The organism is Bradyrhizobium sp. AC87j1, assembly GCF_002936975.1.
GTDB classification, from domain to species: domain Bacteria; phylum Pseudomonadota; class Alphaproteobacteria; order Rhizobiales; family Xanthobacteraceae; genus Bradyrhizobium; species Bradyrhizobium shewense.
Map to the genome: position 1 here is coordinate 55,166 of NZ_PTFE01000003.1, position 54,840 is coordinate 110,005.

59 protein-coding genes (1 of these 59 running past the window's edge) are annotated in these 54,840 nt (G+C 63.4%); 30 read left to right on the top strand and 29 right to left on the bottom strand.

Going from position 1 to position 54,840, the window contains the following annotated elements; translation table 11 throughout:
- On the top strand, positions 1–1,771 hold the 3' portion of the coding sequence (locus CV770_RS02985) for a chloride channel protein (protein ID WP_091966681.1). Its footprint begins 17 nt before the window's first position; only the last 1,771 of its 1,788 coding nucleotides appear in the window; its start codon lies off the left edge, out of view; its stop codon occupies positions 1,769–1,771.
- Between the two features lie 14 nt (positions 1,772–1,785).
- On the opposite strand, the gene CV770_RS02990 is transcribed toward CV770_RS02985, so the two are convergent.
- Positions 1,786–2,043 (bottom strand): DUF2798 domain-containing protein, encoded by a 258-nt coding sequence (locus CV770_RS02990; RefSeq protein ID WP_038949196.1) that lies wholly within the window; start codon positions 2,041–2,043, stop codon positions 1,786–1,788.
- Between the two features lie 302 nt (positions 2,044–2,345).
- On the opposite strand from CV770_RS02990, the gene CV770_RS02995 reads away from it, so the two are divergent.
- The 5 genes from CV770_RS02995 to uraD all read left to right on the top strand — a co-directional run bounded on the left by CV770_RS02995 (position 2,346) and on the right by uraD (position 6,622).
- On the top strand, positions 2,346–2,747 hold the full coding sequence (locus CV770_RS02995; RefSeq protein WP_091966683.1) for a hypothetical protein: 402 nt from the start codon (positions 2,346–2,348) through the stop codon (positions 2,745–2,747).
- A 1,267-nt stretch (positions 2,748–4,014) separates the two neighbouring features.
- Positions 4,015–4,290 carry a hypothetical protein gene (locus tag CV770_RS03005; RefSeq protein WP_201759675.1) on the top strand — a complete coding sequence of 92 codons (276 nt, stop codon included), beginning with the start codon at positions 4,015–4,017 and terminating at the stop codon, positions 4,288–4,290.
- Positions 4,291–4,379: 89 nt separating this feature from the next.
- The gene (locus CV770_RS03010; protein ID WP_014493672.1) at positions 4,380–4,793 is read left to right on the top strand and encodes a DUF3830 family protein; all 414 of its coding nucleotides are present in this window, start codon (positions 4,380–4,382) and stop codon (positions 4,791–4,793) included.
- On the top strand, positions 4,794–5,729 hold the full coding sequence (gene puuE / locus CV770_RS03015; RefSeq protein ID WP_104461269.1) for an allantoinase PuuE: 936 nt from the start codon (positions 4,794–4,796) through the stop codon (positions 5,727–5,729).
- 5 nt (positions 5,730–5,734) lie between these two features.
- Entirely contained in the window at positions 5,735–6,622 is an 888-nt protein-coding gene (gene uraD, locus CV770_RS03020) for a 2-oxo-4-hydroxy-4-carboxy-5-ureidoimidazoline decarboxylase (protein WP_104461270.1), read from the top strand.
- Between the two features lie 98 nt (positions 6,623–6,720).
- Here the strand turns inward: uraD and CV770_RS03025 are convergent, their stop codons facing one another.
- Complete coding sequence (locus CV770_RS03025) at positions 6,721–9,447, bottom strand: molybdopterin-dependent oxidoreductase (protein WP_104461271.1); 2,727 nt, start codon at positions 9,445–9,447, stop codon at positions 6,721–6,723.
- Positions 9,444–10,271 carry an FAD binding domain-containing protein gene (locus CV770_RS03030; protein ID WP_104461272.1) on the bottom strand — a complete coding sequence of 276 codons (828 nt, stop codon included), beginning with the start codon at positions 10,269–10,271 and terminating at the stop codon, positions 9,444–9,446. Before CV770_RS03030 ends, CV770_RS03025 begins: the two co-directional genes overlap by 4 nt.
- 148 nt (positions 10,272–10,419) lie before the next feature.
- On the opposite strand from CV770_RS03030, the gene CV770_RS03035 reads away from it, so the two are divergent.
- The gene (locus CV770_RS03035) at positions 10,420–11,769 is read left to right on the top strand and encodes an 8-oxoguanine deaminase (protein ID WP_104461273.1); all 1,350 of its coding nucleotides are present in this window, start codon (positions 10,420–10,422) and stop codon (positions 11,767–11,769) included.
- Positions 11,770–11,880: 111 nt separating this feature from the next.
- Here CV770_RS03035 and CV770_RS03040 read toward each other — a convergent pair whose 3' ends face one another.
- The 4 genes from CV770_RS03040 to CV770_RS03055 form a co-directional block, all read right to left on the bottom strand.
- Positions 11,881–12,960, bottom strand: a complete 1,080-nt coding sequence (locus CV770_RS03040) for a BMP family ABC transporter substrate-binding protein (RefSeq protein ID WP_201759676.1) — start codon at positions 12,958–12,960, stop codon at positions 11,881–11,883.
- Between the two features lie 77 nt (positions 12,961–13,037).
- Positions 13,038–13,955, bottom strand: a complete 918-nt coding sequence (locus CV770_RS03045) for an ABC transporter permease (protein ID WP_091965568.1) — start codon at positions 13,953–13,955, stop codon at positions 13,038–13,040.
- Entirely contained in the window at positions 13,942–15,033 is a 1,092-nt protein-coding gene (locus CV770_RS03050) for an ABC transporter permease (RefSeq protein WP_091965567.1), read from the bottom strand. Before CV770_RS03050 ends, CV770_RS03045 begins: the two co-directional genes overlap by 14 nt.
- Positions 15,017–16,606 (bottom strand): ABC transporter ATP-binding protein, encoded by a 1,590-nt coding sequence (locus CV770_RS03055; protein WP_165637746.1) that lies wholly within the window; start codon positions 16,604–16,606, stop codon positions 15,017–15,019. The genes CV770_RS03050 and CV770_RS03055 overlap by 17 nt, the downstream gene beginning before the upstream one ends.
- 539 nt (positions 16,607–17,145) lie before the next feature.
- Here CV770_RS03055 and CV770_RS03060 point away from each other — a divergent pair.
- The gene (locus CV770_RS03060; RefSeq protein WP_091965565.1) at positions 17,146–18,249 is read left to right on the top strand and encodes a hypothetical protein; all 1,104 of its coding nucleotides are present in this window, start codon (positions 17,146–17,148) and stop codon (positions 18,247–18,249) included.
- A gap of 154 nt (positions 18,250–18,403) precedes the next feature.
- Here CV770_RS03060 and CV770_RS03065 read toward each other — a convergent pair whose 3' ends face one another.
- On the bottom strand, positions 18,404–18,889 hold the full coding sequence (locus CV770_RS03065; RefSeq protein ID WP_104461386.1) for a nucleoside deaminase: 486 nt from the start codon (positions 18,887–18,889) through the stop codon (positions 18,404–18,406).
- A 361-nt stretch (positions 18,890–19,250) separates the two neighbouring features.
- Here CV770_RS03065 and CV770_RS03070 point away from each other — a divergent pair, with 361 nt between their 5' ends.
- Both CV770_RS03070 and CV770_RS03075 read left to right on the top strand, forming a co-directional pair.
- The gene (locus CV770_RS03070) at positions 19,251–20,510 is read left to right on the top strand and encodes an allantoate amidohydrolase (protein WP_104461387.1); all 1,260 of its coding nucleotides are present in this window, start codon (positions 19,251–19,253) and stop codon (positions 20,508–20,510) included.
- Between the two features lie 110 nt (positions 20,511–20,620).
- Positions 20,621–21,994: a hypothetical protein gene (locus tag CV770_RS03075; RefSeq protein WP_104461275.1), complete on the top strand. Its 1,374-nt coding sequence runs from the start codon at positions 20,621–20,623 to the stop codon at positions 21,992–21,994.
- Positions 21,995–22,006: 12 nt separating this feature from the next.
- Here CV770_RS03075 and CV770_RS03080 read toward each other — a convergent pair whose 3' ends face one another.
- Together CV770_RS03080 and CV770_RS03085 are read right to left on the bottom strand one after the other, a co-directional pair.
- Entirely contained in the window at positions 22,007–23,326 is a 1,320-nt protein-coding gene (locus tag CV770_RS03080) for a dicarboxylate/amino acid:cation symporter (RefSeq protein WP_104461276.1), read from the bottom strand.
- Positions 23,327–23,529: 203 nt separating this feature from the next.
- Positions 23,530–23,751, bottom strand: coding sequence for a hypothetical protein (locus CV770_RS03085; protein ID WP_028142648.1), 222 nt, complete (start codon positions 23,749–23,751; stop codon positions 23,530–23,532).
- Positions 23,752–24,102: 351 nt separating this feature from the next.
- Between CV770_RS03085 and CV770_RS03090 the strand changes: the two genes are divergently transcribed.
- Positions 24,103–24,285 (top strand): hypothetical protein, encoded by a 183-nt coding sequence (locus CV770_RS03090; RefSeq protein ID WP_091965561.1) that lies wholly within the window; start codon positions 24,103–24,105, stop codon positions 24,283–24,285.
- Between the two features lie 19 nt (positions 24,286–24,304).
- Here the strand turns inward: CV770_RS03090 and CV770_RS03095 are convergent, their stop codons facing one another.
- The 3 genes from CV770_RS03095 to CV770_RS03105 form a co-directional block, all read right to left on the bottom strand.
- On the bottom strand, positions 24,305–25,684 hold the full coding sequence (locus CV770_RS03095) for a vWA domain-containing protein (protein ID WP_104461388.1): 1,380 nt from the start codon (positions 25,682–25,684) through the stop codon (positions 24,305–24,307).
- Positions 25,685–25,689: 5 nt separating this feature from the next.
- Positions 25,690–26,637, bottom strand: coding sequence for an AAA family ATPase (locus CV770_RS03100; protein ID WP_165637745.1), 948 nt, complete (start codon positions 26,635–26,637; stop codon positions 25,690–25,692).
- A gap of 163 nt (positions 26,638–26,800) precedes the next feature.
- A complete protein-coding gene (locus tag CV770_RS03105) occupies positions 26,801–27,001 on the bottom strand; it encodes a hypothetical protein (protein WP_091965559.1) in 201 nt (66 codons plus the stop codon).
- Positions 27,002–27,225: 224 nt separating this feature from the next.
- Here CV770_RS03105 and CV770_RS03110 point away from each other — a divergent pair, with 224 nt between their 5' ends.
- Positions 27,226–28,200, top strand: coding sequence for a quinone oxidoreductase family protein (locus CV770_RS03110; protein ID WP_104461278.1), 975 nt, complete (start codon positions 27,226–27,228; stop codon positions 28,198–28,200).
- A gap of 14 nt (positions 28,201–28,214) precedes the next feature.
- Here the strand turns inward: CV770_RS03110 and CV770_RS03115 are convergent, their stop codons facing one another.
- Positions 28,215–28,490 carry a hypothetical protein gene (locus CV770_RS03115; RefSeq protein ID WP_104461279.1) on the bottom strand — a complete coding sequence of 92 codons (276 nt, stop codon included), beginning with the start codon at positions 28,488–28,490 and terminating at the stop codon, positions 28,215–28,217.
- A 113-nt stretch (positions 28,491–28,603) separates the two neighbouring features.
- A complete protein-coding gene (locus tag CV770_RS03120; RefSeq protein WP_041748162.1) occupies positions 28,604–29,212 on the bottom strand; it encodes a S24 family peptidase in 609 nt (202 codons plus the stop codon).
- 165 nt (positions 29,213–29,377) lie between these two features.
- On the opposite strand from CV770_RS03120, the gene CV770_RS03125 reads away from it, so the two are divergent.
- Complete coding sequence (locus CV770_RS03125; protein ID WP_091965556.1) at positions 29,378–29,908, top strand: GcrA family cell cycle regulator; 531 nt, start codon at positions 29,378–29,380, stop codon at positions 29,906–29,908.
- A 42-nt stretch (positions 29,909–29,950) separates the two neighbouring features.
- Complete coding sequence (locus tag CV770_RS03130; RefSeq protein ID WP_104461280.1) at positions 29,951–30,526, top strand: hypothetical protein; 576 nt, start codon at positions 29,951–29,953, stop codon at positions 30,524–30,526.
- Between the two features lie 46 nt (positions 30,527–30,572).
- Here the strand turns inward: CV770_RS03130 and CV770_RS03135 are convergent, their stop codons facing one another.
- Positions 30,573–30,929, bottom strand: a complete 357-nt coding sequence (locus CV770_RS03135; protein ID WP_104461281.1) for a hypothetical protein — start codon at positions 30,927–30,929, stop codon at positions 30,573–30,575.
- A gap of 595 nt (positions 30,930–31,524) precedes the next feature.
- Here CV770_RS03135 and CV770_RS42400 point away from each other — a divergent pair.
- The gene (locus CV770_RS42400; RefSeq protein WP_028142638.1) at positions 31,525–31,710 is read left to right on the top strand and encodes a hypothetical protein; all 186 of its coding nucleotides are present in this window, start codon (positions 31,525–31,527) and stop codon (positions 31,708–31,710) included.
- 155 nt (positions 31,711–31,865) lie between these two features.
- The gene (locus tag CV770_RS03145; protein ID WP_018319170.1) at positions 31,866–32,207 is read left to right on the top strand and encodes a phasin; all 342 of its coding nucleotides are present in this window, start codon (positions 31,866–31,868) and stop codon (positions 32,205–32,207) included.
- Positions 32,208–32,441: 234 nt separating this feature from the next.
- On the opposite strand, the gene CV770_RS03150 is transcribed toward CV770_RS03145, so the two are convergent.
- The 3 genes from CV770_RS03150 to CV770_RS03160 form a co-directional block, all read right to left on the bottom strand.
- Positions 32,442–32,759 (bottom strand): c-type cytochrome, encoded by a 318-nt coding sequence (locus CV770_RS03150; RefSeq protein ID WP_091965553.1) that lies wholly within the window; start codon positions 32,757–32,759, stop codon positions 32,442–32,444.
- A gap of 304 nt (positions 32,760–33,063) precedes the next feature.
- A complete protein-coding gene (locus CV770_RS03155; RefSeq protein ID WP_104461283.1) occupies positions 33,064–33,894 on the bottom strand; it encodes an alpha/beta hydrolase in 831 nt (276 codons plus the stop codon).
- 155 nt (positions 33,895–34,049) lie between these two features.
- A complete protein-coding gene (locus CV770_RS03160) occupies positions 34,050–35,846 on the bottom strand; it encodes a ShlB/FhaC/HecB family hemolysin secretion/activation protein (RefSeq protein ID WP_104461284.1) in 1,797 nt (598 codons plus the stop codon).
- Between the two features lie 131 nt (positions 35,847–35,977).
- Between CV770_RS03160 and CV770_RS03165 the strand changes: the two genes are divergently transcribed.
- On the top strand, positions 35,978–37,183 hold the full coding sequence (locus CV770_RS03165) for a FecR family protein (RefSeq protein WP_104461285.1): 1,206 nt from the start codon (positions 35,978–35,980) through the stop codon (positions 37,181–37,183).
- Positions 37,184–37,241: 58 nt separating this feature from the next.
- Entirely contained in the window at positions 37,242–39,983 is a 2,742-nt protein-coding gene (locus tag CV770_RS03170) for an EAL domain-containing protein (protein WP_201759677.1), read from the top strand.
- 17 nt (positions 39,984–40,000) lie between these two features.
- On the opposite strand, the gene CV770_RS03175 is transcribed toward CV770_RS03170, so the two are convergent.
- Positions 40,001–40,261, bottom strand: coding sequence for a hypothetical protein (locus tag CV770_RS03175; protein WP_091965548.1), 261 nt, complete (start codon positions 40,259–40,261; stop codon positions 40,001–40,003).
- A 261-nt stretch (positions 40,262–40,522) separates the two neighbouring features.
- Here CV770_RS03175 and rocF point away from each other — a divergent pair, with 261 nt between their 5' ends.
- Entirely contained in the window at positions 40,523–41,500 is a 978-nt protein-coding gene (gene rocF, locus CV770_RS03180) for an arginase (protein ID WP_104461287.1), read from the top strand.
- Positions 41,501–41,870: 370 nt separating this feature from the next.
- On the opposite strand, the gene CV770_RS03185 is transcribed toward rocF, so the two are convergent.
- Entirely contained in the window at positions 41,871–43,658 is a 1,788-nt protein-coding gene (locus CV770_RS03185; RefSeq protein WP_104461288.1) for an adenylate/guanylate cyclase domain-containing protein, read from the bottom strand.
- A gap of 624 nt (positions 43,659–44,282) precedes the next feature.
- On the opposite strand from CV770_RS03185, the gene CV770_RS03190 reads away from it, so the two are divergent.
- The 6 genes from CV770_RS03190 (at position 44,283) to CV770_RS03215 (ending at position 47,706) form a co-directional block, all read left to right on the top strand.
- Positions 44,283–44,687, top strand: a complete 405-nt coding sequence (locus CV770_RS03190) for an MAPEG family protein (RefSeq protein ID WP_245453659.1) — start codon at positions 44,283–44,285, stop codon at positions 44,685–44,687.
- 219 nt (positions 44,688–44,906) lie between these two features.
- Positions 44,907–45,245 (top strand): hypothetical protein, encoded by a 339-nt coding sequence (locus CV770_RS03195; protein ID WP_104461289.1) that lies wholly within the window; start codon positions 44,907–44,909, stop codon positions 45,243–45,245.
- A 138-nt stretch (positions 45,246–45,383) separates the two neighbouring features.
- A complete protein-coding gene (locus CV770_RS03200) occupies positions 45,384–45,728 on the top strand; it encodes a DUF1236 domain-containing protein (RefSeq protein WP_091965544.1) in 345 nt (114 codons plus the stop codon).
- A 95-nt stretch (positions 45,729–45,823) separates the two neighbouring features.
- Positions 45,824–46,246: a hypothetical protein gene (locus CV770_RS03205; protein ID WP_104461290.1), complete on the top strand. Its 423-nt coding sequence runs from the start codon at positions 45,824–45,826 to the stop codon at positions 46,244–46,246.
- A gap of 394 nt (positions 46,247–46,640) precedes the next feature.
- Positions 46,641–47,153: a PRC-barrel domain-containing protein gene (locus CV770_RS03210; protein ID WP_201759678.1), complete on the top strand. Its 513-nt coding sequence runs from the start codon at positions 46,641–46,643 to the stop codon at positions 47,151–47,153.
- A gap of 268 nt (positions 47,154–47,421) precedes the next feature.
- Complete coding sequence (locus CV770_RS03215) at positions 47,422–47,706, top strand: hypothetical protein (protein WP_091965539.1); 285 nt, start codon at positions 47,422–47,424, stop codon at positions 47,704–47,706.
- A gap of 64 nt (positions 47,707–47,770) precedes the next feature.
- On the opposite strand, the gene CV770_RS03220 is transcribed toward CV770_RS03215, so the two are convergent.
- The 6 genes from CV770_RS03220 to CV770_RS03250 all read right to left on the bottom strand — a co-directional run bounded on the left by CV770_RS03220 (position 47,771) and on the right by CV770_RS03250 (position 51,708).
- Positions 47,771–49,057, bottom strand: coding sequence for an NRAMP family divalent metal transporter (locus CV770_RS03220; RefSeq protein ID WP_104461291.1), 1,287 nt, complete (start codon positions 49,055–49,057; stop codon positions 47,771–47,773).
- A 246-nt stretch (positions 49,058–49,303) separates the two neighbouring features.
- Positions 49,304–49,489, bottom strand: a complete 186-nt coding sequence (locus CV770_RS03225; protein WP_020508701.1) for a hypothetical protein — start codon at positions 49,487–49,489, stop codon at positions 49,304–49,306.
- A 236-nt stretch (positions 49,490–49,725) separates the two neighbouring features.
- Entirely contained in the window at positions 49,726–50,352 is a 627-nt protein-coding gene (locus CV770_RS03230) for a hypothetical protein (RefSeq protein ID WP_104461292.1), read from the bottom strand.
- 26 nt (positions 50,353–50,378) lie between these two features.
- A complete protein-coding gene (locus tag CV770_RS03235; protein WP_018319188.1) occupies positions 50,379–50,699 on the bottom strand; it encodes a hypothetical protein in 321 nt (106 codons plus the stop codon).
- 605 nt (positions 50,700–51,304) lie between these two features.
- On the bottom strand, positions 51,305–51,517 hold the full coding sequence (locus tag CV770_RS03245) for a hypothetical protein (RefSeq protein WP_104461294.1): 213 nt from the start codon (positions 51,515–51,517) through the stop codon (positions 51,305–51,307).
- Positions 51,514–51,708 (bottom strand): hypothetical protein, encoded by a 195-nt coding sequence (locus tag CV770_RS03250; protein ID WP_104461295.1) that lies wholly within the window; start codon positions 51,706–51,708, stop codon positions 51,514–51,516. Before CV770_RS03250 ends, CV770_RS03245 begins: the two co-directional genes overlap by 4 nt.
- A 127-nt stretch (positions 51,709–51,835) precedes the next feature.
- Here CV770_RS03250 and CV770_RS03255 point away from each other — a divergent pair, with 127 nt between their 5' ends.
- From CV770_RS03255 to CV770_RS03265, 3 genes are all read left to right on the top strand, one after another.
- A complete protein-coding gene (locus tag CV770_RS03255; RefSeq protein ID WP_091965624.1) occupies positions 51,836–52,063 on the top strand; it encodes a hypothetical protein in 228 nt (75 codons plus the stop codon).
- Between the two features lie 499 nt (positions 52,064–52,562).
- The gene (locus CV770_RS03260) at positions 52,563–52,811 is read left to right on the top strand and encodes a hypothetical protein (protein ID WP_018319193.1); all 249 of its coding nucleotides are present in this window, start codon (positions 52,563–52,565) and stop codon (positions 52,809–52,811) included.
- Positions 52,812–52,951: 140 nt separating this feature from the next.
- The gene (locus CV770_RS03265; protein ID WP_104461296.1) at positions 52,952–53,221 is read left to right on the top strand and encodes a DUF6894 family protein; all 270 of its coding nucleotides are present in this window, start codon (positions 52,952–52,954) and stop codon (positions 53,219–53,221) included.
- Here the strand turns inward: CV770_RS03265 and CV770_RS03270 are convergent.
- Both CV770_RS03270 and CV770_RS03275 read right to left on the bottom strand, forming a co-directional pair.
- Positions 53,215–53,421, bottom strand: a complete 207-nt coding sequence (locus tag CV770_RS03270) for a hypothetical protein (RefSeq protein ID WP_104461297.1) — start codon at positions 53,419–53,421, stop codon at positions 53,215–53,217. The two genes, CV770_RS03265 and CV770_RS03270, sit on opposite strands and share 7 nt — an antisense overlap.
- A complete protein-coding gene (locus CV770_RS03275; RefSeq protein WP_091965534.1) occupies positions 53,418–53,618 on the bottom strand; it encodes a hypothetical protein in 201 nt (66 codons plus the stop codon). The genes CV770_RS03270 and CV770_RS03275 overlap by 4 nt, the downstream gene beginning before the upstream one ends.
- A gap of 588 nt (positions 53,619–54,206) precedes the next feature.
- On the opposite strand from CV770_RS03275, the gene CV770_RS03280 reads away from it, so the two are divergent.
- Together CV770_RS03280 and CV770_RS43135 are read left to right on the top strand one after the other, a co-directional pair.
- A complete protein-coding gene (locus CV770_RS03280) occupies positions 54,207–54,434 on the top strand; it encodes a hypothetical protein (protein WP_104461298.1) in 228 nt (75 codons plus the stop codon).
- Between the two features lie 118 nt (positions 54,435–54,552).
- Entirely contained in the window at positions 54,553–54,753 is a 201-nt protein-coding gene (locus CV770_RS43135; RefSeq protein ID WP_104461299.1) for a Rossmann-fold NAD(P)-binding domain-containing protein, read from the top strand.
- Positions 54,754–54,840: the final 87 nt, after the last annotated feature.

Sequence of the window (54,840 nt, forward strand, 5' to 3'; positions counted from 1 at the left end):
GCATCTCGTGGATCGCAAGGGGACGAACCGCACTATGGTTCGGCTGCGTGCCCTCTTGCGCAGCAACGAGTTCTACCTGATCCCGCTGTCGCTGGTGATCGGTACGCTGGCCGGCGCGGTGGTGACGCTGATGGCGCATATCGCGCAGATCGCGCACGTGGTGATCTATGGAATTCCCGTCGATGTCCATTTGTCGGCCCACGCGAGCGTCAGCCCGTGGGCGGCACTGATCGCGCCGGCGCTGGGTGGGCTTTCGCTCGGCATCATGGAGTGGTCGCGGCGTCGGATGAAGATTTCGAACGCGGTCGATCCGATCGAGGCGAACGCGCTGCGCGGCGGCAATCTGTCGATGCGGGACAGCGTCATCGTGTCGAGCCAGACGCTGATCTCCAACGGCTGCGGCGCCTCGGTCGGCCTCGAGGCTGGCTATACCCAGATCGGCTCGGGGATCGCCTCGCTGTTCGGCAAGTTCTTCAATCTGCGCCGCAACGATCTGCGCCTGATGGTCGGCTGCGGCGCTGCGGCTGCGATCGCGGCGGCGTTCGGCGCGCCGATCACCGGTGCCTTCTATGCCTGTGAGTTGATCGTCGGCGTCTATTCGGTCGGCAGCGCGGCACCGATCCTGGCGGCCTCGCTCGCCGGCGCCCTGACCGCGCAATGGCTCGGCGGCGCGCCATATTCGCTGGAGATACCCAAGGTCAGCGCGGTCGGCGTCGAGCAATATCTGGCCCTGATCGGGCTTGCGCTCATCACCAGCGGCGTCGGCATCGCCGTGATGCGCTCCTCGCCGATGTTCGAGCGCCTGTTCGCCTGGCTGCCGATCTGGCTCCGGCCGGTGATCGGGGGCCTCATCGTCGGCGGCTTCGCCATCGTGACGCCGCAGGTGCTGGCGGCCGGCCATGGCGCCATGGTGCTCGATCTCTTTCACGACATGACGATCGGCCTGATCGCGCTGATCATCGCCCTGAAGGTGACGGCCTGCCTGGTCTCGCTGGCCTCCGGCTTCCGCGGCGGCCTGTTCTTCGCCTCGCTGTTCGTCGGCAGCCTGATCGGAAAGTTCTTTGCCGCGGTGCTGCTCTTGATCAGCCCGAACTTCGCGATCGATCCGCTGGTGGCAATGCTGACGGGCATGGCGACGCTCGGTGTCGCCATCGTCGGCGGCCCCCTGACCATGTCGTTCCTGGTGCTCGAGATGACCCGCAATGTCGACGTCACCGCCGTGGTGCTGGCCGGCTGCATCGTCACCTCGATCTGCGTCCGCTTCATGTTCGGCCACTCCTTCTCGACCTGGCGCCTGCATCTGCGCGGCGAGACCATCCGCAGCGCCAATGACGTCGGCTGGCTGCGCAATCTCACCGTCGAGCGGCTGATGCGCTCCGACGTCGGCAAGGTGCCCTCGACCACGACGATCGCCGCCGTCCGCAGCGAGTTCGCGCTGGGATCGCGGCCCGGTATCGTCATCGTCAACAATTCCGACGAATATGTAGGCCTGGTCCTGCTGCCGGACCTGTTCTCCAGCGACCTCGACACCATCGCCGACGACATCCAGGTGATCGAGCTTGCCCGCCTGATCGACATCGTGCTGATCCCGGAAATGAACGTGAAGTCGGCGATGGCGGTGTTCGACGAGGCCGAAGCCGAGATGCTGGCGGTGGTGGATTCCACCGACAGCCGCAAGGTGGTCGGCTTCCTCACCGAAAACTTCGCCCGCCGCCGCTATGTCGAGGAGATCGACAAGGCGACGCGCGGCGTGCTCGGGGCGCTGTCGTAGGCGCTCGCTCCTGGCTATCGGCCTGGTTGGGGCGGGGCCGCGACGAGGAGCGTCACGATCCGCCGCACCATCGGCAGCACCAGCAGCAGCGTCGGAAAGGCGACCAGCCAGGACAGCGCCCAGGCGCCCGGCCAGGTCGCGAGGAATGCCGGCGTCGCCCCTAAGCTCCGGAGCGTCGAAATGACCGACACCACGGCCGTCATGAGGATGGACAGCACGAACGGCATCACGATCGGCGCATATCGCGCCGGCAGTTTGCGAACCACAATCATCTGATTTCTCTTGGAAAAGGACGCGTCGATCACGTTGAACCCTGCAAATGGCATCGATCCGACGGCGTCGGTTGATGCGTTGGTTCACGTGAAACGCTTACGGCGACCGAAAAACGGCGCGGCTGTTCATTATCCGCTCAGGTTCGATGGTTCAAGCTGCGAGTTGGTCGTTCGGTTTACAATCGTTCAAAGCGTGGCAGATTGCCGCGAACATGAAACCATCTCAACGGTTTGCGCATTGAATCCGGTTTGCAGATCCCTACGTTTGGCAAGAGCATCGGCAAGATTATAGGAAGGTCAAAATGACTGTGAGACCCATGATTTCCGCAGCCGGCCGCAACATGGTGCTGGCCGCGTTCGCAAGCCTGGCATTGGTGGCAACTTCCGCATCGCCCTCGGCTGCGGCGTCCCCCGGGGCGGTGTCAGCGAAGCCCGTCACGGCAGGGCAGGGCTCATCCGACGTCACCGATTTCAGCGCGGCCCGTCGTCGCCACTATTATCGGCGCGGGTCGAACGCCGCTGGCCTCGCCTTCATGGGCGCCGCGGCGGGGATCATCGGCGGGGTGATCGCCGAGCAGCGGCGCCGCGACTACTACGAGAACCGCTATTATGGTTCGCGTCCCTACTACGGCGGTCAGGGCTATTACGGCGGTCAAGGCTATTACGGCGGCGGCAGTCCGTTCTATTACGATCCGGGCTACTGAGCGGCTGTTTTCAACGCGGCCCGGAATGGGTTGCGCGAAAAGGGCGGTGCTTTGCGCCGCCCCTTTTTTGATGCGTCGGTGCTCTCGTAGCCCGGGTGAGCGCAGCGATACCCGGGACAGTGCTTGTGGAAACCCGGATGTCGCTCCGCTCATCCGGGCTACGGGACCCTGCCTGTGTCGCCCTCTGTCAATCCTCGTCGCCGAAAATATTCCACTTTACCGAAATTCGGTTTCGGCGTATGTGTCGTCCATCCCGGCTCACCAAGAGGGGCGATCATGTGTCGTCACGCATCGCGAGCCGGGCTTGCGGTGGACGCGGCAGCGTCGGCACGAGAGGCGCGGGCAGGGCGGGTAGCCCCTGTGAGCCCGAGGCTTCGTGCGGATGAGCGGCGCTGCTAGGCTTCGTCTCGTCTGCAAGTTTCCGGCTCCGTCGACAGGGCTGGAAAAACTGCGGCGAAATGGCGGGCCGTGCGTACGGCAAAACCGTGTGGTCCTGGCCGTCGTTGCTACGGTCAAGCTTCCGCGGAGGTGCGAGCGAGCCCAACCGGGCAGACTGCATCATCCAATTCGCGGGGCGAGGGAGGCCAGAAGGAAAGTTCGGCTCCCGGGAGATCACGGCATAAGCCGTCCAACCACTGCGCAGGGAAGGCCGAGTGATCGGCACCGCCTGTATGCTGCTGTGCGGTTCTTTCTGCGTGCGCTTTTCGCGCAGCGGACCGCGGGTGCGAGCCAGCACCCGGTCTTCCCTGCGCCCTCTTGGATGAGAGGGTAGCGAGACGAAGCAAAGCTCGGGCGAATGCGCCGCGAGGACGCGAAGGCGTGTCTGCGACTTGAGCTGCGTGCCACAATCTCGATCTCGTAGGGTGGGCAAAGCGCAGCGTGCCCACGCCTTGTTGCTTATGCAGGGAGATCGTGGGCACGGCGCTATGCGCCTTTGTCCACCCTACGGCAGCGCTGATGGGATCTGCACTGGACATCGCAATCATGTGGAGAGCGCGCGCCACACTCCGCTCTCATGCCCCGGACGCAGCGCAGCGCTGCCGGCGATGCGAAGCATCGTCCGGGCGGTGCGCTGCAGAGCCGGGGCCCATCCATCCGCGTCGTACCGTGTCGCCATCTGGATCCGAGCTCTGCGCAGCAGCGGCAAGAAGGCGCTGCGGCGTGTCCGGGACACGGCTAAATATTCGGCAATCGCGCCCTCCGGCGCCGATGGACTTGCACGCTCCAATCCGGTTCAATGGGCCAACTGAGCTTTCAGGCGACAATGATGTCGAGATATCTGCTGGTCCTGCTGCTGCTGGCGTCACCGGCGGCCGCGCAAGTCAAGTTGGCGCCGAAGACCGCGGCCGGACATCCCGATCCCTGTGCCCCGATCGGGCGTACCGCGGACGGCAGGCTGGTCTACTCCATGAAATGCGAGACCCTGCCGGCACCGCCCCCGCCGCCGCGGGCGGAACTGAAGGAAGCCCCTCCGCCGGCCGCCGAGCCGGAACCGGAGACGCGGCGGAGCGGCATTTTCGGCTGGTCCTACGACCGCAGGTGATGCTCCGCGCCCCTTGCGCGAAACTGTCGGGAGTGCTCTTTGCTTGAAAATTATCCGTGGGGCCACCGCCCCCGATCCAGAGAGATGAGATGAGCAAACTCGTTATCCGTGCCGGCGACTTCACCTTCGATGCCCGTTTCGAGGAGCAACTGGCACCCAAGACCGTCGCCGCCTTTCGCAAGGCACTGCCGTTCGAAAGCCACATCATCCATGTGCGCTGGAGCGGCGAGGGCGTGTGGATGCCGCTCGGCGATCTCGATTTCGGCGTCGGCTACGAGAACCACACCAGCTATCCCGCGCCGGGCCAGATCATCCTCTATCCCGGCGGCATCAGCGAGACCGAGATCCTGCTGGCCTATGGCGGCGTTCACTTCGCCAGCAAGATGGGCCAGCTTGCCGGCAACCACTTCATCACGCTGACCTCGGGCCTGGAGAATCTGGCGACGCTGGGCAAGAGCGTATTGTGGAAGGGCGCGCTGCCGATCCGCTTCGAGGAAGTCTGAGTGACTGACACACGCTACCCGCGCGATCTCCGCGGTTACGGCCGCAACCCGCCGCACCCCGAGTGGCCCGGCGATGCGCGGGTCGCGGTGCAGTTCGTCGTCAATTTCGAAGAAGGCGGCGAGAACAACATCCTGCACGGCGACCGCGCCTCGGAAGCGTTCCTGTCCGACGTGCTCGGCGCGCAGCCCTGGCCGGGCCAGCGCCACGCCAATATCGAATCGATGTTCGAATATGGCTCGCGCGCCGGCTTCTGGCGGCTGTGGCGGATGTTCACCGCACGCAATTGGCCGACCACCGTGTTCGGTGTCGCCACCGCGCTGAAGCGCAACCCCGAGATCGTCGCCGCCATGAAGGAGGCGGGCTGGGATATCGCCAGCCACAGCCTGAAATGGATCGAGCACAAGGACATGACCGAGGCGCAGGAGCGCGCCGAGATCGCAGAAGCGATCCGTGTCCACACTGAGGCCACCGGATCGCGACCGTTCGGCTGGTACACCGGGCGCTCCTCGATCAACACCAACCGTCTGCTGATGGAGGAGGGCGGTTTCCTCTATCTCTGCGACTCCTATGCCGACGATCTGCCCTATTGGGTCAAGGGTGCGGGCGGCAAGCAGCTCATCATTCCCTATACGCTAGACGCCAACGACATGCGCTTCATCAACCCGCAAGGCTTTGCCGAGGGCGAGCAATTCTTCACCTATCTGAAGGACACCTTCGACGTGCTCTATGCGGAAGGCGAAACGGCGCCGAAGATGATGTCGGTCGGCCTGCATTGCCGTCTCGCCGGGCGACCCGGCCGCGCTGCGGGCCTGATGCGCTTCCTCGATTATATCGGCAAGCACGAGCGCGTCTGGGTGCCGACGCGATTGCAGATCGCCCAGCACTGGCACGACAAGCATGCGCATCTCGCGGCCACTGCGTTCGAAATCGGTTGAGGACGATGTCGCAGATCTCGCTCGCCGACCTCAATGCCGCAAGCCAAGCCGATTTCGTTGCGGCGCTCGGCAATGTCGTCGAATATTCGCCGTGGATCGCCGAGCAACTCGCCGCCAAGCGGCCGTTCGCCGGCATCAACCAGTTGCACGCAGCGCTGATGGCCGCGATCCAGAGCGCCGAACCCGACGTCCAGCTGGCGCTGATCCGGGCGCATCCCGACCTCGCCAGCAAGACCCAGCGCGCGGCGGGGCTGACGGTGGAATCGACGGACGAGCAGAACAGCGCCGGCCTCGATAGGCTGTCGGAGGCCGAATACGCGGCGTTCGAGCGCGTCAACAGCGCCTATCGGGACAAGTTCGGCTTCCCCTATATCGTCTGTGTGCGCCGTCACACCCGGGATTCCGTGCTGCGCGACTTCGAGACGCGCTTGCGCAATATCGCAAAGACCGAGACGCGGCGTGCGATCGAGGAGATCGGCCGCATCTCCGCGCTGCGGCTGGATCAGCTCGTCATGGCCGATGACAGGCTGAAGGTGCACGGCCGGCTCTCGACCCATGTGCTGGACAACCACGTCGGCAAGCCCGCGCCGGGGATTCCGATCGAGCTCGTCGAGCTCGCAAGCCTCGGCGAGAGCCGTGTGATCGCGCGCGCGGTCACCAATGCGGACGGCCGCACTGATCAACCGTTGATCGGCGGTCGCCCGCTGCCGATCGGCAGCTACGAGCTCAAGTTCAGCGTTGCCAGATATTACGCCGAGCGCAATGTGCCGCTGTCGGATCCGCCGTTCCTCGACGAGATCCCGCTGCGCTTCGCCGTCAGCGAGGCAGAGGGGCACTATCACGTGCCACTGTTGGTCACGCCATGGAGTTATTCGACCTATCGCGGCAGCTAAAGCATGATCCGGAAAAAGTGCGCAGCGGTTTTCCGTAAAGATCATGCTTAAACAACAACCCAAAGCGCGACGACGATTTATCCTAATCGCATCGCGCTTTAGTCGCCGAACTTCGCGTGCAGCGCCGGAAACAGCCGGTCCGGCTTGAACGGTGGCGCGGTGAAGCGAATACCGGTGGCATTCGCGATCGCGTTGCCGAGTGCGGCCGCGACCGGATTGTACGGACTCTCGCTCATCGACTTCGCCCCCAGCGGCCCGATCGTGTCGGACGTCTCGGCGAAGAACACCTCGGTGGGCGGCACGTCGGCGAACGAAGGCAGGTGGTAGTCGCGGAATTTCGGGTTGGTGACCCGGCCGGTCGCGTCGATCACCATCTCCTCGTAGAGCGCGGCACCGAGCGCCTGCGCGACGCCGCCTTCGACCTGACCGCGGCATTGCATGGGATTGGCGACGATGCCGGCGTCCGCGGCGTGCACGCTCCGGAGTATCCTGAGCTCGCCCGTGGCCTTGTTCACGGCGATACGAAAACCCTGGACGTTGAAGCCGACCGAACGCGGTGTTCCCCCGGAATTGCCGCTGCCTGCGAACGGCTGTCCGCGCTCGCGCGCGAGCTTCACCAGCTCCGCAAAAGGCATGCGCCGGACGCCGCTGACGACGGCGTTGTCCTCGAGCACGCAGCTCTCGACGTCACACAGCCACGCACCGGCAGCGGCCGCCCTCAATTCGGTCGCGAGCTGAATGGAAGCCGCATGCGTCGCCTTGCCGGCGACGAACATTCCCGCGCTGCCATAGGCGCCGGTGTCGTGGCCGCCATGGGCGGTGTCGGACTGGCGCAAGCGGATTCTGTCGACGGTGGTCGCCAGCGTGGTCGCGGCGATCTGCCGGTGCACGGTGCTGGTGCCGTTGCCAAATTCGGCGGTGCCGACGATGAGATCAAAGCCGCCGTCGTCGTTGAGCGCAATTGTCGCGTCGGCGAGGTGTCCGGCCGGTGGCGCGGTGTCGATCATGGTCAGAGCGACGCCGTCGCCGATCAGCCAGTCCGGCGACAGGTCCGGCTGTGGGCTGTCAGCCTGCATCGCGCGCTCGACGAGGTCGAGGCACTGGTCGAGACCGTAGGAGCCGTAGAGCACGTCGTGAAATTCGGACGGCGGCGGCGACAGCATGGGATCGCCGTCCCTGACGATGTTGCGCCGGCGCATCTCGTAGGGGTCGATGCCGAGCTGCTGGCCCAGCTCGTCGATCGCGGCCTCGATCGCGATCAGCGTCTGCGGCAGGCCATAGCCGCGAAACGCGCCCGCCGGCACCGTATTGGTATAGACGGCGTAGCCGTTGACCCGCTTGTTCGGGCAATTGTAGACGGCGATCGACTCCGACAGCGAATGGAACATCACGGGGCCGGCGTGATTGCCGTAAGCGCCGGTGTTGGAGAGCACGTCGAGCTGGAGCGCGGTGAGCTTGCCGTCGGCGTCCGCTCCGGCCTTGATGTGAACCCGCATCGGGTGCCGCGTCGAGGTCGCGATGAACTGCTCCTCGCGGGTGAGCTCCAGCTTCACCGGACGTCCCGTCTTGAGCGCAGCGAGCGCCAGGATGTCCTCGACGAACATCTCCTGCTTGCCGCCAAAGCCGCCGCCGACCCGCTCGCAGAACACGCGGACCTTGTCGGGAGGAAGCTTGAAGATATCCGACAGCGCGCGCCGGGTCAGGAAGGGCACCTGGGTCGAGGTGCGGACATTGAGCACGCCCGAAGCATCGAGCCAGGCGAGACCGCCGTGGGTCTCCAGCGCCGCATGCTGGACGCGGTGACTGTGGAAGATGGCCTCGTAGGTGACAGCAGATGTTGCGAGCGCCGCCGCGACGTCGCCGAACTCGCCATGCGTCTCCGCAGCGAGGTTGCGCTGAGCGTCGGCGATGCGGTTCGCGGTGGTGCGATCGGGATGAATGACGGGCGCACCGGGCGCCATCGCCTGCTCCGGATCGATCAGCGCAGGCAGAACCTCGTAATCGAGCTTCAGCCGGCGGCAGGCTTCCTCGGCGGCGGCTTCGCTTTCGGCGACGATGGCGGCAACCCGCTGGCCGATGAAGCGGACAACGTCGTCGAGAACGCGGGTGTCCTCGGGGTCCATCCAGTCCATTTCGTGCCGCGCGGTCGAGATCAGCATCGAAGGTGCGTCTTCATGCGTCAGCACCGCGTGCACGCCGGGAACCTTCAGCGCTTCCGACTTGTCGATCGCGACGATCCTGGCGTGGGCATGCGGCGACCGCACCAGCTTGACGTGGAGCAGTCCGTCGATGGTGGTGTCGAAAGTGTAGCGCGCGTTGCCGCGCACGATGTCGGGGCCTGCGGGCGCCGGCAGGCTGCGGCCAAACGCGGCTCCGGGCTCGACGCTCGCCTCGACATTGGTCTTGCCAAGCAATGCATCCTCGATCGAGCGATAGCCGGTGCAACGGCAGATATTGCCCTTCAGCGACGCGCCGAGATCGGTCCGCTGGGCCTGGTTCAGCGAGGCGCAGGTCAGGATCATGCCGGCGGTGCAGAAGCCGCATTGAAAGCCCTGCGCGTCAAGGAAAGCCTGCTGCATCGGATGCGCGCCGTGGTCTCCGCCAAGACCTTCGATCGTGGTGATGGCGCGTCCCTCGGCCCGGAACGCCGGGATCAGGCAGCTGTGCACCGGCTCGCCGTCGAGCAGCACGGTGCAGGCGCCGCAGTCACCGGCATCGCAGCCCTTTTTCACCCCGAAATGGCCGAGCTCGCGCAGGAACGTGCGCAGGCACTGGCCGGCGCGCGGCTCCTGCGCAAACGGCTTGCCGTTGATCTCGAAGCTCATGACGGCATGGCCTCCAGCAGCTCGCGGCGAACCTCTTCGGCAAGCCGCAATGTCATATGCTTGCGCCAGAGCGGCTGGCCATGGATGTCGGTGTGGTACAGATCGTCCGTGATCTGCTGGACGATCGCATCGCGCAGCACGCTCGCCTCCGGGGCCCGGCGAAAGGACAGCTGGATCGGCCGCGCCGTCGAGGCGGTGACGGTGAGCGTGAGCGTGCCATCGGCATCGAGGCTGCCGATCAAGAGCGCCGCCGAGCGGCCGACCGGCGCGAGCGAGATCTGGCGATATGCCGTGCGGCGTTTCAGCGCGGCAATCGGAATATCGATCTGGCGAAGCAGGTCGCCCGGCGTCAGGCGATTTCGCTGGTTGCCGGTGACGAAATCGACGACAGGAATCCTCTGCTCGCCGCCGCCGGCCTTCCAGATGGTGCAGACGCCGCCCAGCGCTGCGGTGAGCGAGATCATCGGTCCCGCCGGCAGGGACATGCAGAGATTGCCGCCGACGGTCGCGGTCTTCCAGATCTTGAACGAGGCAAGGAAGGCGCGGCAGCATTGGTTGATCAGAGGTGCGGCGAGCCAATCGGACGGGCAGGCAAGTCCGTCGAGCTGCGCGACCGTGCAAGTGGCGGCGATGCTGAGATGGCTGTCGGTGATCGTCAGCGCCGGCCATTTCAGGTCGGTCAGATCGATCAGCCGCTTCAGATGGACCTGCGGCTCCGAGAACAACCACGTGCCGCCCGCGAGCCAGGCGTCCCCTGCGGTCCAAGCCGGCAATTGTGTCCGTGTTTGCGGACGGGCCACGGTCGTGATGGTATTCAAATCCATGGCTGCGCCAACGCTTCCGCCGGGTGAATCGCGCCGACGAGTCTTGCAAGACCGGAGCCAAGTCGCAACAAACAAGTCGTGGTGCGAGGGTGGCTGGGCCACGTTTACCTGGCTGGCCTGTCAGCGGATGTGAGGGAGAAGCGGGATCATGAGCGACGCAAAGCCGATCTGGATCAGGGATCCCCTGGCCATCCTTGCCGACGGTGCCGAGCGCGGGGTCGTGGTCAGGGATGGCCGCTTCGTCGAGCTCGTGCCGGCTGGCGCCACGCCTGCGACCGCTGATGTCGCAGTATTCGATGCGAGCGAACACGTCGTGCTGCCGGGCCTGATCAACACCCATCACCATTTTTACCAGACGCTGACCCGGGCACTGCCGGCGGCGATGGATCGGGAGCTGTTCCCCTGGCTCAAGGCGCTCTATCCGGTGTGGGCGAGGCTGACGCCCGAGGCGCTCGAGCTCGGCGTCACCGTGGCGATGTCCGAGCTGTTGCTCTCGGGCTGCACCACCACGACGGATCATCACTACGTCTTCCCCGCGGGCCTCGAAGACGCCATCGATATCGAGGTCGGCGTCGCCAGTCGTCTCGGCGTGCGGGTGCTGCTAACGCGCGGCTCGATGAACCTGTCGCAGCGGGACGGTGGCCTGCCGCCTGACAGCGTGGTGCAGGACGAGGACACGATCCTCGCCGACAGCGCGCGCGTGGTTGCCAAGCATCACCAGCGCGCCGAGGATGCGATGGTGCAGATCGCGCTGGCGCCGTGCTCGCCGTTCTCGGTGACGACGTCGCTGATGCTCGCCACCGCCGATCTCGCGGATAAGCTCGACGTGCGCCTGCACACCCATCTCGCCGAGACCGAGGATGAGAACAAGTTCTGCCAGCAGATGTATGGCTGCCGTCCGCTCGATTATCTCGAACAATGCGGCTGGCTCAATGCGCGAACCTGGCTCGCCCACGGCATATTTTTCAACGGCGATGAGATGAAGCGGCTCGGCAAGGCCAAGACGACCATCAGCCATTGCGCGTGCAGCAACCAGCTGCTGGCGTCCGGCTGCTGCCCGGTCTGCGAGATGGAGGAGGCCGGCGTCGGGATCGGGATCGGAGTCGATGGCTCAGCCTCGAACGACGGCTCGAACCTGATGCAGGAGGTCCGGGCTGCGTTCCTGCTGCAACGGGCGCGTTACGGGGTGTCCAAGGTCAGCCACAAGGATGCGTTGCGCTGGGCCACCAAGGGGTCGGCAGCCTGCGTCGGCCGGCCGGAACTCGGCGAGATCGCCGTCGGCAAGGCTGCGGACCTCGCGCTGTTCAGGCTCGACGAATTGCGCTTCTCCGGTCATGGCGACCCCTTGGCCGCATTGGTGCTGTGCGGAGCGCACCGGGCCGACCGGGTGATGGTGGCGGGAAAATGGGCCGTGATCGACGGTGCGATCCCGGGCCTTGATGTGGCAGGCCTCATCCGCCGCCACAGTTCGGCGGCGCAGGCCATGCGGGCCGGATAATGCCATGGCAGGATAGAAAGAGGGGGCGACCACAAGTGCCGGGTGCTTCTGGCCACCCCCTCCGAACCTCCTCCGGGAGGAGCAGGTGATCTAGACTAAGCAAGAAGCGTGCTACTTGCCCGGCAGCTTGTCGTCGATGCCCTTGACGTAGAAATTCATGCCGAGGATCTGGCCGTCGTCGAGGTGATCGCCGCCTTTGCACTCCACCGGCTTGCCGTCCTGCCCAACGATCGGGCACTTGAACGGATGCAGCTTGCCTGCAGTGATCGCGGCTTGGGCATCCTCAGCCAATTTTTTCACGTCGTCAGGCATGTTGGTATAGGGCGCCATCGCGAACATGTGACTGTCGAGGCCGCCCCAGCTGTCCTGGGACTTCCAGGTGCCGGCAAGCTCGGCCTTGACCCGCTCGATGTAGTAGGGGCCCCAGGTGTCGAGGATGGAGGTCAGCTGGGTCTTGGGCCCGAACTTGATCATCTCGGAGTCCTGGCCGAAGGCGAGCTTGCCGCGTTCGCTGGCGATCTGCATCGCGGCTGGCGAGTCCGTGTGCTGCATGATCACGTCGGCGCCCTGGTCGATCAGCGCCTTGGCGGCGTCGGCCTCCTTGCCCGGGTCGAACCAAGTGTTGGCCCAGATGATCTTGACCTTGATGGCAGGGTTGACGGTCTGCGCCGCCAGGATCGTCGCATTGATGCCGGAGACGACCTCCGGAATCGGGAACGAGCCGATATAGCCAAGCACGCCGGACTTCGACATCTTGGCCGCGATCAGCCCCTGGATGTAGCGGCCCTGAAACCATTTCGCCGAGTAGGTCGACATGTTCGGGTTACGCTTGTAGCCGGTGGCGTGCTCGAAATGCACGTTCGGATATTTCTTTGCGACCTTCAGCGTCGGATCCATGTAGCCGAACGACGTCGTGAAGATCAGCTTGTTGCCGGCGCGGACGAGTTGCTCGATGGAGCGTTCGGCGTCGGGACCTTCGGGCACGTTCTCCAGATAGGTGGTCTCGATCTGGTCGCCCAGTTCCTTGACCAGCGCTTGCCGTGCGAGATCGTGCTGATAGGTCCAGCCGAGGTCTCCGATCGGACCCAGATAGATGAAGCCGACCTTGAGCTTGTCGGCGGCGGAGGCTGCACTGACGCTGCTGCCGGCGAGCAAGAGTCCGGCGGCCAGCGCAAGAAGTGATTTCCTCATCATCGATCTCCAAACATCAGGGGAAAGCCACGATCCGCAACGCGCGCGCCCCATCGCGCCCGCCGCGGAAATGAAATTCAGCGGTCGGGCACGAACACGGTGCCGAGCGCGGCCGGGGCGGTCGAGCCGCCGCTGCGCGCGCGGGAGAGCAGGATCAGAACGATGACAGTCGCGAGATAAGGCAGCGCCGACATGAATTGCGAGGGAATGCCGACGCCCCAGCCCTGCGCGTGCAACTGCAGGATCGTCACGGCCCCGAAGAGATAGGCACCGATCACGAGCCGGCCAGGTCGCCAGGACGAGAACACCACCAGCGCCAGCGCGATCCAGCCGCGGCCCGCGGTCATGCCGGGAATGAAGAACGGCGTATAGGCGAGCGGCAGATAAGCGCCGGCAAGGCCTGCGCAGGCACCGCCAAACATCACGGCGAAGGTGCGGATGCGCAGCACGGGATAGCCGAGCGCGTGCGCGGAGGCGTGGTTGTCGCCGCAGGCGCGTAGGATCAATCCCGCCCGCGTGCGGTACAGGAACCACCAGACGCCGACGATGAGTGCAATGGAGAAGTAGACGAAGCCATCCTCGCCGAACAGCACGCGCCCGACCAGCGGGATGTCGGTTAGGCCCGGAATGGCGAGATGGACTGCCGGCGTGATGCGCTCGCCGACGAAGCCGGCGCCGATCAGTCCGGACAGCCCGACGCCGAGGATGGTCAGCGCAAGACCCGTCGCCACCTGGTTGACGGCGAGCCCGAGCGCCATCAGTGCGAAGATCAGCGACATCATCGTTCCCGCGATGATGCCGAACAGCGCGCCGATGAAGACCGATCCCGTGAGCCAGGCGCCGGCAAAGCCGCAGGCCGCGCCAACGATCATCATGCCCTCGACGCCCAGATTGAGCACGCCGGAGCGCTCGGTCACGAGCTCTCCGGTCGCGGCGATCAGCAGCGGCGTTGACGCGGCGAGCACGGCCAGGATGATGGCTTCAATGAGTTCCACGGGCCACCTGACGGTTCGGGAAGCTCAGCTTGAAGCGATACAGGATCAGGGAATCGCAGGCGAGCACGTAGAACAGCAGAATGCCCTGAAAGACCTTGGTGACATCCAATGGAATCTTCATCGCGATCTGCGCCTGCTCGCCGCCGATAAAAGTCAGCGCAAGGAAAAGGCCTGCAATTAGTATTCCAAGCGGGTTCAACCGGCCGAGGAAGGCGACGATGATCGCAGTAAAACCGTAGCCCGGGGAGATGCCAGGCTGGAGATGTCCGATTGGACCGGCCACCTCGATGATGCCGGCGAGGCCTGCGAGCGCTCCTGATACCGCGAAGGTCAGGACGATCAGCTGGTTGGCGTTGAAGCCGCCGAACCGTGCCGCGCGGGGAGCTGCGCCGACAACGCGGATCTCGAATCCCTTGATGGTTCGCCCGAGCAGGATTGCGGCCGCGGCGACGACAAGAAGCGCAATGATCGAGCCGAGATGCAGCCGGCCGCCCTCGATCAGCAACGGGACGGTTGCCACCGGATCGAACTCGGCCGTGGTCGGGAAGTTGAAGCCGTTGGGGTCGCGCCAGGGGCCGCGCACGAGATAGTCGAGAAAGAGGTCGGCGACATAGACCAGCATCAGGCTGGTCAGGATCTCGCTGGCACCGAACTTCACCTTGCAGATCGCCGGGATCAGCGCATAGAGCGCGCCCGCAGCGGCAGCGAGGACGAGCATGGCCGGCAGCACCCAGGCGCCGGCGTCGGTGCCCTGCGTCTTCACCGCGATCCAGCTTCCCGCAACCGCGCCGACCAGGAATTGCCCTTCAGCGCCGATGTTCCAGGCATTGGCGAGATAGCAGAGTGACAGGCCGATCGCGATCATCACCAGCGGCGTTGCCTTCACCGCGATCTCCTGCAGCGAATAGCCGTCGGTCAGTGGCGCGATGAAGTAGGCGTGCAAGGCGAGCAGGGGATTCTTACCGAGGATCGCGAACAGGATGATCATGGTCACGACCGTGAGGCCGATCGCGATCAGCGGCGAGACCAGCGCGATCGTGCCCGAGCGTTCGGCGCGCTTCTCAAGCACCAGCTGCATGCGCGGCCTCCTCAAGCTCCAGGCTGCTGCCGCCCATGAGAAGGCCGAGCTTTTCGCGCGTTGCCTCGCGGGTAGCGAGCGGTGCCGACAGCTTGCCGTGGAACATCACGGCGATGCGGTCGGCGATCTCAGCGAGTTCGTCGAGATCCTGGCTGGTCACCAGCACGGCGGCGCCAGCGATTGCCAGATCGAGCAGCGCCTGGCGAATGACGGCGGCGGCGCCGGCATCGACGCCCCAGGTCGGCTGGCTTACCACCAGCACGGCGGGGTTGCGCAGGATCTCGCGTCCCACGATGAACTTCTGCAAATTGCCGCCGGAGAGGGATGCGGCTTCCGGATCGCGCTTGGCCTTGCGGACGTCGAATGTTTCGGTCGCGCGGTCGACGGTCTTCAGCGTGGCCGCGGTGTCGATGAAGCCGCGATGGACCATGCCGCTCGCGGCGTGTCCGGTGAGCAGCGCGTTCTCCGAGAGCTTCATGCGCGGCGCGGTGCCATGGCCGAGCCGCTCTTCGGGAACGAAAGCTGCTCCCAGCCTGCGTCGATGCGTGATGGAGAGATGGCCGGCGGCAATGCCTTCGATCACCACGGTGCCCGGGTCCTTCGACAACCGCTCGCCGGACAGCGCAGCGAACAACTCGTCCTGGCCGTTGCCGGCGACGCCGGCGATGCCCAGGATCTCGCCGCCCTTCAGCTCGAACGAGATGTGCTCGAGCCGGACGCCATGCGGCTCGCCCGGTGCGAGCGAAAGATCGTTGACGACGAGCCGGGGCACGGTGGTCTTCCGGCCGGATGCCGCCTTCACTTCCTTGATCTCGCTGCCGACCATCATGCGCGCCAGCGAAGCGGCAGTCTCGCGCCGGGGATCGCAGGTCTCGACCTTCCTGCCGCCGCGCAAGATCGTGGCGGTGTCGCAGAGCCGCTTCACCTCCTCGAGCTTGTGGCTGATGTAGAGGATGGCGCGCCCTTCGGCCTTGAGCCGTTCAAGCACGACGAACAGCTGATCGGCTTCCTGCGGCGTCAGGACGGCGGTGGGCTCGTCCAGGATCAGGAATTTCGGATCCTGCATCAGCGCGCGGACGATCTCGATGCGCTGGCGCTCGCCGACCGACAATTGCCAGACCTCGCGTTTGGGATCGAGCGGAAGGCCGTAAGTCTTCGACACCTGCTCCAATCGCGCCGACATGTCCTTGAAGGATTCCCGTCCGTCGAGACCGAGCGCGACGTTCTCGGCGACGGTAAGATTGTCAAACAGCGAGAAGTGCTGGAACACCATGCCGATGCCAAGGCTGCGGGCTTCCGAGGGACCGGACAGTACGATTCGTTGGCCCTGCCAGCGAATCTCGCCGGCGCTGGGCTGGATCAACCCGTAGATCGCCTTGACCAGCGTCGACTTGCCTGCGCCGTTCTCGCCGAGCAGCGCGTGGATTTCGCCGGGCCAAATATCGATGTCGATGGAATCGTTCGCGAGGAAATCGCCATAGCTTTTGGTGAGTCCGATCGTCCGCAGCAGCGGAGGTTCGCCGGAATTCAGGCCGTCAGGTGTCGAATCCAACATTCGCTGATGCGCTTGCATGGTGAAATGCCCAATAGTGGGCCAGTTTGAACCGCGGCGTAAGGTGTGAAAATGCGTCATCCCTTGCTCAACGCTTCGGCAGGGGCCTTGTGTCCGTGCGCCTGCGCCCGCCGGGATGCAGCCTCCTGCTCTAAAGCCCGCACACGCCCGTGCGGCATCCGCGGACGCCTGTTGCAGATTTGTGACGGTCCAAGCCAAATCGGAACCCGCTATGCAGACCTGACGTCGCAGTGAGCAAAGTTGCGCCAGCGCGCTTATGCACTGCGGATCGACGCAACATTGGCTCCCGACCATCGCGCCCGCAAAATCCGCTCGGCATGAAAGAAGAGCGAAATCAAACGGGAATGTCCGGCAACAGCCGGCCTCGCCGGCCGCATGCCGGCTGCGAAAAACCTGCTAGATCCCACGAAGAAACGCTGCGCCTTGCCAAAACAAGCGGCATGCCTTGAAAAAAGTTGAGGCTTCTCCCTCCGGGAGATCGGCGCAAGTCTCGCACCCAAGGGCGTTCATTGACGTGTCCAAACTTGGGGGTATTCAGGATGTCGTTTCGTTTCAAGGCAATTGCAGCAACGGCGCTGTCACTTGCCACGCTGACCACCGGTGGCCTGGCTTTCGCGGCGGATCTGCCGGTCAAGGCTGCCAAGAAGGCGGCGGATCTCCCGTTCTTCCTGGTGATCGATAACCGCGTCACCTTCTCCTACATCTTCAACGCCTCGCAGCCCGGCGCATGGTCGTTCCGGCCGGATGGGTCGATCGACAGCAAGACCACCAAGCAGGTCTACTCGTTTACGCATTTCGATCTCTGGGCATACGGCACGAACTTCTTCACCATCTCCATGTTCAAGTCCGATCACAATGACCCGGCCGGGCCCTGCACCAACGCGGGCACGATCTTCGGCGCGCCGGCAACGTGCGCCGGTGCAACTGAGATCTACGGGCTATTCCGTTCGACGTTCGGCTGGAATGAGCTCTTCGACACCAAGGCCTTCACCGCAGGGCCGCTTCACAACATCTCGTTCGAGGTCGGGATGGATGCCAATACCGAAAACAGATATTTCGGTGCCGCCAAGCGCGACGTCGTCGGAGGTCTGCAGTTTGCGTTCGATCTGCCCTACAAGGGTTACATCAACGTCGCGCCGCTGGTGTACTGGGAGTTCGCCAATCACAACTCATTCAGCCAGTGCGGACTGTTCGGTGCGGGCGTTCCCGGCGTGACCTGTCTTGCAGACGGCAACACCTCGTTCAAGCCAACCTGGGCCGTCGAGGTCAATTACTACATGGATCTCGGTTTCCTGCCGCCGAACATGCAATATTTCTCGATCAGCGGCCGCGCCGGCTGGTATGGCAAGAAGGGCACCGACACCGAACCGCTTCCCTACAGCCCGGCGAACGGCGTCTACAACACCGCCGTCGAGTTGAACTCGGAGCCCATCCGCCTGACCTTCGATGCCTCGAAGGCCGCCTGGGGTGACAAGTATTCCCACTTCGTGGACGTTTGGGTCGCCTACCGCTACTGGCAGAACAAGTTCGGTCTCGATCACAACCTTGCCGTCGGCTGTACCACGGCGGTCGGTGGCCGGACGGTGAGCACGGGGGCGTGCACCGAATCCTCGCTCTACTCCGGTATCACCGTGAAGTTCTGACCGGTTGAGGTTTTAGGAGAAAACGTAGGGTGGATTAGCCGCAGGCGTAATCCACCAACTTCGGCCGGCGAGCGCGGAAGCGTGGTGGGTTACGCCGGCGGCCTGCGCTTCGCGCAGCCGCCAGCTAACCCACCCTACGGATCGGAGTTTGCGCCTACTTCGTCCACACGCCGTCGTGCAGCGCTTCGGCTTCGTCCTCGAGCAGCGGACCAACGACCTCGGTCGGCCGCTGGCCGCTGGCAAAGACTTCCCGGCACGGCAGGTCGAGGGTCGGGTTGTCAGGATGGTTGCCGGTGACGCCGCGCAGGCGATGCTCGCTGAGGCCGTAGACGACGCGACCGATGCCGGCCCAGTAGATCGCGCCGGCGCACATCGCGCAGGGCTCTGCCGAGGAATGGAGCATCGCTGTCGCCAGCACCTCGCGGCCGAGTGTGCGGCAGGCCTGGGTGGCCGCGAGGCGTTCGGCATGCGCGGTGCCGTCATGATCCGGCATGTAGCCGTTCTCGGTCTCGATCAACACCTTGCCGTCCGCATCGACGACGATGCAGCCGAACGGGTGGTTGCCATGGGTGAGGGAGCGGCGGGCGACCGCGAAGGACAAACGCAGAAAATGCTCGTCACGCTCGGATGCGGCGTCCATCAATCCTCCGCGGTCAGTGCCCGGCCATGCGCGGCCGATCGCGGCGAGACCGGCTTCGCTGGCCCATCCTTCATACACGAATTCGCCGTGGAACATCTCCTCCAGCCGGCCCCGGGTTATTGACGGTATCTTCCGGATAACCGATTGAAAATATTGATTATGCGGGCCGTTCGGGTCCTGATATTGGGTGAAACGGTTGGTGCGCCTGTGCAGACCGGTGCGGCGCAGCCTGCCGCGTACGCGCATTCATGCTAACCACGCGCTGATTGGGACGGGCGCGGTGCGTGATTTGCCGCCGAACGTGTACCGATTGTCGCCAGACAGCCGCTGCCGCGGTCCAGAGAAGAGAAAGCTCGTCGAGATGGGTGCCGTCAACGCCGTTCAGAATGCATCGCTCGGCGAAGAGATCGTGCGTCGGATCAACGATCTGGCTGCGATCTCGGAAGGCGGCGACAACCTCACCCGCATCTATCTCACCAAGGAGTTGCGCAAGGCGGCGGACCTCCTCCTGAGCTGGATGCGCGACGCCGGCATGAGCGCGCGTCTTGACGCGATCGGCAATGTCTGCGGCCGCTACGAAGGTGAGCGGCCGGGCGCGCCCTGCCTGATGCTCGGCTCGCACTACGACACCGTACGCGATGCCGGGAAATGGGACGGGCCGTTGGGGGTGATCACGGCCATTGCCTGCGTTGCCGATCTCAATCGCCGTGGCAAGCGCCTGCCGTTCGCGATCGAGATCGTCGGCTTTGCCGATGAGGAGGGGGTGCGCTTCGCTTCGACCTTGCTCGGCAGCCGTGCGGTGGCCGGCACTTTTGACGAAAGTGTCTTGAATGTGCGCGACCGCGACGGTGTGTCGATGCGCGATGCGCTCGTGCAGTTCGGCCTCGATCCCGATCATATCGGTGCGGCCGCGCGGGCGCGGCGCGAGCTGCTTGCCTATCTCGAATTGCACATCGAGCAGGGGCCGGTGCTGGAAGCGCAGGACCTGCCTGTCGGTGTCGTCACCGCGATTGCCGGTGCCACGCGGCTTGCCGCGCGGCTGACCGGCATGGCCGGGCATGCCGGTACCGTGCCGATGGCGCTTCGGCGTGATGCGCTCACGGGCGCCGCCGAATGCATCGGGGCGATCGAGCAATTTTGCCAGACCGACGCAGGCGGTCTGGTCGGCACCGTCGGCTACATCCAGGCGAGGCCCGGCGCGACCAATGTCATTCCGGGCGAGGTGTCCTTCACCATCGACATGCGCGCGCCGACCGACATGCACCGCAAGCGCGCGGTCGCGGATATCGTCCGCCAGATCGAGGCGATCGCCAAGCGCCGGCACCTGGCCCTCCAGCTCGACGTCACCCACGAGAACCGCACCGCGCCTTGCGCACCATGGCTGAAGGAGCAGATCGCGCAGGCGATCGGAGCGGAGGGGTTCTCCGTGTTCGAGTTGCCGAGCGGAGCAGGCCATGACGGCATGGCCATGATCGACATCGCCGATGTCGGCATGATCTTCGTCCGCTGCCGCGGCGGCATCAGTCACCACCCGGACGAGCATGTGGAGCTCGCCGATGCCGACGCCGGTGCGCGGGTATTACTGCGGGTGATCGAGAATTTCAGGCCGCGGGAAGGGTAGGCCGGGCAGGCTGAAGAAGCCCCCCGGGAAGCCGGCGCGTCATCTGGAGGAAATACGAATCAGCCATGCTTCGGATGGTGGCCGCCCCATCGGAGTGATCCTAGCCACATATGAATAGCGATATCTCGTTGTCCTCAGATCGCGGAAACCGATTTTACCAAGGCGTGGCTGCGACCTTTTTCGCCAACGCCCTCCAGGCGGTCAATTTTCTCGGTGATCGATTCCTGAGAAAGTCGCACCATTCGTTGTCGGCCATCGAGGACCTTTACCGGCACTCGATGGACAGCGCCTTTTCGGTGACCGAGGCCTTCCTCGTCACGGGCGCGCCGCACGCATCCGCCTATTATCCCCGTGACTTCGCCTGGTTCTATCCTGATGTCCTCGACCCCGAGACCATTATGGATGCGCAGGACGCGGTGCGGCGGGCCCGGCTGCTCGACAAGAGCATCCGTCTGTTGCTCGATGCGGTTCGCGCCGATGTCGTCACAACCACCATCGTCCCGGCGGGGCGCGGCCGGTACCTCGGCGTGAACTATTTCTCGCGCCCGTCGGATACGCTGCTTGGCATTCTGGCCGGCCTGCAGCAGATGATCTCGGCCGATCAGAGGGCGTCGTCCGATCTGGCGATGGCGCAATGCGCGCATGCCGGCCGGCTGCTGCTGGCTGAATATGGCGGTGACCTGAAGCGTGCGATCCTGCAGCTCGCAAGCGAGCTCGAGCCGTTCGACGATGACGGCACCAGGTATTTGCTGTGTGATGCCCGTGGCCCTCGCTCGGCTGCAACGGATACCCGTGCGGAACGCAGGCGCTTTGTCACCAATGCCTGCATCTACACAACCTTCCTGTGGAGCGTGCAGCTCGGCATCGTCGACGATAGCGAGCTGAAGCGGCTGCTCGGACGCGATCTCGCGCAGTACAAGAAGGACCTGCTCCGTCTGTTCGGCAGGGACGGCTACATCAGGCATTCCCTGGATGGTCCGAAGGGCCCGCCGGTGTCCTCGGTTGCGCTGGACTTCGTCAGCGTGCATCGCGGCTTTTGGGACATGACCGATGCCGTCGAGCGCGCGCTGTTCGCGGCCACGGCGGATTTGATCATTGCGGAGCCGCGCTTCCGCATACCCGCTACGTTCCACTTCCTGGTGTCAGCGGATAATCCGCGGAACAAGATGATCCACAAGATTGCGGCGCCCGCCTATCAGGGGCGCTCATCCTGGCCGACGTTCAACGTCGAGTTCGCGGACCGGATGCTCGATTACGACGAGGTCTCCGGCGGCGATCGCTACCGGGCCTGCGCGCAAGGGATATTGAAGGACATTCGCACCGCAACCGAAGTTCACGGCGGATATCAGGAGCTGATCTCGGAACAGGGGCTGAAGTACCGCACCTGGGCCTACAAGGGCGCCGTGGCCCATTCCTGGTTTCCGCGCTTCCTGTCGGTCTGGAGGAGGGCGTATGGAACGCCGCTCCTGCAATGGAATGACTGATCCGCGGGGGCGCTATCCCGCCGTCACGTCCACCAGCTCGCCGCCCTCCAGCACCTGGGCCGCCTTGGCGCGGTCGAGATCGCCTTCCCAGGCGGCGACCACGACGGTCGCGACGCAATTGCCGACGAGGTTGCCGAGCGCGCGGGCCATGCCGATGAACCAGTCGACCGACAGCACCAGCACGAGGCCGATCGCGGGAATGCTCGGTACCGCATTGAGCGTCGCTGCCAGGATCACGATCGCCGAACCCGGCACGCCATGCGCGCCCTTCGAGGTGATCAGGGAGACGCCGAGAACCAGCAGGAGGTCACCGAAGGACAGCGGCGTGTTGGTCGCCTGGGCGATGAAGACGACGGCGAGCGTCAGATAGATCGAGAAGGCGTCGAGGTTGAAGGAATAGCCGGTCGGAATCACGAGACCGACCACGGAATCCTTCACCCCCATCCGCTCCAACTTCTTCATGATCTGCGGCAGCACGGCATCGGAGGAGGCGGTCGCGAGCACGATGGTCAGCTCTTCGCGCAGATAGACGAGGAATTTGAGGATGTTGAGTCCGGCGAGCGCCATCACGCCGCCGAGCACGCCCAGCACGAAGATGCCGACCGAGACGTAGAACAGCATCACCAGCGACACGAGCTGCTTCAGCGAGCCGACACCGTATTTGCCGACGGTGTAGGCGACCGCGCCGAGCACGCCGAGCGGGGCAACGCGGACAATCAGGCCCATGACGCGGAACAGCACGGTGGAGGCCGCATCGATCATGCTGGTGACGAGCTTGCCCTTTTCGCCGCCGACGAGCGCGAGCCCGACGCCGAACAGGACCGCGAAGAACAGCACCTGGAGCACGTCGTTGCGTGACAGCGCATCGAAGGAGGTGGTCGGGATCACGTTCATCAGAAAGGCGCCGATGCCGCCGCCTGACAGCTTGTGGGCGTTGTCGGCGTAGGTGTTGAGCGCTTTGGCATCCAGCGTCGAGGGATCGATGTTCATGCCGTGGCCGGGGCCGAAGAGGTAAGCAAGCAACAGGCCGACGACGAGTGCGACGGTCGTCATGATCTCGAAATAGACCAGCGCCTTGACGCCGACCCGGCCGACCTTCTTGAGGTCGCCGGCGCCGGCAATCCCGTGCACGACGACGCAGAACACGATCGGCGCCACGATCATCGAGATCAGCTTCAGGAAGGCGTCACTGAGGATCTTGAGCCCGATCGCGAAATCCGGGACGGCCATGCCCAGGATGACGCCAAGCACCAGCGCGGCCAGAACCTGGACGAACAGCGAGGTGTAGAGCGGCTTCGGCTCGGCGGCGGGCGCCGCGGTGATGGTCGACATGGTGGATTCTCCCGGTTTGACGCGACTTGGACGTCAAAAAGGAGCAACAACCGTGCCAGATTGTCGCGGTGTTTCCGGAAAGCGGCACAGGACGTCGCTCTGTGTCAAGGGCGCGACGCTATCTCGCCGAACAGTCGCGTGGGGAGGAAGCCGCGGGATCCGCCGTCAGTCGTTATGCCTTCGCCGAAACGAAAGGCATCGTGTCACGCCGCAAGATCCAGCAGCCGGCACGATCCGCGCACGAGCGCCTTGCGTCCCGTGGGCGTCATCACAGGTATGCCGTCATTGACGACTACGAGGCCGAACTTGACGAGACTTTCGATAAGATAGGCCTTCGAGAGGCGACCGCCCGACACCGGGTTGCGAAGTGTGCGCAGGGCTTCCCACTGGTCCGGCGAAAGATCGAAGTCGACGTCGTTGCTCATGTTGCCTCAAGCGATAGTACCATTCGCGCGCCTCTGTTAGCGACGCTGCATGAAGACCATGCGACGACAATGAGTCGGGAATTCGGTGCGCTGTTTAGAACCTCTCTTCACGAATTGCCGCACTTCATTGCACCACAAGAGTAAAGATCGTTCGACTGCGAATATCGTCCCGAGCGTCGATCACATATTGATGAATTCGGTTTGATGCTGCACTGCAAGTTGTCGCGATGCACGGGAAGCGCTGCTGTCCCATTCTGCGTCGCAATATGCACAGAAATCGTGAAGCGAAAGGTTGAGGACTCTGTTACGGTGACTCCCGGGGAATGACTTCACGCTGCAGGAGTGGAGTGCATGAACAGGCTGGTCAAAATTCGCAGTCAGGAGTCCCTGTGCCGGGAGCGCGCCGCGCTCGATTTCGATCGCCGGGTTTTCTGGCTCGCGCAAGCCGAGGAATGGGAGCAGCGCGCGCTCGACGAAATTGCCTATCACTTCCGGGAGTGCAATATCGGCCAGACGGAGCTTGCGCGGAACTGACGCTGGCCGCGAGCAAGACCTACTGATAAGTCGCCACGATATCTGACACCGCGCGCTCGAGCTGCTGCGCGGTGGCGCATTGGCGCACGACCGTACAGAAGGTCGCGTAGCGCGGCATCTCGGAATCGCCAAAGCCCCAGGCGAGCCGTCCTTCGGGATTGAGCCAGACCAGCCGCTTCGAGCGCTCGGAGATGCGGCGCAGGATGTCGGCACGCGGGTCGAGGTTGTTGCTGCGGGCATCGCCGAGCACGATCACCGTGGTCTGCGGCGTCAGCGTGCTCATGAAGTCCTTCTCGAAATCGACCAGCGAAGAGCCGTAATCGGACGAGCCGAATCCGACCTTGGACATGATCTCGGCCATCGCCTCTTCCGGCGATTTCTTTTCCAGGATCTCGCTGACCTCGATCATGTGCGAGGAGAAGGCAAAGGAGCGGACGTCGTCGACCACCTCGTGCAGCGAGTGGATCAGGAGCAGGAAGAAATCGGAGACTTGCGCGACCGATCCGGAGACGTCGCAGAGCGCCACGATCTTCGGCCGGTCACGATGCTTGCGCTTCCATGCGGTGAGGAAGGGCACGCCGCCCCAGGCCGCATTGCGGCGGAGTGTGCGGCGGACGTCGAGATGACCGCGGCGCTGGCGCTTGCGCGGCTTCGAATAGCGCTCGCGCAGGCGCCGCGCGATCTGGCGGATGAGGGCGCGCATCTCCGCGACCTGGCGCCGCTCGATGCGGGCGAGCGGCGCGTTGCGAAGGATCTCGTTGCGGAGATTTTCGGCCTCCTCGCGGGCGTAGAGCGCAAGCCCCTGCGAGACGGTGTCGCGCACGGCTTCGCGCAAGGCGTCGAGCGCGGCGCGCAGACGCTCGGCCAGTGCCGGGTTGGTCGCGGTCAACGCGTCGAGGTCGTCGCGCAGGCGCTGGAGCCCCATGGCGTCGAGGATGCGGCTGGAAAAGATACCGCGCTGGGTGGAATAGCGGATATCTGACAGGGAGGCCGCGCCGGAAGCGCTGGCAATCGCCGCTGCGATCGTGTTGCGGTCCTGCGACAGCAGCATCTGTGCGAGCGGGCCCAAGCCCTCGGGAGGCTGTCCCTCGCCCGCTTCGCTGGCCGAGCCGGAGGAGGGCGACTGATCCGGATCCTGCGAGGCGTTCTCCTCGCTGTTGGCTTCGGTCTGATCCTGGCGCGGTTCCGGCTGGCTGAAGAACAGATCAAAGCAGTCGCCGAGCGCGAGCTTCTCGTCCTGCGATTTGGCAAGCGTCAGAAGCAGCGCGTCGCGCAGGATGGTTCGATCTGAAAAGCCGACCTGCGACACAGCGCGCATCGCATCGATGCTCTCGGCAGGCGAGACGTGAACGCCGACGCCGCGTGCTGCCCGAAAGAAACGATGGAGGTTCTCGCGCATCGGCGTCAACCGAAGACGTTGGACCGTGCCGCCTTGGCAATGAAGGTCGTCACCTGCGGCGCTGCTGCCTCGATGTCGGCTTCGTATTTCAGAAGCACGTTGAGCGTGTCCTTGACGATCTCGGTGTCGAGCTCCGTGGCCTGGAGCAGCACCAGCACGCGCGCCCAGTCGATGGTCTCGCTGACCGACGGCAGCTTCTTCAGATCCAGCGAGCGGATCTCGTGGATAAAGCCGACCATCTGCCGGCGCAGCGCCTGCGAGATGCCGGGCACCCGGCTTTCGACGATGCGCTCCTCCAGCCGCTGCTCGGGGAAGCCGATATGCAGATGCAGGCAGCGCCGCTTCAGGGCGTCGCCGAGGTCACGCTCGCTGTTGGAGGTGAGGATCACCGTCGGCGGCGTGATGGCCGAGACGGTGCCGAGCTCGGGGATCGTGACCTGGAAATCGGACAGGATCTCCAGCAGCAGGGATTCGAATTCGGCGTCCGACTTGTCGATCTCGTCGATCAGGAGCACGCAGCCGCCGGGCTGCTCAAGCGCCTGGAGCAGGGGGCGTGGCTCGACGAATTCCTTGGAGAAGAACACGTCGCCGAAATCGTGCAGCTGGTTAAGCGCGGCATGCAGCGTCTGCGCGCCGCCGAGGACTTCGCCGAGCTTGTCCTTGAGGATCTGCGTGTAGAGAAGCTGCTTGGCGTATTTCCACTCGTAGAGCGCCTTGGCCTCGTCGAGACCCTCGTAACACTGCAGGCGGATCATCTTCATGCCGCGCCAGGCCGCGATCGCCTTGGCAAGCTCGGTCTTGCCGACGCCCGCAGGCCCCTCGACCAGGATCGGCTTCTCGATCTGCTGCGACAAATAGACGGCGGTCGCGATCTGCCGGCTCGCGATATAGCCCTGCGCGGCGAGGCCGCTCTCCACTGCCTCGATCGAGGTCGAGGCCTTCTGATCAGCCACGAAAGGGCGCTCCCAAAGGTCTTGCTTGAGGCTTGTTCTGCCTGCGTTCCCGCCAAAGAACAAGCCTCGTTTGGGAGGCATCAGACCCGCACGGACGGCGCTTTTTCCGCTCGACGCAAATACGTGTCGGCGCTGATATTTGCGCGGCTCGCCGTTCGCGCGATCAGTGCCGCAGCTGCTCCGGCTTGCGGATCGTCTGTCTGACCTCGGCGCCGCAATCGGCGCATTCATAGACAAAGTCGATCTTGGCAAGGCTCCAATGCGGTTCGACCTCGCGCACATACATCGGCAGGAACCCCATGCACGTCGGGCAATTCACAGGCGCGATCTCGATGTCCTGATGATGCTGTACATAAGCTGGCATCTCGGCTCTCCTTCGCAGGCGACAACCAAACCCCGCGCAGAAGCTACTGCCGGTCGCTCCAGGCGCGTCATCAACTCTATCGAACGGAGATGGAACGGCGGACGTTTGTCGCGCGCTGTGACATTCTTGTTACGGGTCTGTACTGTAACGGGCGGACCGAATGCCTATTTCTGCGGCCGATCCGGTTTTTCGGAGCCTCAACCAACGATAAGGGAGCAACGCCCATGACGCATGCCATTCGTTTTCATAAGACCGGCGGTCCGGAAGTCCTGGTCTGGGAGGAGGTCAGCGTCGGCAAGCCCGGACCGGGCGAAGCGCGCATCCGCCACACCGCCGTCGGCCTCAATTTCGTCGACATCTACAACCGCTCCGGCCTGTATCCGGCGCAACTGCCGAGCGGGCTCGGCAGCGAGGCAGCAGGCGTGGTCGAGGAGGTCGGGCCCGGTGTCACCGATCTGAAGCCGGGCGATCGTGTCGCTTATGGCGCCTCGCCGCTCGGCGCCTATTCCGAGGCGCGGCTGATCCCTGCGGACCGCCTGCTGAAGTTGCCTGACGGCGTCGACGACAGGACCGCGGCGGCGATGATGCTGAAGGGTCTCACCACGCAATATCTGATCCGGCAGACCTATCGGGTGAAGGCGGGCGATACCATCCTGCTGCATGCCGCCGCCGGCGGCGTCGGTCTGATCCTGAGCCAGTGGGCCAAGCATCTCGGCGCGACCGTGATCGGCACCGTCAGCAACGACGAGAAGGCCAAGCTCGCCAAGGCGCATGGCTGCGACCACGTCATCATCTACACCCGCGAGGATTTCGTGAAGCGGGTCGACGAGATCACGGGCGGCAAGAAGGTCCCCGTGGTTTATGACTCCGTCGGCAAGGACACGTTCCTGAAATCGCTGGACTGCCTCGCGCCGCTCGGCGTCGCCGCGCTGTTCGGTCAGTCCTCCGGCGCGGTCGAGCCGCTCAATCTCGGCCTGCTGGCCCAGAAGGGCTCGCTCTACGTCACCCGTCCGACGCTGTTCACCTATGCCGCCAAGCGCGAAAATCTGGTCGCGATGGCGAACGAGCTGTTCGACGTCGTCAAGTCCGGCGCGGTCAAAATCGAGGTGCACCAGACCTATCCGTTGAAGGACGCCGCCAAGGCGCATGCCGATCTCGCCGCACGCAAGACCACGGGATCGACCGTCCTTCTGGTGTGATGTCCGGGCCTGCGTCACGTCCGTTCGTGCTTGCGCAGATCGCGGGCGTGATCGAGGTGAATTGCCTGGAGGTCGATATCCTCGGGCGGGATCCGGGGCAGGGCGGCCTCGGTCAGGATGGCCTCGGTGACGTCCTCGACCGAGCTCCCGGCGATCTCGTGGATGAACGAGACATTCTGGTATTCGCCCGAGGCGATGCGGGAGATGACCTCGCGCCTTGTGACTTCGGGGTCGACGACGGCCTCGCGGCCCCGCCTTCCATAGTCGATCATCACGACGAAATATTGCATCAAAACGACTCTGCCGCGCCCCCATTGCGCGGTGCGCGGCAGATTATTTCCGAAAAACGGAATCAAGTCAAGAGCGATTTCTAAAAAAGCGAAACCGCTGGCCGTGCGAGGCCCTACTTGCCCTTCTTGCGTGGGCGCGCCGACTTGGCGCGCAGCCGCTCGAGCTGGCCCTTGGGCATGGACAGGCAGATCTCACCCACCCACTCGAGCTTCACGCCGACGATCGGCTTGGCGTTGAAGCTCGTGAGGTTGACGACCGAGGGGCTTTTTCCCCGCTCGATCGTCTTCAAATAGCGCTCGCCGGTCTTGAGGCGGACCACAGCCTCTTCGCCGTAGAAGCTGGACAGCGGATGGCGCTGGTCCTTGTAGACCACGATCACGTCGCCGCTCTCGTATTTGGGCAGCATCGAATCGCCCACGATCTCGAAGGCGACAGTCTCTTCCATGATCGGGAAGGGCAGCGCGATGTCGCCGAGACCCTCCGGGGGGACCTGCTCGTAATCCGGCTCGATCACGGCGCCGGCGCCGACGCGGCCCATGATCGGCGCGAGATTGAGCTCGAGATACTCCATGATCGGAATGATTTCCGAGGCCTTCACCAGGCGTTCGCCGCCGAGGATCTCCGAGACCGCGCCGGGCCGCACGCCCATGGCCGCCGCCAGGCCGCCCTTGCTCTTGCCCGTCTTTTCCAGGCCCCGCTCGATCATTGCAACGTCCAACATGGTGATTCCCTCGATTACCCAACGTCTCGCTCTTGTAATCCGAAATTCGGAATTATTGCAATTATGAATATCAGAATTATTGCTTGACTTGAGCTTCGGAATACCGGAATGTCTGTTTCGCCCCCCGGTCGTGCGATCGGAGGAGGCGCATCACAGGACAGCACCATGGAACCGGGCCATTGGCCGTCGGAGCACTCCGACGCGCTTCGCGACTATTTTCTCAAAGGCATGTCTTATGCGGAGATCGGAAGGCAGATTAACGCAAGGTTTGGAACGGCTTACACGCGCAATGCAGTGATCGGCCGCGCGAAGCGGCTCGGGCTCGTCATACCGGAATGGATCGTGAGCCCGTCGGTCGCGCCATATTTGCCGGGTGAGGCTCCGGTTTCGCCGCGCCGCGCGGTGCTACCGAACCTGAACGTGCCGCCGAAGTCCGCAATGAAGCCTGCGGTGCGGTTGAAGCTGCGCTGCGTCGGCGTTCAGCCGCGCCTGATCCAGCTGGTCGACCTCGAGCCGGCTGACTGCCGCTATCCCTATGGCGGCGACAAGGACGGGGAGGAGATCGCCTTCTGCGGCCATCCGCGCCAGCCGGCCTCCAGCTATTGCGCGCCGCATGCGGGCCTGACGCGTCGCTCCGGGGCTGCGTCTGCCCGTGCCCCCGGTCCCGTCGTGCTGAAGCTCGTGTTCGCGGCCTGAACTCTCACCCGTTCCATCGTCGATTTCGCAAGGAGTATCCAAGTGGCTCGTGTCCGACGCAACAAGTCCTACAAATTGACGCAGATCTACGACCGGCGGTCCCGCGACGTGCCGTTCAATGCCGAAGTGGCGGAGGTCGAGGTCGACAATCCGCTGGCGCTCGATGTTGGCGAGAAGATCGTGGCGATCCGGTCGATCCGCGGCGATCCGCTGGCACGGCTGCACGCCCACCACCAGATCGATGAGGCGCAATATCTCGGCGGGCGCGCCTTCCAAAACGATTGGGAGAGAGCGGAGCGGGGCCCTCAGGCGATGGACCCGACCCGCGAATATGTCGATGGCGCGCGCACGCGCGAGCCGGTCACCGAGAGCCAGCGCCAGGCGGTGCTGCGGCTGAACCAGGTCGAGCGCGAACTCGGGACCGACGGCGCTGCGCTGGTGCACGACGTGCTGGTGCTGGGCCTGACCATGGATCAGATCGGGCAGCGTCGTGCCGTCCGTACGCAGCGCTGGAACGACTATTTTGCGCGACGCTTTCGCGAGTGCCTCGACCGGCTGGCGCTGATCTACGGCTTTGCGACGGAAACGGGGACACGGCAGGCAGGGCGGCGCAGATGACAACGGCACGCCTGCGGTTTGGGCCGCGGGCGTGCCAGTCTGCCGCTCACGGATGCGGGACGATCTGGTAGGGCGTCGAATAGGGTTCGACGCGGAGCGAGGCGTTAGCCAAAAGCCCGATCCTGGCGGTCGGTGCCTGCTGCAATTCGCCGTTCGGGCCGCGATGCACGTTATATTGCCAGACGGTGAGATCGCCCTTCTGCGCCAGCGCGTGCGCAACCGCGCTCGCATCATTGCCGCCGAGCGATTGAAGCTCCTCCGCCGACAACCCGACGACGATCTCGTCCTTGATGGTGACGATCTTGAACAGGTTCATCTTGGTCTCCTGCGCCCATGCGCCTTGTATCGAGAGGGTGAAAAGCGCGACCGCGGCGCCCTTGATGAGATCGCAGGGAGAAAGCATGCCGTCGTCCTTTGGTGCTGAGGCGCGCCCGAATCGAAGAGTTTTCAGCCATGGCGCCCGTTGTCCGCGTGGCCGTGTCGCAACGGCTTGGTCGTTCGTTCATGGACAACGGTTCACGGGCGGAAACATATCCGGCTTGCGAGATCGATCGTTATTCGCCGTTAATACAACCGCGGAGGCCGCACTCAACAATTACGTGTAGGCGCTGAGAAGCGCTCATTCGCAGCCGAATGTCCGTTCATGTCGGAAACAAGCGGAAACGTTGTGCCGATCAACGGCGATCAGGGCTGTGTGTGATTGATGACGCTTCTTGACGCAGGTGGGTGACGGCGGTCGATATACCTGTTATCCGGAATTGCCGTGGTGCGATGCAGACGAAGCATCGCTATGACCATTGTTGGGCTTGCCGGACGGGTTGTTCCTTGACATAATTGCAACCAATTGGTTGAGCCGGTCGTTTGGACATGTCGTTCGGCGTGCAACCTGCCGGGGCCACCCGGCCGAGAGTTCGTCGCCATAGGTCCTGTTATGGCGTCTTGTTATGGCGTTCGGTTCTTGAGCAGGTCACGAAGCCGATGCTTGTCATAGGTGCGAGATGAAAAACCTCAATTTCGCGGCTGAACTGCACCTCAAGCTCGGCGCGCCCGCAAGCGGCACGGTCGAAAGCCTGCGCCTGCTCCGCGCGTTCCTGAAGCTCGCGCCACGACAGCGTTTCGAGGTCATCAAGCTGGTCGAAGACCTCGCCACCGAAGAAATTCTTCCCGAGCACCCCTTGTCCTGAGCCCGGGCCGCGCGCCGGCCTTACGCCGTCTCGTTCATTTTCCCGTTCGTTTTCCCGCCGGAGCCGGACCGCCGGCGACGTTTCCACGCGGCTGGCCGCTGGAAGGCGATCCGGCAAGTGTGGTATTCAATTGGGAAAATGGGAGGAGTGCGACCATGATCGAACCGAAGCTCGAAGTTCCGGCCGAACTGCGCGACCTGGCCGAGAAGACAATTGATCAGGCGGAGAAAGCATTCGGCATGTTTTTCGACGCCGCCACCAAATCGATGTCGTCCGTTCCAGGACCAGGGACGGAGGTGTCGAAGCAGGCGCTGGTTTTCACTGAGCAGAACATGAAGTCGGCCTTCGAGCATGCGCGCAAGCTGGTTCATGCCACCGACCTTCAGGAAGCGATGCGAATCCAGTCCGATTTTCTGCGCAGCCAGTTCACCAGCGCCGGAGATCACATGCGCCAGATGACCGGCAGTCTCATGCAATCGGGGAAAGGGAAGTCCTGATTCTCTGCGTGTGCGCTGCAGGTCGATGACAGGCCACCGAACGACCACATTCGTCGTCCGTCATCCCTTCTGCTGATCCCTGTCGGCCCACCGGCAGGGATTTGCATGTGTGGCAGCGTCGTGCTCGGCGCTCGACTAAAGCGCGATGCAATCAGGATGAATCGTCATCGCGCTTTAGGGTGTTGTTTAAGCCATGATCCTTTCGGAAAGCCGCGCACTTTTCCGGATCATGCTCTAGCGCAGCGATGCGATGTAGGCCGCGATATCGCCGGCTTCGGTTCGGCTCAGGGGAAAATTCGGCATCTTCGGGTGCGGATCAAGCAGGAAGAAGGCGAGCCTCTCCGGACTGAAATCCGGTCTACGCGCAACGGAGATAAAGGAGGGGACGTCGGCGCTCGCCTGGGTCTGGCCGTTCGCGACGACATGGCAGCTTGCGCACCAGCGTTTGGCGAGGTCCGCACCGTGACCGGCATCGGCCGCGAGAGCCGACGATGTGCCGAAGCTCGAGGTTATGGCAAGCAGCAGGCAAATTCGTCTCAAATGCGGGTGCATAGGGTAACTTTCATGCATCGATTGGCGGCCGCCATGCTCATCCGCAGCACGATCCCGGAAATTGCGAGAGATCAATCCGGGCGATGATCGACCGCAGCAGCTTGCGGACCGAACGATAGAGATGCCGTAGGAAAGCCGGCATCCTCGCCGCGGGCAGGCCAAGACTTCTCGTGTCGAGACTTCTCGTATCGAGATTTCTCGTATCCAGACTTTCAATGTAGTGCGACACGTGTCTCTCCGAGGCTATATCGCCCTTTTATCCCGGCGCCTCGGAGCCGCCTTGATCTGCCGCAAGCGTTCCCGGCTAATAGTCGCCCGGATTCATGATCATCGGGGTTTTCGTATCAGCCGGCGCGAGCGCGCTGCTGGCGCTGTCGCGCAGGAAGCGGTCGAGCGTTTCCTGGATCTTCTCCTTGACCGCGTTGGGACCGCGATCGCTCATTTCCGTGTGCTGCGCGCCGGTGTGAACGATGTCGATACCGCGCGCCTTGGCTTCTTCCGGCGTCGGCAGCACGCCGGGATCGGTCACGAAATGCGGGTCCTTCGACCGGAACGACAGGATCTTCATGCCGTCGCTGACCACGAAGGGCACCCGCAGATTGTCCAGCGTGATCACCTTCGACACCAGCTCCGGGTGCTGATGGGCAACATACATGGAGACATCGCCGCCATTGGAGTGGCCGACGAGGGTGACGTGGTCGTAATCGACGTTCTCCTGTTGCTTTTTCAGCTTGTCCAGCACGAAAAGAATGTTGGCTTCGCAGCGGATATAGACCTCGCGCCGGCCGACATATTGCTGACCGACATGGGTCATCAGCGGCGGATCGCTCGGCAGATCCTGCTGAATGCTGGCAACCAGATAGCCGCGCGCGGCGAGCACGTTGGCGAGGAAGGAGTATTCGGTGGCCTTGACGGTGTTGCCGTTGCTGATGATGGCGAGCGGGAGCTTCCAGAGGCCGAGATTGGCCTTGGTCTCGTAGTCGCGCCGCACCGCCACGTCGACCGAGATCGGCCGCTGCCGCGAGGCGTCGAACAGCGCCAAAGTCTCATGGCGGATCGCGAACCGACTAACGACGAAATATTCCCCGACGCCAAGGACGCAGAGAAACGCCAGGATTGCAAACACCCTCTTCATGGTTTCATCTCAAATCACATTTGACTGAACATGGTCATTGGGAACTCCCGGATCGAGCGATCGTGAGCAGCTTACGGGATTAAATTTAGGCAAGTCTGTGAGCAAGCCCGCAAAAAGGACCGCATGCCAAGCTCACCGCGCGAACGACGGGGCGGCTACAGACAGCCGGACTTGCCGCGTTCGGGGCAGAGCCGGAACGCGCTCGACAGGGTGAACAGGAAGCGGGGGCTGCGGCGCTCCTTGTCCGGTGCCCGGTAGCTCAAGGGCACCGCCACGCCGAGATCGGCCTGGATATCCTCTGGCAGGAAGAAGCGCACACCGGCTCCGGCCGATGTGAGCGACAGGCCGTCACTCAGGCGGTAACCGTCGTTCCAGACGGCGCCGGCGTCGCCAAAGGCGTAGAGCTGATAGCCGGTCCAATAGCGGTAATTGAGCCTCTGGTCGAAGCGCAGTTCGAGCGAGCCGGCAAGGCCGTTGTCGCCGCTGATCTCGGCTGCGCCATAGCCCCGGCCGAAGGCCGCGCCGCCGAGATAGAATTGCTGCGAGGTGAAAAGTGGCCGCGATGCCGTCTGGCTCGCCGCGGAGAGCTTGAGCGACCAGGTATCATTGAGCGTCTGGTAGCGCGCGAACCAGAGGTTCAGCACCGAGAAGTTCGAGGATGCGCCGTCGCGCGACAACAGATCGTCCTCGAAATGCGAGGCACCGAAGATGTCGAGGCCCTGGCGATAGGTCAGTGTCGCAAGATTGGTGCCGCCGAAGCGATCCTGCAGCCGGTAGTCGGCGGTCAGGCTCGCGGTCCTGATATGGTCATTGTACCAGGGACCGTAACGGTCGTGCTCGGACACATTGCTGAAGGTCGTCGCTGCAGTCAGCGTGAGCGTGGAGGATTGCGATTGCAGCGGGACGATGCTGGCGCGCAGCTCGAACGCCTCTGTCGTGGTGATGTCGCTGTCGAGGCGGCGGGCATCGCCCGGCCGGACCGCGCTGTACAGGACGGAAGCGCCGAGGCGTACGCCGTCGACGCCGACGGGCGTGTCGTAGGACAGCCGCGCAAAGCCGAGCTCGCGAGGATCGTTGGCAACTGTCGACAGGTTGACTGCCAGCGTGTCGCCGGGCGTGAGGTAGGAGTTGAACGCGCCGGCGGCGTAGCTCTGCCACGGGCCAACGGAAGATGATCCGAGATTGTCCAGACCGAACGAGGAGAAGACGTGCCAGGTCTTCAAAACAACTGTGAGACGGAAGCGGCCGGTCGCGCCACCGATCTCCTCCAGCGCGGTATCGGTGATCCGGACGCCCGGCCTGCCGTTGATCAGGAAGAGCTGGCGTTCGAGCGTTGCAAGGCGCGACGGCTGCTCGGCCAGAACCGGCCCGAGCATCGGCCTTACGCCGAACTGCTCGGCGCCGTCGCCTTTTAGCTCGACCTGCACGATGGCGCCTTCGATCACCTGGATCCGCACCCGGCCGTCGGCAATGTCCTGCGGCGGCACGATGGCCCGGCTCAAATGGAATCCCTCGGCGCGGTAGAGATCGCTGATCGCGCCGGCGATCGCGGCGAGATCCGCCTGCGAGACCTGCTTGCCGAGATAGGGCAGATAGATCGTGGCGATCCGATCTTGGGACACGGTGTGTGCGCCACTGACGTCGATGCCCCGCAGCACGAATTGCAGTTTGGTATCGCCGCCGGTGTTGGGCTGCCTGACGCTCGGAAGCTGGACCGAAGGCCGGCTCAGCGATTCCCGCTCGGTTTGGTTATCGAAATATTTCTCGGGCTGGCGCGGATCAAAACCCGGCTGGTTCGCCTGTTGTGCGAACCCCTGGGAAATTCCCGCAAAGATCGGTATCAGCACTGCCAACGCGGTAATGAGATGCCGCTGCTCGACGCACGTCCCGAATCTTCCTCCGTAGTTTGACGGAGACTTTGCGATGGGGCGGTAAGGGTTCGTTATCCGCATGATTTTTCATAGTTTTTTATGGTCAATGATTGGTTAATGCTGCCACTCCACTGGCCGCTTGCCGCTAATCCTCTCTTGAGTGATTTTCGGATACCCCTCAGCCCCGGCTGTAACGCGGACTGAGGATCGTCATGCTTCGCAGAATTGGAATGCGGTGTGCCTTCGTGGCGGCGCTGACCCTTGGAACGGCTTCCGGTGCGTTCGCCGCGGAGGATGGCGTCTGGTCGGTCAGCAAGGCCACCGGTGAGGTGTGGATCGCGACCGAGGGCGCGCAGCCGGTGTCGCTGAACCGGGAAGAGACGCTCAAGCCTGGCAATAGCATCCGCACCGGACGCAACGGCCGGGTGCTGCTCGTCCGCGGCGAGGAAACCATTCTGATCTCTCCCAACTCCGTGGTCGGCTTGCCCTCGGAGAAGAAGGAGGGGCTCTCGACCACGATCATCCAGCAGGCGGGATCGATCCTGCTCGAGGTCGAGAAGCGCAACGTCAAGCATTTCGAGGTCGAGACGCCCTATCTCGCCGCCGTGGTCAAGGGAACGCAGTTCAGCGTCACGGTGGGAGCTGGCAGCACCAAGGTCGGCGTGCTCCGCGGCCAGGTCGAAGTCTCCGACTTCAAGACGGGACAGATTGCCCAGGTCATGCCGGGACAAGCGGCCACCGTGCTTGAGCACGGCAAGCCTGGTCTCAGCTTGAGCGGCGCGGGGACGTTCAATCCGATCGAGCATGGCAAGCCGCGCGCCTCGACGATCGAGCGTGTCCCCGTCCCGAAATCGGGCCTGTCGGCGCCGCGCAATGCCGCGAGCGGCCATGCGATCCATGCGCTCGGTCCGATCGACAAGGGGGCCAAGGCGGCTGGCGTGCCGAAGCCGTCGCATCAGGCGGCTGGAGGTCATGTCTCCAAGGCCGGCGTCGTGCGCATCTCGAGCCCGCTCGGCGAGGTCAAGCTGAATGTCCACAAGGTCACGAATGGGCTCGCCCACGGCGCAGTGGCACCCGGACAGGTGCGCAACGCCAACGCCAGCACGGGTGCCGAGACGGTCTGGAGCGAAAACAAGACCAGCACGGCAGCGTCCAACGGCGCCGTCCAGACTGCGGCGACGACAAGCGGTGCTGCAACGGCTGGCAGCAGCTCATCGAACCCAGGCGCCGCGATAGCGGAAGCTGCCGCCAACAACGGAAACGCCGGCAGCAACGGCAATTCCGGCAATGGCAACAACGGCAATGGCGCCGGCAACGGCAACAGCGGCGCCACCGGCAATGGCTGGGGCAACAATGGTAACGGCAATGGGAATGGCGGCGGTAACGGCAGCAATGGCCGTGGCCACAACAGACATTAAAGCGATTTCCTAGGGGATGAGGGGCGCACCTGCAGAAGCGGGTGCGCAGGAGGGTGGAGTGAAACGTTATCGGCCGCATATTCTCGTCGTGATCGCGCTTGCGATCGTGCTGTCCACGGGATGGCATGGTGCGCTTCGCAACGCGCTCACCGATCTGCGGTTCAGCTGGCAATCGCGTGCGGCCAGCGGCAATGTCGTCGTGGTGGCCATCGACGCACCGTCCATCGATCAGATCGGGGTGTGGCCGTGGCCGCGCCGGCTCCACGCGGAGCTGTTGCGCAGGCTCGAGGCGGCGGGCGCGGGGGACATCGCCTTCGACGTCGATTTCAGCACGCCGTCCGATCCGGCGTCCGACGAGGCCTTCCTCCGGGCGCTCCGCGATGTCGGCGGCTCGACGATCCTGCCGTCCTTCAAGCAGCCGACGCCGAATGGCGGCACGGCGCACATCAATCGCCCCCTGAAGGGTTTCAGCAACCAGTCGTGGCCGGCCGTCGTCAACGTCGCGGTCGAATCCGACGGACTCGTTCGCCGCTATCCGTTCGGCGAGAAGCTCGGCGATGCCTTGATGCCGTCGATGGCCGTCGTGCTGGCCGGGCAGGACGCCAACCGGCGGCCGCCCTTTTTGATCGATTTCAGCATTCGTGCAACCTCCATTCCGAGCGTCTCTTATGTCGACGCGCTGCGCGGCGATGCCGCTGCTCTCGACAAGGTGAGAGGCAGGAAGATCATTGTCGGCGCCACCGCCCTCGAGCTCGGTGACCGGTTCAGCGTTCCCAACGGCAAGCTCGTCTCGGGGCCGGTCCTCCAGGCGCTGGCGGCAGAATCGATCCTCCAGGGCCGGATGCTGCACTGGACATCCGATATCGGCATGATCCTGGGTCTGGGCGTGATCTGCCTGCTGATGATGTATTCGTGGCGCCGCCTCGCGCCAGGAATTCGCGTCGCGGTCCTGATCGCCTCCGGGTTGGCTATCGAGCTGGTCGCGGCCCTCGTGCAGGCAAATTGGCCCCTCGTCATCGACACATCGCTATTCCACATCGCGATCGTCGCCTATCTGGCCGCGATTGCGCTGGACGAAATCGATTTCCGTAGTCTCCTGGGACGCATCGCCGAGAGCCGCTTTCACCGCATCGCGATGTCGCTCGGCGATGGTCTCGTCTGCACCGACGAGGATCACCGGATCACGGTCTGGAATCCCGGCGCGAGCGCGATCTTCGGCTACGCGCCGGCCGAGATGATCGGCCGTCCGTTCGAAACGCTATGCGCGGTGCCGGCGGACGGTGATGCAAGACCGTCCATGCATGACGCCGCGCGCCAGGCGCTGCTGGTTCCGGGCGGGGCGGTCGTCGTCGAGTTCGAGGGCCGGCGCAAGAATGGTGAAACCTTCGCCGTCGAGGCGAGCTTCTCGGGCTGGCAGGGAACGGACGGCTTTCAGTACGGTGCGATCCTGCGCGACATCTCGGTCCGCAAGCGCGAAGCCGAACGCGTCAAATATCTCGCTGAACATGACGCGCTGACCGGTCTTGCCAATCGCAACACGCTACATGCCGGACTGGCCGGCATGATTGCGAATGCAGAGCGACGGCCTCGCGAAGTCGCGTTGCTCGTCATCGGGCTCGATGGCTTCCAGGGCATCAACGACATGCTGGGGCATTCGGCGGGAGATCTGGTGCTGCAGGCGGTCGCCATTCGCCTGGAGGGGCAGGCCGGAGATCGGGCGATCGTCGCCCGGCTCGGCGGAGATGAATTCGCCATTGTGCGCGAAGCCGAAGATGGCGGTGAGCCGATCGCGACGTTCGCCGAGCAGATCGCGCGCGCGTTCGAAACGCCGCTCGCGACGGGCACGCGCCAGCATCGCGTCAGGATCAGCATCGGCGTCGCGGTCCATGGCGAAGGCGGACAGGGCGCCGACGAACTTCTCAGCAATGCTCATCTGGCGTTGAGCAAGGCCAAGATGACGCGGCGCGGCAGCCATGTGATCTTCGAGGCTGCGATCAGGCAGGAGCTGGAGAACCGGCTGACGCTGGAGAGCGAGTTGGCGCTTGCCGCGGATCGCGGCGAGTTCGAGCTGTTCTACCAGCCCCAGGTTCGTCTGATCGACGGCAGCCTTGTCGGGGCCGAAGCGCTCATCCGTTGGCGGCATCCGGTGCGCGGCTACGTCTCGCCCGGAGAATTCATGCCGGTGGTCAACACCTCGGCACTGTCAGAGCGGATCGCGAACTGGGTGATGGAGACCGCCTGCCGTCAGGCGCGCGACTGGGAACTGTCCGGCAACGCCGTGCGCGTCGCCATCAACCTGTCGCCCTCGCAGCTTCACTCCGGCGATCTCGCGCATTCGGTTGCGGCGTTGCTCGAAGCGACCGGGCTTACCCCGTCACTGCTCGAAATCGAGGTGACCGAAGACATCCTGATCCATGACGAACTCCGCGTGCTCGACATGTTCAAGCGAATTCAGGAGCTCGGGGTGCGCGTCCTGTTCGACGATTTCGGCACCGGTTATGCGAGCCTCAGCTATCTGAAGAAGTTTCCGCTCGACGGGCTCAAGATCGACCGCTCGTTCGTGCTCGATCTGCTGGCCGATTCCGACGATGCTGCGATCGTCGGCTCGACCATCGGCCTCAGCAAGCAGCTCGGCCTCACGGTCGTGGCGGAAGGCATCGAGAACCGCGCAACTGCCGACTTCCTGGTCAGCATGGGATGCGCGGAAGGACAGGGTTATTTCTTCGGCCGTCCGATGCCGGCCGAGGCGTTCGAAAAGCAATTCCTGGCGACCGAGCTCGACGCGGCCAGCGCTGCCTGAGGCAGGGCGGCTTCGTTCTATCGCCGCCGAGCGACCGCGACGCCGAAGAGGAAAGCGACGAACAGGCTCGAAAGCGGCGCCTCGCGCGTGATCGCTGCGACCGTCGCGAGCGCTCCGCCGGGCTTTCGTGCTTGCTCGATTGCAGAGGTGAGACGATCGACTGCTGCGTGCAGGCCTCCGGCGACTTCACCCACCGTGCGGGAGACGTCCGCCGCGGTATCGATAGCACGTTCGGCCATGCCGGGTTGCGAGGTGGATTGCGGTATCTCCGTGCTCAAGTGCGCGACCTCCAGACCTGACGATGGGCCGGCACCTTTGGCTATCCGCGCGAGCGCTCGTTCTGAACAGCGGGTCTTGATGACCTTTGGCTATCCGCGACAGGCGCCGTGGTTTACGGCGGGTGCCGGCCTTGGATGGGCAATTCAGCGCGCGGGATTTTGTTCCGGACGATAGGACGATCGTGGCGGACCTTCCCCGGGAAACGACGGGTGCGAATCTCTGTTAGGCTGGCGGTGGCTCGTTGATGTCAGGAGACAGCTGTGACCGATCGGACCGTGGCGGATCAAGGCCGGCGCATCGCCTTGCTCGGCGCTCCCATCGACATGGGGGCTTCGCAGCGCGGCACCTTGATGGGCCCCGCGGCGCTGCGCACCGCAGGCCTTGCGACAGTGCTCGAAAGCCTGGATTTCGAGGTCGTCGACTACGGCGATCTTTCCGTGGCCGAAGTCGGGGACCTCACCGACAGGCCGCCGGAAAGGGCCAATCACTACCGCGAGATCCAGCGCTGGACGCGCGTTCTGAGCCGCAAAGGCCATGAGATTGCGAAGACCGGTGCGCTGCCGATCTTCCTTGGCGGCGATCACACGCTTTCCATGGGATCGGTCAATGCCATGGCGCGTCATTGGCAGGAGCGTGGACGCGAGCTGTTCGTGCTCTGGCTCGATGCCCATGCCGACTATAACACGCCGGAGACGACGATCACCGCGAACATGCACGGTATGTCGGCCGCGTTCCTGTGCGGCGAGCCCGGCCTCGAGGGCCTGCTCGGCGACGATTCGCGCGCTTCGATCACCCCGGACAGGCTCGATTTGTTCGGCGCGCGTTCAGTCGACAAGCTCGAAAAGGAGCTGATGCGCGCGCGCAGGATCAGGGTGGTCGACATGCGTGAGATCGACGAGTTCGGCGTCGCCGTCTTGATCCGACGCGTCATCGAGCGGGTCAAGGCGAGCAACGGCGTGCTGCATGTCAGCTTCGACGTCGACTTTCTCGATCCCTGCGTGGCGCCTGGCGTCGGCACCACGGTGCCGGGTGGAGCGACCTATCGCGAGGCACATCTGATCATGGAACTGTTGCACGATTCCGGCGTGGTGGGATCGGTCGACATCGTCGAGCTCAATCCGTTCCTGGACGAACGTGGCCGGACCGCGCGCACGGCGGTCGAACTGATCGGCAGCCTGTTCGGCCAGCAGATCACCGACCGACCGACGCCGAGCAACGCGATCGCTCCGGGCGAGTGATGCAATCGACCGAGTGGATCATGAGCTTGCGAATTGGCCGCTTCGCGGTCCGGGGATGCGTCGCGACGAAATTTTCGGACAGTGGTGTACGTCACCGACACGGCTGACATCCAACATGTTTCCCGCGCGCATTCGTGACGTCCGCTGAGGGCCGCTTGTGACCCTGAACGGACGTCGCGAGCCGATTGCTGCATGCAGATCACTGAGGCAGCGCCACCCCGGCGATTTGCATGACACCAAGCTGCTTGTCGATTCTAAGCCGAAGTTGCGTTCCAGTTAACGCGTTCTCATAGCGACGTCTGCGCGCTTTGATCCAAAGTTGATTCAGGGCAGGAAGGCGCTGATGCCGGCTTCCGACCGGAAGCGCTCATTACCCTTCGGGCACGCCAGCGAGGCGCAAGCCTTCACACGAGCGTTCGAGGCCAGCGAGGTAAATTGGGTTATTGCTCTGTTGAGCGGCGAGGAAGCGGCGGATGGTGAAACCTGGGTTGAGCGCGAGTCCCGTTCTTGCAGCAGTTTGCGCCTCATCGAGGGCGCCAGTCAGGCCCAACGCAGCGGCCAGCGCCAAATGAGCGAGATGATAGTTGCGATTCGCCTCAGTGCTTCGTCGTAGCCAACTGACGGCGTCGACGTCAGATCCAAGCAGTAGTTTGGCCACGCCCACAAAACACGTCCAATGGTAGGCTTGAAAGTCGCGTGGGGAGAGACGTAAAGCCTCTAGTATATGGCCTTCGGTCTCGGTAGCACGACCCATATAGAATTTGGCGCAACCAAGGGCGGCATGAGCGTTGGCCTCATTCGGATTCAGCACCAGCGCATGCTCAAATTCACGAATGCCTTGGGCGGCCCGGTTCGTAAGGATCTGGACCCAACCCCGAGCCAAGTGAGCCGAAGTATAATTTGGCCTGATGGACAGTGCCTTATTCACCATCGCCTCGGCCGCTGAAAGCCGCGCGGGCCCATCATCCGTCGTAAAGCTGCCTCCAACTGTCGTGTCGACATTTGCCAAGCCAATCATTGCTTCGACGCTGCCAGGGTCGCACTCTAGAGCGCGTTCGAAGAAGTTCCGCGCTTGCGTCAAGCATTCAAGGCTAAGTCCCTTCATCACACACGCCCGGCCTTGGAAGTACAGATCCATCGCATCGGGATGCAGCGCACGCTCGGCTCGTCGTGCCTCAGCCACGATAAGCTGGGCGCCCAATGTATTCGCGAGCCTTGATACGATCTCGTCCTGCATATCGAACAGGTCGGCGATAGGCTTCTCAAAGCGCTCGGCCCAAAGATGCTGACCGCTCATGGCATCGATCAGCTGCACGTTCATCCGAAGCCGATTGCCGCCGCGTTGAACTGAGCCTTCGAGCACGTAGCGAACGTTCAATTCGCGGCCGACTTGCCGTACATCGACTGATCCCCTTTTGTCTGAGACGGAGACGTTCCGCGCTGTCACACATGAACCACTGATACGCGACAAGTCCGTGGTCAAACTCTCGGTTACACCATCGACGAAATACTCCTGCTCGCGATCACCGCTTAGATTGACAAACGGCAGCACGACAATGGAAAGACGAGGTGGCGACAGCGGACCGGGCTTCGCGCTCTCGCCTTGTGCCGTCGAACGAGGTCTTGCACGGACAACTGCATAGACCCGTACCGGGCTATGGATGTTCCTAAGAATTTGCTCGCCTAAATCGATGAACTCGACGCTGACCCTGCCCTTGACATGATCGTATGCGGAAGACGAGATGCAAATGCCGCCGGGCTCTGCGATACTCTCTAGCCGTGCCGCAATGTTTACGCCATCACCGAAAACGTCATGCGGCTCGACAATCACGTCGCCAACATTGATGCCAATACGAAAGGCGATACGCCTGTCTTCCGCCTCAGCGTTCGTAAGCTGCTTGACGCGGTTCTGGAATTGTATTGCAGCCCGAACCGCCTCCACCGCGCTTGGAAATTCTGCCAAGAACCCGTCGCCGGTGCTTTTGACAATGCGACCGCCGTGCTCAGAGATGGCAGGCGTCCCGTGTGCCAGGAGCGCTGTCAGTTTGGTATGCGTGGCCTCTTCATTTTGGTGCATAAGCCGTGAATAGCCAGCGACATCGGCGGCCAATATCGCCGACAACCTGCGCTCGATCCGGGCTGGGCGGTCATGAACCATGGCAGTGGTCCTCGTAGCCGATTTATACGACAGACCTGCTTGAATGCCTACTTAGCTGATGTCTTTTTTTGGCCCTCAGCTGACATCCTGCCCGTCTCAAGCTGAGCTCCGATAACCGTCCCTAACGGACTCCAGCGGCGAATGCACGCGATTGTAACTTGCGTGGTGGGCGGCGCTTTTGCGTGGGCACCCCTGAACGAAATGCACAGAGCTAACGGCAGCGGCGACTTTGGCCAGAGCCATTGAATTAAATCAAAGCCTGCGGGCGTCAGGCGATCACCTGTGCCACATGGCGGCCCCCAAGAAAGGTATGCCCGGAGCAGTCGCTGCGCACCGACGACGAGGCGCGGCAGAGTGGTCTGCGCATTATCGAACAATATGCAGCCGACCTTCGCCAGATCATCAGGAAGCTGGGGTAGAAGCTGAATTGAGCCGGGAGCGGACTTTAACTGGTCCGCGGCTGACCCGTAGCGGCCCATAGTCGAATCCGCCGCGGAGTCTGCTTCCGCAAGGTGACCCGAACCACATCGGACAAGTTGCCAAGAGCAGCCTTTGACCCAGAGCGGAGATCGCTGCTTTCAGCTAATGTAAAAGAGAGGGGAAGAATGACCTGGGAGGGGAAAGGTGTCCAACACCGGCTACGCGCTGACAGGTTTCATCTCGTGGGCTCTCTTGCTGCTGGTGTTCATGGAAAGCATCCGAGCTTATCTTGTGGTGACGGGTGATGTTGCAGCCAATGGCTTCACGCCGGATAATTCCGGACTGTCGCCGTTTATGCAGCGCCTCGCCCGTGCTCATGCCAACTGCGTCGAAGGTCTGCCGATCTTTGGCGGTCTATTGGCGATTGCAATCATGACATCAAGGACAGCGATTACGGATCCCTTGGCGCCTTGGTTTCTTGCCGCGCGAATCGTGCAGTCGATTATCCATCTCCTTTCGAGCAGTCCTATCGCGGTCAGTCTGCGCTTCACCGCTTTCGCGGTCCAGTTGGCGATAGGCGTCTATTGGTCGTGGAAGATGTTGGCCTAAAGACCAGGGCACAAGCTGATATCGTAGATCGGGCAGGAACATTCCCGCGCTTGCCAAGTTTTCCCGGCGCCCTTCTCAAAGGGTGACACGCATGGCCCCAGCTCCCAATCGCCCCCCGAGCTGGGGCCTTTTTCCCTCGCGACCGGATGGTGACGCGGCCCGGAACTTTGCCGACATAACACCGTTCCCGATGCGCGGGCGCGAACGTAGGCGGACACCATGAAATGGATGCTTGTGGTCCTCGTCGGTGGCGTCGCCCCCGTCAATACCGATCTCGTATTCGACAAGTTCAGTGACTGCCTGTCCGCCGAAGCGCAAATGCGACAGCACTACGCCGATGCGTTCGATGCCTGGGACCGTGCGGCCGCAGCACGAATCGACCGGCGTAGCGACTACCGGAAGGCCCGCGATCTCGAGGCGAAAAGACTGCTGAGCAACGTAGGCACCTGTGTGCCACACGGCGGAGGAGATTCTGTTGCGCCGGCGGAGCAGCCCAAGCCGCCCGCCGCATCTTCGCAGCAACCCGCTGCGCCGCCGCAGCCGACACCGCGACCTTAGCGAACGCCGACCGATTGCCTTCAGCCAAATTCCGGCCTGCGAGGTCGCAGAGGATAGGGAAAAAGTGGCAACATCTTGGAACCTTGTCACCAATTCGCGGGTTCTCGCAGCGCCGCGTCCTGCGGTGAGGAGATACCCATGAAGAAGCTGATGCTGACGTGCGCGGCTGCTGCGCTGATCTCGAGCGGCGCGCTGGCGCAGTCGACCGTCGTCACCACCACCGGCACCGGCCATGCCGCCGCCGTGCAGATCGAGCCGGAATACCGCACGAAGATCCGTACCTACGTGACCGAACACAAGGTGCGCCCGGTGCAGACCCGAGAGAAAATCGTGGTCGGTCAGCCGGTGCCGCGCGAGGTCGAGCTCGAGGCCGTGCCCGCCGATTGGGGCCCCTCGCTCACCAGGTATCGTTACGTCTACTCGGGCGAACGCGTGATGCTGGTCGATCCGTCGACGCGCACGGTCGTCCAAGAGATCGACTAAGTCCCGGGAGGCGGGTCGCTGAGCAGGCGGCCCGCCTCCCGCAACCACGGCCCTGCCCAATACCTTCCCCTTATTCTTGTTTGCGAGCGGCTGTCATGCCGATCATTCGATACTTCGTCTTCGTCGGCGGGGTCCTGCTGGCCTTGCTGTTCGCTGCCGACCGGTACTTGCCGGCTCCGGGCGAGCCTGCAGCGACGGCAGATCCTGACAGAACCATCATCCGGATCGCATCGGCAAGGAAGCTACCGGAGAAGATCGCATTCGATACGCGGCCGCGCGCCGATATGCCTGAGATCGCGCAGGCCGATCCGATTCCTGAACAACCGCGGCAGCAAATGCGTGAAGCCATGGCCGCCATGCCTGCAGCACCGTCCGGCCAGATCAAGAAAGAACCGGCCCTCCGCGTCTCCGCAGAGGCTCGTACGCATCCGAAGCGCTCGGCCAAATCATCGAAACGGGCACCCGAGCGACGGCTTGCCTTCGAGCGGCACGACCCGTCTTCCGGAGGATGGTGGTGAGCGGAAAAGTTCGCAAGTGTTGTAAAGGAAAAGGCCGCGCCCGTTCGGAAGCGCGGTCTTTTTGCAGATGGGAAGAGCGCGAGAGCGATGCCGAAGAACTCGCCAGCTTCGGGATAGCCTACCTGCACCGGCTTCCCAGCGACGAATGTTGACGGACATGAAGATGCTCGTTGCCCGCGTGGCCCGCGGAAGCACAAGGCCGTGATCGACGCTGCTGGCGATTTCCTTTCTCGTCTCGCCGGTCATCGTGATCGCCTTGCGCATCATGTTCGGGAGCTAGATCGGATCGCCGGGCTTGCGGCTCCGCTCCCTGAGTGCCAAACCGGGAACAAGTGGAATATCCAGGCGTTGGCGGCCAGGCATCCATCTGGATGCTGACTCACTGGAGGAGACGATGATGAAAACCACTTTCGCCGCAGCTCTGATCACCACCACTCTGATCAGCGGCGCTGCGTTCGCGCAATCCACCCCGCCTGCTGATCGAGCGGCTCCGGCTGCTACCGCACAGCCGGCCGATAAGATGATGCTGAAGGACAATTGGCGCGCTTCGAAGCTCATGGGCCTGAACGTCTATAACGAAGCCAACGAGAAGCTCGGCGACATCAACGAACTGCTCGTCGACAAGAGCGGCAAGATCAACGCGGTGGTGATCGGCATCGGCGGCTTCCTGGGAATGGGCGAGCACGATATCGCCGTTTCGATGGACAAGCTGAAGTTCGTGGAAGAGCCGGTCCGGACCAGCTCCACCAGCACTTCGACGACGCCGCGCGAGACGACCACCGGTGCGGCTTCGACCAACGCCACGACTCGCAACACCAATGATTGGGTCCCCGATCACGCCGTCATGAGCGGAAACAAGGAGCAGCTGAAGGCGCTCCCGCAGTTCAAATATTCGGACTACAACTGACAGGACGAAACGTTCTCGAGATCAGGGGCCTCCATCTGGAGGCCCTTTTCATGTGGACCACACCCGAGTCGCTTGCAGCGGCGCTTCACACTCAGCCACGTGTATTGAAGCTATTCACTCGGTTCGGCAATGCGGTGCCGGGCCGGGTCGATTTCCCGACCGCAGGATTGTGGCCTCTGCAGGCTGGAACCGTCCGCTCCGAAGGATGTGGGGAACCGGAAGGGGCGCCATTGAATTAACCTGCATGAGGACAACAGCGGATCTTTCGATGACAAACACTCGTTTCGCGAGCTCCATCTCTGCCGCCCTCCGCCATCCCGGTGTGATCGCGCTGATCGTGGCTGGCGTGACGATTGCGGCAATGCTGATTGTCGATCACGGCCCCTGGAGCCGTGCCAAGACCCAGCCGGCCCATATTGCTATGTATGCGAACACGGGAGAAGCGGCACGGGCGGCTGGTGCTGCGGTACTCCCGACCAACCCGAAATCGCCGATCGAGCCGTCACGGCCGGGACCCAAAACGTCGCCGACCGTCAACCCCGTGACGCCGTAGCTTCGCTGCTCACGAAGAGTGGAGCCGCCTCGCAGATCTCGGCGGCGTTGTCGCCGCTCTAACCTCAGCCGATCACCGACGAGCCGAGCAAAGCGAGGACGGCCAGCGCCATCAGCGCGGTGCCGAGCCAACCCAGCGCGATCAGCCATGACCGGGCCCTGAAGCGGCCCATGATCGCGCGGCTCGAGACGATCAGCATCATCATCGCCATGATGGGCACGGCGACGATGCCGTTCAGCACCGCGCTCCACACCAGCATGTGGATGGAGTCGATGCCCGTGAAGCCGAGGCCGAAGCCGATGATGGTTGCCGCGGCGATGATGGTGTAGAAGCCGGCGGCTTCGTCGGGCTTGGCCTCCAGCGTGGCACGCCACCCGAAGATCTCCGCGACGCCGTAGGCGGCCGAGCCCGCCAGCACCGGGATCGCGAGCAGGCCCGTGCCGATGATGCCGATCGCGAACAGCGCGAAGGTGAAATCGCCGGCCAGCGGCCGCAGCGCTTCGGCCGCCTCCGTCGCGGAGTTGATCTTGGTGACGCCGTTGGCGTGCAGGACCGATGCGGTGGTGAGAATGATGAAGAAGGCGATGCCGTTGGACAGCAGCATGCCGGAGATGGTGTCCGTCTTGATGCGATCGAGCTCGTGGGTGCCGCCGCGCTTCAACTCGCGCAGCGGCTTGTCGCGTTCGCCCTGATTCATCTCCTCGACCTCCTGCGAGGCCTGCCAGAAGAACAGATAAGGGCTGATGGTGGTGCCGAGCACGGCGACGACCATCAGAAAATAGTCGCCGGTGACGTTCGCCTCGGGCCACACCGCGGCGAGCAGCGCCGTGCTCCACGGGATCTTGACCGTGAAGGCGGTCGCGACATAGGCGAACAGCGTCAAGGTGAGGAATTTCAGCACCGGCGAATAGCGGCGGTAGGGCAGGAACACCTGGAGCAGGGTCGAGCCCGCCGCGAAGATCAGCGCGTGCTCGTGGTTGAGGCCGCCGATGACGAGCGAAAGCGCCTCGGCCATCGCGGCGATGTCGGCGGCGATGTTGAACGTGTTGGCGGCAACGAGCATGGCGACGAGGCTCAGCACCGCCCAGCGCGGCGCGATTTGCATGACGTTGGCGGCAAGCCCCTTGCCGGTAACCCGGCCGATCTGCGCGCTGACGAGCTGGATCGCGATCATGAACGGCGTGGTCAGAAACACCGTCCACAGCAGTCCGTAGCCGAATTGCGCGCCGGCTTGCGAGTAGGTGGCGATGCCCGAGGGATCGTCGTCGGCAGCTCCGGTGATGAGGCCCGGCCCCAGCCTTTGCAGCAACGTCGGCGCGGATTTCGTCGGCGTGACAGCGCTGTCGCTCATGAAGGGGACCTCGTCGGGGCAGATGCTTCACAGCAAATGCTAATCAGGGAACGAAAGTTCCTCGCCGTGCGGGCGCCCTATCGATTTCTGATAATGCTAAATCGACTTGACTGTCGGGCAAAACAGGTGTAGATTGCCATCATCGCAAAATTCCCGCAGCTCAAATTCTCGCAAGCTCAAGTCAGCCCGCGAGGCTGCTCGCGTCGGCGGGATTCTGAACGTTGGGGATGAAGGAAGTCGGCCGCGCTACTTGACGCTGACGAACATGCCCCAGGCGGCGGCCAGCGCCGCGCCGGAAAAGACGATCAGGGGGTTATCGCAGAATGCGCCGCCATAGCTGCACATGGTGACGCCGAACGAGCCGATCTCGTGATGGCTCGCGGAGTAGAACAGTCCCGACAGTACCAGCAATGCAGCGGCGACGTAGTACATGGCAATCTCTCCGACGCTTTCCCGATTGCATTCGCGCAAGCACATGTCCCAGCATGGCGCGAAGAGATTGCATTTCGCCAAATCCGCTTTGCTGCATTTGAGTTAAAGTTTGATCTGTCGGGCAAAGCATCCGCAGGATGAGAGCATCGGGACGTATGGCGCCGCGCTGATGGTCGTATCTCCCATCAAAAAAGGCCCCGCGTCGCGGGGCCTTTGTCGTGGCGGTGTGGGCTGGCCTATCGCCGCGTGCCCACGCCGTAGAGCTCGCGCTCGCGGCCGATGTCCTCGGGAGACAATGGCGGGCTTGCGGCATCGAAGTCGGTCCAGCCGGATTTCTGCCAGGCCGCGCTGCGATCCTGCAGGTTCACGGACTTCTCGTGGAGAAGCGCATCGAGGCGTGAGCGGTCCTGGTCGGGCACCCTCGCGGACACCAGCGTGCCGCCGCGGCGAATGCCCTCGGCATAGCGCGAGGCATCTTCCCTGGAGACGCCGGCCTGCGTCAGGGCGCCGACGATGCCGCCCGTGGCCGCGCCGGCAGCCGCGCCGACGGCGGTCGAGGCGAGCCAGCCTGCCGCGACGACCGGCCCCAGGCCGGGGATCGCCAGCAGGCCGAGACCGGCGAGCAGGCCGGCTGCGCCGCCGAGGCCGGCGCCGATGCCGGCTCCGGTCCCGGCGCCTTCAGCGCGATCGTCGACGCCGTCGCGATCGCGGTCGACCTTGCCGGACCGCGAGCCGTACCAATTGTCCGAATTGTTGGCGACGAGGCTGATATCGGAATGCGGCACGCCGGCGCCTTCGAGCCGGGTCACGGCACGTTCGGCATCGGAGTAATTGTCGTAAAGACGTGAGATGGTGACGGTCATTGTGAGATCTCCTCGCGATTTGCTTGTTACTTGGTGGGGTTCACGTTGCCCTGGAAGTCGACGCTGACGTCGCTCTTGCTGCCGGCCTTGTCGGCCTTGCCGCGCCAGACGCCCTCGTTGTCCTTGTGCAGGCCGGAGACGTTGGAATAACCGGCATCCTCGATCCGCGATTTGGCCTGCCCCTCGGTGAAGCTGTTGCGGCCGGCGACCGGCTTGTTCGAGTTGTTCTGGTCCGAGCTGTTGACGGCGTTGTTGCCCGGTCCGCTCTGGGCAGGCTGCGATTGCGCGCTAGCAGGCACTGCTCCGAGCAGCAGCATGGTCGTGGCAAGTAGAGTAAGTCGTCGCATTTTTTTGTCCTCCGGCAGGTGAATGTGCCGGCGACAACAAGTGAGATTCGAATTGGTTGCTCACGTTTGAAGATGCCGAGTGCCGCAGTTTGTCTCGCCCGAAACGCGCGTGTGCATCGAACCAGTTTAGGAACGTCTGCCGGTTTGTCCCGTTTATGCGCGTCCTGCGGATGCCGTTGGCAGATTTATTTCGGCCGACCCATCAATTGATACGGCACGAAGGCGTGAGGGGGCGGATGATGGCCGGAGCGCGAGCGTTGAGTTGGCACGGGCCCCGGCATTTTCGCTCCCCACGTCCAGCCCCGGAGGTGCCTGGGGTCGCTTCGATGCAGCCCAGCTGGTTTTTCGCCTTCGGAACTTCAACTGCTCCGGTCCATTGTCGCCGGGAATCGAGACGGCTCCCATCATGCAATCTGGCTACCCGCTGTTGAAGAAATGGACTGCGCAAGACCACGAGCGATTGAAGGCATTGGCCGAAGCGGGCCGGCGGCCGGACGAGATTGCAAGTGAGCTCAATCGAAGCGAAGCGGCGGTGAGAGTGCGTGCCTGGCAGCACGGCATCGCCTTGCGGCTTGTCATTCAGAGGCGCAAGCCGCTGAAAACGGCTAATTCGAAGGCCCGCATGTGATCGAGGCGATCTTCCCGGATGCGTCGAAGGTCAGGATCGCGCTCACGACGCCGCCCTGCGCAACATAGGAGATGACCTTGCCGTCCGCCGACGGCTGCAGGTTGTCGAGGCTGGAGGCCGGGTTGTTTCTGAGGCTTTCGACCCAATAGGCGCGCGCGGGCCGTGCTTGCCCGAGAGGCCGCCCCGTCACTTCACAGACTGTGCTTCGACCTGCCTGGTCGCGGGCTCCCAAGGTGCGGGAAGGATGACGCGGATCGGACGAACCTCAGCGGAGCCTTGACCAGCGGGCCGGGCTTGCTCCTTGGCGGGATCCGCCAGCGCCACGGACAAGAGTGCGAGCAGCATGGCCAGCGAGGTCGTCACAAGTCTCACATCCAGCATCGAAGCCTCCAGTTTCCGCGTCAACGCAGGCAGCGGGACTTGGTTCAGGCGAGACCGGGAACAAGTGGTAATTTCGTATGTTTGAAGAAGACAGGTCCGGATGACCGGACTGCTGGAGGAGGACACGATGAACATCAAGACCATCATTGCCGCTGCCGTGTTGACGTCATTTGCGGCTCCCGCGTTCGCGCAGTCGTTCTACGTGGTGCAGGACGTCAAGACCAAGAAGTGCACGATCACGGAGGCGAAGCCGACGACCACGGAAACGACCGTCGTCAGCGGTGACACCGTGTACAAGACCAGAACTGAAGCCGAAGCCGGCATGAAGACCGTCAAGGTCTGCACGTCGAACTGAGGAGAAGGACAGATGCCTGTACTTTTGCTTTGGGCCGTCCCGGCCGTGATCGTGATCGGCGGCGGCGTTTATCTGATTGGCCACATGCACTGAGAATAGATGCCGAGGGTGACTGGCGCGCCCACGGTCCCGCTTGCTGAGGTTGCGCAAGCGTCAAGCAAAAGCCCGCGTGGAGTGATCCGCGCGGGCTTATTATATGTGACGCCTCGTCCGCTTGCAGCGCAGATGAGCTCGCGGTGACCATGTTCAATTGTGTACACAAGCAGGCGGCACCCCGAGCCGCCGCTCCGACGAAACACGGCTGAAACATTGCTGAAACCAGATCGTCCTGAACTCCGCGCCCGCTCGTTCCGACCAACCGAGCGAAGAGGAGAGACAATCATGATCCAGATCGGTTCGAAGGAAGAAGTCGCGTTCCTGCTGGCGCTGTTCGGCACCCACACCCAGCCGGTGCAGCGGCCGAAGCCGAAATCGCAGCAAAGGTAAAGAGGCTGACCCCATGCCAGGTTTGGCCGAATGCCAGAGCCTGCTCAGGCTCCTGATCGCCAGGGGCGATCCCAAGGCCATCCCGCTCGCCAAAGGCGCCATCGATCAGTATCTGAACACGGCGCCGCTCAGCGCCCGCGGGCGCGGCCTGCGCGTGCTCCAGCGCGACGCACTCGACCAGCACGATGTGGCGGTCGGCGTGCAGCGCTCGTTCGCCGAGACGGTGGATGCCTATATCGAGCACAAGCTTGCGGAGGAGTAGGGGCTGCAAGCAGGCACAGTTCCGGTCCTGCCGGATCGACTTCGGCGGCGTTCCCGGAACCCCTTGATCCCAAGCGAATTTTTCGTCGCATTTGGAAACCTTTGCCCGTCTCGGGCCTAATACGGCAAAGGGATGCAACGATGCCGCGTTACTACTTCGACCTTCGTGACCACCAAGGAATTGCGCTCGATGAGGAAGGGCTGGAATTGGCCAGCCCGCGCGCCGTTCGGGCCGAGGCCGCCAAGTCGCTTGCCGACATGGCACGCGATGCCGTCCTCTCCGCGCCGCCCACGGGCGGCAGGCAGACGATGGCGATCGACGTTCGCGACGCCAGCGGTCCCGTCATGCAGCTGACATTCTGGTTCGAGATCGAGACTCCGGCGTCGCGATCGCAATCAGGCGATCATTGACGCGTCAACGATCTCGGTGGCGACTGCTCGGGATCCAGCACGGCGATCTTCCGGCCGAGCTGCCACACCTCGACCTTGCCGTGGCGTGTGAACTGCCGCGCGAAGCTGAGGGCGGAGGAATCCGACGGGGCCTCGAACGCTTCGGCGGAGCGGAAGACTCCGTTCTCGCCGATGAGGTAAGCGCGATATTGCTGCATCATGTCGGTGCCCTCAGGCCGGGGGAGCGCAGCCAGGCCTCGATCTGCATGGCCGTTTCGTCCTGCCGCGCCCGGCGCAGCAGCATCTCGCGGCGGCGCCCCGGCGAGAGCGCGCGTGCTTCCTCGCGACAGCGCGTGGCTTCGTCGGCGAGTCTTTCGGTGAGAGTCTTGATCTGTTTGAAACGACGCCGCGTCCGCATGGCGCATCTCCCTGTTCGAGGGGGGCGGGAGCGCAAACCGGCGTTCTCATCACCGATAAAATGCCACGGGCCTTGCGGTGATGAGTTAACCCTACGTCGCCGGCTGCGCAGAGTCTGTATCATTTGGTATGTCCGTAAATTAAATTTTCGGGTGCAAAATCAGCCCTTTGAGCCACTTACTCAATTTGAGTGCGACACGAGAGTTAAGTTCACTTTTGGACCAAAGCCACCTCTGGTCGTTTGCTGGACATCACCGGCCAAGGTTTGTCCGCGGGCGTCGGTGGCTGAGAGACCCAGCGTGCTCCCGCCTGCGAAGCGAAGGGAGCACACCGATGTCGGTGTATCGGCCGCTGCCTGCCGATCATGAGCAGGCAGAACACATGCGAGAGCTTATGCGCGAGGCCCGCGAGCTGCTGAACCAGCCGCCGCCCGATACGTTTCTGGGACGCAAGACAACAGAGGCGCCCGCTGCGAGGTCTAAACGTCCTGTTTGCACTGCGGGATATCCCCGCGTGTCCTAAGCTGAATTTAGGTGTGTCCTAATTGGGTTTTCGGGCGCCATAATGGGGTCCGGAGCTAAAACCCAAAATGGCCATCTACCGCCTGTTACAGAACTCTCCGTTGAGCCCGGAGGAAATAACGATATTGACGGACGCCTACGAGCGCACTTTGCGCGCGCTTTGTCTGGTTGACCGCAACGACCCGATCACGGACCTGATCGCCAAAAAGATCATAGAGCTGGAGCAGCGCGGCGTTCGCGAGGCGAAGCAGTTGTCGGCTCTGGCCATTCAAGAGCTTGGCGTTAGTCCGCCCTAGTTGGCCGCCGGAGCTTATTGAGTCCAACTTTGGAACCGACGGCAGTGTATCTGCATATTAGGATATTAGATCGGCAGTCCCGTTGACGGATTAGGAACCCGTATTCGGAGGTTGAGCGATGAGTGAGCGGCGTCGGTTCAAACAGACAACCACCCTGGAGGTCCGTCTTGCCGAACAAGCGACTCGCCTACGTGCTAAAGCCGCATTGCTTCCGCCAGGGGCGGCTCGCGAGGAACTGCTACGAAAGGCCCGACAGGCCGAGACCGGCTCGCACATGAGCGAATGGCTACGGTCGCCCGGCTTGCAGCCGCCGAAGTAGTTTTGATTTACTGGTCGCCGAAGGGTGGCGTCCGCGCGCCGGATCAGGCGCGAAGCGCAAAGTGCAGGATTTTGGTTGAGGGCGGTC

Coding starts and splice junctions, on each gene's coding strand:
- CV770_RS02990 (WP_038949196.1), bottom strand. CDS start 2,043: ATGATTGTGGTTCGCAAACTGCCGGCGCGATATGCGCCGATCGTGATG.
- CV770_RS02995 (WP_091966683.1), top strand. CDS start 2,346: ATGACTGTGAGACCCATGATTTCCGCAGCCGGCCGCAACATGGTGCTG.
- CV770_RS03005 (WP_201759675.1), top strand. CDS start 4,015: ATGTCGAGATATCTGCTGGTCCTGCTGCTGCTGGCGTCACCGGCGGCC.
- CV770_RS03010 (WP_014493672.1), top strand. CDS start 4,380: ATGAGCAAACTCGTTATCCGTGCCGGCGACTTCACCTTCGATGCCCGT.
- uraD (WP_104461270.1), top strand. CDS start 5,735: ATGTCGCAGATCTCGCTCGCCGACCTCAATGCCGCAAGCCAAGCCGAT.
- CV770_RS03025 (WP_104461271.1), bottom strand. CDS start 9,447: ATGAGCTTCGAGATCAACGGCAAGCCGTTTGCGCAGGAGCCGCGCGCC.
- CV770_RS03030 (WP_104461272.1), bottom strand. CDS start 10,271: ATGGATTTGAATACCATCACGACCGTGGCCCGTCCGCAAACACGGACA.
- CV770_RS03035 (WP_104461273.1), top strand. CDS start 10,420: ATGAGCGACGCAAAGCCGATCTGGATCAGGGATCCCCTGGCCATCCTT.
- CV770_RS03040 (WP_201759676.1), bottom strand. CDS start 12,960: ATGAGGAAATCACTTCTTGCGCTGGCCGCCGGACTCTTGCTCGCCGGC.
- CV770_RS03050 (WP_091965567.1), bottom strand. CDS start 15,033: ATGCAGCTGGTGCTTGAGAAGCGCGCCGAACGCTCGGGCACGATCGCG.
- CV770_RS03055 (WP_165637746.1), bottom strand. CDS start 16,606: ATGCAAGCGCATCAGCGAATGTTGGATTCGACACCTGACGGCCTGAAT.
- CV770_RS03060 (WP_091965565.1), top strand. CDS start 17,146: ATGTCGTTTCGTTTCAAGGCAATTGCAGCAACGGCGCTGTCACTTGCC.
- CV770_RS03065 (WP_104461386.1), bottom strand. CDS start 18,889: ATGGACGCCGCATCCGAGCGTGACGAGCATTTTCTGCGTTTGTCCTTC.
- CV770_RS03070 (WP_104461387.1), top strand. CDS start 19,251: ATGGGTGCCGTCAACGCCGTTCAGAATGCATCGCTCGGCGAAGAGATC.
- CV770_RS03075 (WP_104461275.1), top strand. CDS start 20,621: ATGAATAGCGATATCTCGTTGTCCTCAGATCGCGGAAACCGATTTTAC.
- CV770_RS03080 (WP_104461276.1), bottom strand. CDS start 23,326: ATGTCGACCATCACCGCGGCGCCCGCCGCCGAGCCGAAGCCGCTCTAC.
- CV770_RS03085 (WP_028142648.1), bottom strand. CDS start 23,751: ATGAGCAACGACGTCGACTTCGATCTTTCGCCGGACCAGTGGGAAGCC.
- CV770_RS03090 (WP_091965561.1), top strand. CDS start 24,103: ATGAACAGGCTGGTCAAAATTCGCAGTCAGGAGTCCCTGTGCCGGGAG.
- CV770_RS03095 (WP_104461388.1), bottom strand. CDS start 25,684: ATGCGCGAGAACCTCCATCGTTTCTTTCGGGCAGCACGCGGCGTCGGC.
- CV770_RS03105 (WP_091965559.1), bottom strand. CDS start 27,001: ATGCCAGCTTATGTACAGCATCATCAGGACATCGAGATCGCGCCTGTG.
- CV770_RS03110 (WP_104461278.1), top strand. CDS start 27,226: ATGACGCATGCCATTCGTTTTCATAAGACCGGCGGTCCGGAAGTCCTG.
- CV770_RS03115 (WP_104461279.1), bottom strand. CDS start 28,490: ATGCAATATTTCGTCGTGATGATCGACTATGGAAGGCGGGGCCGCGAG.
- CV770_RS03120 (WP_041748162.1), bottom strand. CDS start 29,212: ATGTTGGACGTTGCAATGATCGAGCGGGGCCTGGAAAAGACGGGCAAG.
- CV770_RS03125 (WP_091965556.1), top strand. CDS start 29,378: ATGGAACCGGGCCATTGGCCGTCGGAGCACTCCGACGCGCTTCGCGAC.
- CV770_RS03135 (WP_104461281.1), bottom strand. CDS start 30,929: ATGCTTTCTCCCTGCGATCTCATCAAGGGCGCCGCGGTCGCGCTTTTC.
- CV770_RS42400 (WP_028142638.1), top strand. CDS start 31,525: ATGAAAAACCTCAATTTCGCGGCTGAACTGCACCTCAAGCTCGGCGCG.
- CV770_RS03145 (WP_018319170.1), top strand. CDS start 31,866: ATGATCGAACCGAAGCTCGAAGTTCCGGCCGAACTGCGCGACCTGGCC.
- CV770_RS03150 (WP_091965553.1), bottom strand. CDS start 32,759: ATGCACCCGCATTTGAGACGAATTTGCCTGCTGCTTGCCATAACCTCG.
- CV770_RS03155 (WP_104461283.1), bottom strand. CDS start 33,894: ATGAAGAGGGTGTTTGCAATCCTGGCGTTTCTCTGCGTCCTTGGCGTC.
- CV770_RS03160 (WP_104461284.1), bottom strand. CDS start 35,846: ATGCGGATAACGAACCCTTACCGCCCCATCGCAAAGTCTCCGTCAAAC.
- CV770_RS03165 (WP_104461285.1), top strand. CDS start 35,978: ATGCTTCGCAGAATTGGAATGCGGTGTGCCTTCGTGGCGGCGCTGACC.
- CV770_RS03185 (WP_104461288.1), bottom strand. CDS start 43,658: ATGGTTCATGACCGCCCAGCCCGGATCGAGCGCAGGTTGTCGGCGATA.
- CV770_RS03195 (WP_104461289.1), top strand. CDS start 44,907: ATGAAATGGATGCTTGTGGTCCTCGTCGGTGGCGTCGCCCCCGTCAAT.
- CV770_RS03200 (WP_091965544.1), top strand. CDS start 45,384: ATGAAGAAGCTGATGCTGACGTGCGCGGCTGCTGCGCTGATCTCGAGC.
- CV770_RS03205 (WP_104461290.1), top strand. CDS start 45,824: ATGCCGATCATTCGATACTTCGTCTTCGTCGGCGGGGTCCTGCTGGCC.
- CV770_RS03210 (WP_201759678.1), top strand. CDS start 46,641: ATGATGAAAACCACTTTCGCCGCAGCTCTGATCACCACCACTCTGATC.
- CV770_RS03215 (WP_091965539.1), top strand. CDS start 47,422: ATGACAAACACTCGTTTCGCGAGCTCCATCTCTGCCGCCCTCCGCCAT.
- CV770_RS03220 (WP_104461291.1), bottom strand. CDS start 49,057: ATGAGCGACAGCGCTGTCACGCCGACGAAATCCGCGCCGACGTTGCTG.
- CV770_RS03225 (WP_020508701.1), bottom strand. CDS start 49,489: ATGTACTACGTCGCCGCTGCATTGCTGGTACTGTCGGGACTGTTCTAC.
- CV770_RS03230 (WP_104461292.1), bottom strand. CDS start 50,352: ATGACCGTCACCATCTCACGTCTTTACGACAATTACTCCGATGCCGAA.
- CV770_RS03235 (WP_018319188.1), bottom strand. CDS start 50,699: ATGCGACGACTTACTCTACTTGCCACGACCATGCTGCTGCTCGGAGCA.
- CV770_RS03250 (WP_104461295.1), bottom strand. CDS start 51,708: ATGCTGGATGTGAGACTTGTGACGACCTCGCTGGCCATGCTGCTCGCA.
- CV770_RS03255 (WP_091965624.1), top strand. CDS start 51,836: ATGAACATCAAGACCATCATTGCCGCTGCCGTGTTGACGTCATTTGCG.
- CV770_RS03260 (WP_018319193.1), top strand. CDS start 52,563: ATGCCAGGTTTGGCCGAATGCCAGAGCCTGCTCAGGCTCCTGATCGCC.
- CV770_RS03265 (WP_104461296.1), top strand. CDS start 52,952: ATGCCGCGTTACTACTTCGACCTTCGTGACCACCAAGGAATTGCGCTC.
- CV770_RS03270 (WP_104461297.1), bottom strand. CDS start 53,421: ATGATGCAGCAATATCGCGCTTACCTCATCGGCGAGAACGGAGTCTTC.
- CV770_RS03275 (WP_091965534.1), bottom strand. CDS start 53,618: ATGCGGACGCGGCGTCGTTTCAAACAGATCAAGACTCTCACCGAAAGA.
- CV770_RS03280 (WP_104461298.1), top strand. CDS start 54,207: ATGGCCATCTACCGCCTGTTACAGAACTCTCCGTTGAGCCCGGAGGAA.
- CV770_RS43135 (WP_104461299.1), top strand. CDS start 54,553: ATGAGTGAGCGGCGTCGGTTCAAACAGACAACCACCCTGGAGGTCCGT.